General features: G+C 62.8%; 54 protein-coding genes and 2 pseudogenes (1 of these 56 only partly in view). 33 read left to right on the top strand and 23 right to left on the bottom strand.

The genetic code is table 11. The annotated features are described in order from the left end of the window. Positions 1-292 precede the first annotated feature (292 nt). Together AWB77_RS09060 and AWB77_RS09065 are read left to right on the top strand one after the other, a co-directional pair. Positions 293-1,183, top strand: coding sequence for a LysR family transcriptional regulator (locus tag AWB77_RS09060; protein WP_061134108.1), 891 nt, complete (start codon positions 293-295; stop codon positions 1,181-1,183). A 115-nt stretch (positions 1,184-1,298) separates the two neighbouring features. After that, positions 1,299-2,048 (top strand): carbonic anhydrase family protein, encoded by a 750-nt coding sequence (locus AWB77_RS09065; protein WP_061134109.1) that lies wholly within the window; start codon positions 1,299-1,301, stop codon positions 2,046-2,048. On the opposite strand, the gene AWB77_RS09070 is transcribed toward AWB77_RS09065, so the two are convergent. Then, the gene (locus AWB77_RS09070; RefSeq protein ID WP_061134426.1) at positions 2,045-3,628 is read right to left on the bottom strand and encodes an alanine/glycine:cation symporter family protein; all 1,584 of its coding nucleotides are present in this window, start codon (positions 3,626-3,628) and stop codon (positions 2,045-2,047) included. The two genes, AWB77_RS09065 and AWB77_RS09070, sit on opposite strands and share 4 nt — an antisense overlap. Before the next feature lie 248 nt (positions 3,629-3,876). Here AWB77_RS09070 and AWB77_RS09075 point away from each other — a divergent pair, with 248 nt between their 5' ends. Beyond that, a complete protein-coding gene (locus tag AWB77_RS09075; protein WP_061134110.1) occupies positions 3,877-4,380 on the top strand; it encodes a DUF2165 family protein in 504 nt (167 codons plus the stop codon). 7 nt (positions 4,381-4,387) lie between these two features. Here AWB77_RS09075 and AWB77_RS09080 read toward each other — a convergent pair whose 3' ends face one another. From AWB77_RS09080 to AWB77_RS09100, 5 genes are all read right to left on the bottom strand, one after another. Beyond that, positions 4,388-5,335, bottom strand: coding sequence for a TauD/TfdA dioxygenase family protein (locus AWB77_RS09080; RefSeq protein WP_061134111.1), 948 nt, complete (start codon positions 5,333-5,335; stop codon positions 4,388-4,390). A 38-nt stretch (positions 5,336-5,373) separates the two neighbouring features. Beyond that, on the bottom strand, positions 5,374-6,390 hold the full coding sequence (locus tag AWB77_RS09085; protein ID WP_061134112.1) for an ABC transporter substrate-binding protein: 1,017 nt from the start codon (positions 6,388-6,390) through the stop codon (positions 5,374-5,376). Between the two features lie 173 nt (positions 6,391-6,563). Beyond that, a complete protein-coding gene (locus AWB77_RS09090; RefSeq protein WP_061134113.1) occupies positions 6,564-8,780 on the bottom strand; it encodes a TonB-dependent siderophore receptor in 2,217 nt (738 codons plus the stop codon). Between the two features lie 222 nt (positions 8,781-9,002). Next, on the bottom strand, positions 9,003-9,386 hold the full coding sequence (locus tag AWB77_RS09095) for a DUF1801 domain-containing protein (protein WP_061134427.1): 384 nt from the start codon (positions 9,384-9,386) through the stop codon (positions 9,003-9,005). A gap of 25 nt (positions 9,387-9,411) precedes the next feature. Then, on the bottom strand, positions 9,412-9,948 hold the full coding sequence (locus tag AWB77_RS09100; protein ID WP_061134114.1) for a DUF4142 domain-containing protein: 537 nt from the start codon (positions 9,946-9,948) through the stop codon (positions 9,412-9,414). A gap of 156 nt (positions 9,949-10,104) precedes the next feature. Between AWB77_RS09100 and AWB77_RS09105 the strand changes: the two genes are divergently transcribed. Beyond that, positions 10,105-11,820 carry an ATP-binding protein gene (locus AWB77_RS09105; RefSeq protein ID WP_061134115.1) on the top strand — a complete coding sequence of 572 codons (1,716 nt, stop codon included), beginning with the start codon at positions 10,105-10,107 and terminating at the stop codon, positions 11,818-11,820. Between the two features lie 3 nt (positions 11,821-11,823). Here the strand turns inward: AWB77_RS09105 and AWB77_RS37420 are convergent. Continuing rightward, a pseudogene (locus AWB77_RS37420) lies at positions 11,824-11,925 on the bottom strand (LysR family transcriptional regulator); the annotation flags it as partial. A gap of 2 nt (positions 11,926-11,927) precedes the next feature. Between AWB77_RS37420 and AWB77_RS34300 the strand changes: the two are divergent. Beyond that, a pseudogene (locus AWB77_RS34300) lies at positions 11,928-12,068 on the top strand (hypothetical protein); the annotation flags it as partial. A 7-nt stretch (positions 12,069-12,075) separates the two neighbouring features. On the opposite strand, the gene AWB77_RS09110 reads toward AWB77_RS34300, so the two are convergent. After that, positions 12,076-13,194 (bottom strand): GGDEF domain-containing protein, encoded by a 1,119-nt coding sequence (locus tag AWB77_RS09110; protein WP_063936499.1) that lies wholly within the window; start codon positions 13,192-13,194, stop codon positions 12,076-12,078. Positions 13,195-13,366: 172 nt separating this feature from the next. Between AWB77_RS09110 and AWB77_RS09115 the strand changes: the two genes are divergently transcribed. Together AWB77_RS09115 and AWB77_RS09120 are read left to right on the top strand one after the other, a co-directional pair. Continuing rightward, positions 13,367-13,951 (top strand): glutathione binding-like protein, encoded by a 585-nt coding sequence (locus tag AWB77_RS09115; protein ID WP_061134117.1) that lies wholly within the window; start codon positions 13,367-13,369, stop codon positions 13,949-13,951. 456 nt (positions 13,952-14,407) lie between these two features. Continuing rightward, entirely contained in the window at positions 14,408-14,743 is a 336-nt protein-coding gene (locus AWB77_RS09120) for a hypothetical protein (protein ID WP_157694785.1), read from the top strand. Positions 14,744-14,747: 4 nt separating this feature from the next. Here AWB77_RS09120 and AWB77_RS09125 read toward each other — a convergent pair whose 3' ends face one another. Next, positions 14,748-15,125, bottom strand: coding sequence for a DUF3022 domain-containing protein (locus tag AWB77_RS09125; protein WP_063936501.1), 378 nt, complete (start codon positions 15,123-15,125; stop codon positions 14,748-14,750). Between the two features lie 140 nt (positions 15,126-15,265). On the opposite strand from AWB77_RS09125, the gene AWB77_RS09130 reads away from it, so the two are divergent. After that, positions 15,266-15,472 (top strand): hypothetical protein, encoded by a 207-nt coding sequence (locus AWB77_RS09130; RefSeq protein WP_061134120.1) that lies wholly within the window; start codon positions 15,266-15,268, stop codon positions 15,470-15,472. A 38-nt stretch (positions 15,473-15,510) separates the two neighbouring features. After that, positions 15,511-15,720 (top strand): hypothetical protein, encoded by a 210-nt coding sequence (locus AWB77_RS09135; protein WP_061134121.1) that lies wholly within the window; start codon positions 15,511-15,513, stop codon positions 15,718-15,720. Between the two features lie 19 nt (positions 15,721-15,739). On the opposite strand, the gene AWB77_RS09140 is transcribed toward AWB77_RS09135, so the two are convergent. After that, positions 15,740-17,020 (bottom strand): MFS transporter, encoded by a 1,281-nt coding sequence (locus tag AWB77_RS09140; protein ID WP_167354135.1) that lies wholly within the window; start codon positions 17,018-17,020, stop codon positions 15,740-15,742. 9 nt (positions 17,021-17,029) lie between these two features. Continuing rightward, positions 17,030-18,985, bottom strand: coding sequence for a potassium transporter Kup (locus tag AWB77_RS09145; protein ID WP_061134122.1), 1,956 nt, complete (start codon positions 18,983-18,985; stop codon positions 17,030-17,032). Positions 18,986-19,732: 747 nt separating this feature from the next. Between AWB77_RS09145 and AWB77_RS09150 the strand changes: the two genes are divergently transcribed. After that, positions 19,733-21,529: a thiamine pyrophosphate-requiring protein gene (locus AWB77_RS09150; protein WP_061134123.1), complete on the top strand. Its 1,797-nt coding sequence runs from the start codon at positions 19,733-19,735 to the stop codon at positions 21,527-21,529. Between the two features lie 359 nt (positions 21,530-21,888). Here AWB77_RS09150 and AWB77_RS09155 read toward each other — a convergent pair whose 3' ends face one another. Then, complete coding sequence (locus AWB77_RS09155; RefSeq protein ID WP_061134124.1) at positions 21,889-23,097, bottom strand: zinc-dependent alcohol dehydrogenase; 1,209 nt, start codon at positions 23,095-23,097, stop codon at positions 21,889-21,891. A gap of 129 nt (positions 23,098-23,226) precedes the next feature. Between AWB77_RS09155 and AWB77_RS09160 the strand changes: the two genes are divergently transcribed. Next, entirely contained in the window at positions 23,227-23,823 is a 597-nt protein-coding gene (locus tag AWB77_RS09160) for a ParB-like protein (protein ID WP_061134125.1), read from the top strand. Here AWB77_RS09160 and AWB77_RS09165 read toward each other — a convergent pair. Beyond that, positions 23,801-24,973 (bottom strand): glycoside hydrolase family protein, encoded by a 1,173-nt coding sequence (locus AWB77_RS09165; RefSeq protein WP_082852624.1) that lies wholly within the window; start codon positions 24,971-24,973, stop codon positions 23,801-23,803. The genes AWB77_RS09160 and AWB77_RS09165 overlap by 23 nt on opposite strands. A gap of 517 nt (positions 24,974-25,490) precedes the next feature. Here AWB77_RS09165 and coxB point away from each other — a divergent pair. The 7 genes from coxB (at position 25,491) to AWB77_RS09200 (ending at position 32,275) form a co-directional block, all read left to right on the top strand. Beyond that, entirely contained in the window at positions 25,491-26,564 is a 1,074-nt protein-coding gene (gene coxB, locus AWB77_RS09170) for a cytochrome c oxidase subunit II (protein WP_061134128.1), read from the top strand. After that, complete coding sequence (ctaD, locus tag AWB77_RS09175; protein ID WP_061134129.1) at positions 26,561-28,546, top strand: cytochrome c oxidase subunit I; 1,986 nt, start codon at positions 26,561-26,563, stop codon at positions 28,544-28,546. The genes coxB and ctaD overlap by 4 nt, the downstream gene beginning before the upstream one ends. Continuing rightward, positions 28,543-29,157 carry a cytochrome c oxidase subunit 3 gene (locus AWB77_RS09180; RefSeq protein WP_061134130.1) on the top strand — a complete coding sequence of 205 codons (615 nt, stop codon included), beginning with the start codon at positions 28,543-28,545 and terminating at the stop codon, positions 29,155-29,157. Before ctaD ends, AWB77_RS09180 begins: the two co-directional genes overlap by 4 nt. Position 29,158: 1 nt before the next feature. Next, positions 29,159-29,596, top strand: a complete 438-nt coding sequence (locus AWB77_RS09185) for a hypothetical protein (RefSeq protein ID WP_061134131.1) — start codon at positions 29,159-29,161, stop codon at positions 29,594-29,596. A 5-nt stretch (positions 29,597-29,601) separates the two neighbouring features. Then, positions 29,602-30,903 carry a c-type cytochrome gene (locus tag AWB77_RS09190; RefSeq protein ID WP_374728681.1) on the top strand — a complete coding sequence of 434 codons (1,302 nt, stop codon included), beginning with the start codon at positions 29,602-29,604 and terminating at the stop codon, positions 30,901-30,903. Positions 30,904-30,986: 83 nt separating this feature from the next. After that, positions 30,987-31,853: a glucose 1-dehydrogenase gene (locus tag AWB77_RS09195; protein ID WP_061134429.1), complete on the top strand. Its 867-nt coding sequence runs from the start codon at positions 30,987-30,989 to the stop codon at positions 31,851-31,853. Positions 31,854-31,969: 116 nt separating this feature from the next. Continuing rightward, positions 31,970-32,275: a hypothetical protein gene (locus AWB77_RS09200; protein ID WP_167354133.1), complete on the top strand. Its 306-nt coding sequence runs from the start codon at positions 31,970-31,972 to the stop codon at positions 32,273-32,275. Here the strand turns inward: AWB77_RS09200 and AWB77_RS09205 are convergent. From AWB77_RS09205 to AWB77_RS09240, 8 genes are all read right to left on the bottom strand, one after another. Then, complete coding sequence (locus AWB77_RS09205; RefSeq protein ID WP_061134134.1) at positions 32,235-32,465, bottom strand: hypothetical protein; 231 nt, start codon at positions 32,463-32,465, stop codon at positions 32,235-32,237. The two genes, AWB77_RS09200 and AWB77_RS09205, sit on opposite strands and share 41 nt — an antisense overlap. Positions 32,466-32,483: 18 nt before the next feature. Further along, a complete protein-coding gene (locus AWB77_RS09210) occupies positions 32,484-33,488 on the bottom strand; it encodes a chemotaxis protein CheB (RefSeq protein WP_061134135.1) in 1,005 nt (334 codons plus the stop codon). A gap of 47 nt (positions 33,489-33,535) precedes the next feature. Next, complete coding sequence (locus AWB77_RS09215; protein WP_061134136.1) at positions 33,536-37,699, bottom strand: CheR family methyltransferase; 4,164 nt, start codon at positions 37,697-37,699, stop codon at positions 33,536-33,538. Positions 37,700-38,004: 305 nt separating this feature from the next. Continuing rightward, positions 38,005-38,661 carry a recombinase family protein gene (locus tag AWB77_RS09220; RefSeq protein ID WP_061134137.1) on the bottom strand — a complete coding sequence of 219 codons (657 nt, stop codon included), beginning with the start codon at positions 38,659-38,661 and terminating at the stop codon, positions 38,005-38,007. Between the two features lie 174 nt (positions 38,662-38,835). Next, positions 38,836-39,063: a hypothetical protein gene (locus AWB77_RS09225; RefSeq protein ID WP_061134138.1), complete on the bottom strand. Its 228-nt coding sequence runs from the start codon at positions 39,061-39,063 to the stop codon at positions 38,836-38,838. A gap of 164 nt (positions 39,064-39,227) precedes the next feature. After that, a complete protein-coding gene (locus AWB77_RS09230; protein WP_374728682.1) occupies positions 39,228-39,524 on the bottom strand; it encodes a DUF6723 family protein in 297 nt (98 codons plus the stop codon). Between the two features lie 126 nt (positions 39,525-39,650). Beyond that, a complete protein-coding gene (locus AWB77_RS09235) occupies positions 39,651-40,280 on the bottom strand; it encodes a LysE family translocator (RefSeq protein WP_061134139.1) in 630 nt (209 codons plus the stop codon). 96 nt (positions 40,281-40,376) lie between these two features. Beyond that, positions 40,377-41,123 (bottom strand): glucose 1-dehydrogenase, encoded by a 747-nt coding sequence (locus AWB77_RS09240; RefSeq protein ID WP_061134431.1) that lies wholly within the window; start codon positions 41,121-41,123, stop codon positions 40,377-40,379. Positions 41,124-41,339: 216 nt separating this feature from the next. On the opposite strand from AWB77_RS09240, the gene AWB77_RS09245 reads away from it, so the two are divergent. Further along, positions 41,340-42,086, top strand: coding sequence for a class I SAM-dependent methyltransferase (locus AWB77_RS09245; protein ID WP_244158506.1), 747 nt, complete (start codon positions 41,340-41,342; stop codon positions 42,084-42,086). Here AWB77_RS09245 and AWB77_RS09250 read toward each other — a convergent pair. Continuing rightward, positions 42,077-43,696, bottom strand: a complete 1,620-nt coding sequence (locus AWB77_RS09250) for an FAD-dependent monooxygenase (RefSeq protein ID WP_061134141.1) — start codon at positions 43,694-43,696, stop codon at positions 42,077-42,079. The genes AWB77_RS09245 and AWB77_RS09250 overlap by 10 nt on opposite strands. Before the next feature lie 217 nt (positions 43,697-43,913). Here AWB77_RS09250 and AWB77_RS09255 point away from each other — a divergent pair, with 217 nt between their 5' ends. Continuing rightward, positions 43,914-44,795: an IclR family transcriptional regulator gene (locus AWB77_RS09255; protein ID WP_061134142.1), complete on the top strand. Its 882-nt coding sequence runs from the start codon at positions 43,914-43,916 to the stop codon at positions 44,793-44,795. Between the two features lie 93 nt (positions 44,796-44,888). Here AWB77_RS09255 and AWB77_RS09260 read toward each other — a convergent pair whose 3' ends face one another. Further along, a complete protein-coding gene (locus AWB77_RS09260) occupies positions 44,889-45,962 on the bottom strand; it encodes a porin (RefSeq protein WP_061134143.1) in 1,074 nt (357 codons plus the stop codon). Between the two features lie 426 nt (positions 45,963-46,388). Between AWB77_RS09260 and AWB77_RS09265 the strand changes: the two genes are divergently transcribed. The 13 genes in view from AWB77_RS09265 to AWB77_RS09325 are tightly spaced (at most 30 nt apart) and all read left to right on the top strand, a layout consistent with a single transcriptional unit that may run on beyond the window. Then, entirely contained in the window at positions 46,389-46,706 is a 318-nt protein-coding gene (locus tag AWB77_RS09265) for a non-heme iron oxygenase ferredoxin subunit (protein ID WP_008345991.1), read from the top strand. 1 nt (position 46,707) lies between these two features. Then, the gene (locus AWB77_RS09270; RefSeq protein WP_061134144.1) at positions 46,708-47,016 is read left to right on the top strand and encodes a recombinase-like helix-turn-helix domain-containing protein; all 309 of its coding nucleotides are present in this window, start codon (positions 46,708-46,710) and stop codon (positions 47,014-47,016) included. Between the two features lie 18 nt (positions 47,017-47,034). After that, positions 47,035-48,096, top strand: a complete 1,062-nt coding sequence (locus tag AWB77_RS09275) for a Rieske 2Fe-2S domain-containing protein (RefSeq protein WP_061134145.1) — start codon at positions 47,035-47,037, stop codon at positions 48,094-48,096. Beyond that, entirely contained in the window at positions 48,089-48,841 is a 753-nt protein-coding gene (locus tag AWB77_RS09280; protein ID WP_061134146.1) for an SDR family oxidoreductase, read from the top strand. Before AWB77_RS09275 ends, AWB77_RS09280 begins: the two co-directional genes overlap by 8 nt. A gap of 30 nt (positions 48,842-48,871) precedes the next feature. Further along, on the top strand, positions 48,872-49,399 hold the full coding sequence (locus AWB77_RS09285; protein WP_061134147.1) for a cupin domain-containing protein: 528 nt from the start codon (positions 48,872-48,874) through the stop codon (positions 49,397-49,399). Positions 49,400-49,406: 7 nt separating this feature from the next. After that, positions 49,407-50,267, top strand: a complete 861-nt coding sequence (locus AWB77_RS09290) for an alpha/beta fold hydrolase (protein WP_061134148.1) — start codon at positions 49,407-49,409, stop codon at positions 50,265-50,267. Further along, positions 50,264-51,124 carry an IclR family transcriptional regulator gene (locus AWB77_RS09295; RefSeq protein ID WP_061134149.1) on the top strand — a complete coding sequence of 287 codons (861 nt, stop codon included), beginning with the start codon at positions 50,264-50,266 and terminating at the stop codon, positions 51,122-51,124. The genes AWB77_RS09290 and AWB77_RS09295 overlap by 4 nt, the downstream gene beginning before the upstream one ends. Beyond that, positions 51,121-51,936 carry an SDR family oxidoreductase gene (locus AWB77_RS09300; protein ID WP_061134150.1) on the top strand — a complete coding sequence of 272 codons (816 nt, stop codon included), beginning with the start codon at positions 51,121-51,123 and terminating at the stop codon, positions 51,934-51,936. The genes AWB77_RS09295 and AWB77_RS09300 overlap by 4 nt, the downstream gene beginning before the upstream one ends. Continuing rightward, positions 51,929-53,596 carry a thiamine pyrophosphate-binding protein gene (locus AWB77_RS09305; protein ID WP_061134151.1) on the top strand — a complete coding sequence of 556 codons (1,668 nt, stop codon included), beginning with the start codon at positions 51,929-51,931 and terminating at the stop codon, positions 53,594-53,596. The genes AWB77_RS09300 and AWB77_RS09305 overlap by 8 nt, the downstream gene beginning before the upstream one ends. Beyond that, positions 53,589-54,413: an aspartate dehydrogenase gene (locus AWB77_RS09310; protein ID WP_061134152.1), complete on the top strand. Its 825-nt coding sequence runs from the start codon at positions 53,589-53,591 to the stop codon at positions 54,411-54,413. The genes AWB77_RS09305 and AWB77_RS09310 overlap by 8 nt, the downstream gene beginning before the upstream one ends. A 14-nt stretch (positions 54,414-54,427) precedes the next feature. Beyond that, positions 54,428-55,918, top strand: a complete 1,491-nt coding sequence (locus AWB77_RS09315) for an aldehyde dehydrogenase (protein WP_061134153.1) — start codon at positions 54,428-54,430, stop codon at positions 55,916-55,918. 10 nt (positions 55,919-55,928) lie between these two features. After that, the gene (locus AWB77_RS09320; protein WP_061134154.1) at positions 55,929-56,894 is read left to right on the top strand and encodes a VOC family protein; all 966 of its coding nucleotides are present in this window, start codon (positions 55,929-55,931) and stop codon (positions 56,892-56,894) included. Next, positions 56,887-57,285, top strand: partial view of an NAD(P)/FAD-dependent oxidoreductase gene (locus AWB77_RS09325; RefSeq protein ID WP_061134155.1) — the 5' portion only. Its footprint extends 819 nt past the window's final position; only the first 399 of its 1,218 coding nucleotides appear in the window; its start codon is at positions 56,887-56,889; the stop codon falls past the right edge of the window. Before AWB77_RS09320 ends, AWB77_RS09325 begins: the two co-directional genes overlap by 8 nt.

Genomic DNA, 57,285 nt, shown 5'->3' on the forward strand with positions numbered 1-57,285 from the left:
ACTTCGCGATCTGACCGATCCCGATGTTCCGGTACTCCGGCCTTGGTTTTTTTACGGCTTCAGCCATGCTAGACCCCTTCCAAACTGATTGACGATTCGCGCGCCGCCGATGCACGAGTCCATGCACGGCACGGGCGCGACCCGTCCTGCCAATACGCTTACACGAGCGGCCGGCGATGTATTCGGGGATAGTTCTAGCCCGCGCACTGCGCGATAGCGGTATTTTGTCGCGCGATTGATATACTGTCCAATATCTATCTCGTCTTTCTGAAATATCTTTTACAGATATCGCATGGAACTGCGCCATATCCGCTATTTTCTGGCCGTTGCAGAGGAGCGCAACGTGACGCGCGCGGCTGAGCGGCTCGGCATCGGCCAGCCGCCGCTCAGTCAGCAGATTCACGCGCTCGAAGACGAACTCGGGGTGCGGCTCTTCCGGCGCACGGGGCACGGCGTCGTGCTGACGGAGGCCGGCGAGACTTTCGCCGCCGATGCGAAGCGCCTCATCAACGACGCGCGTCTCGCCATCGAAAAGGCGCAGAGCGCGGGGCGCGGCGAGATCGGGCAGCTCAATATCGGGTTCACGGGATCGGCGGCGTTCAACCCCGTCGTGTCGAAGCTCATTCGTTCGTATCGGCAGGCTTATCCGAACGTCACGCTCACGCTCACCGAAGGCAACACCGCGCAACTGCTCGCGCATCTCGATGCGGGCCGTGTCGATGTCGCGTTCGTTCGTCTGGGCAGCCAGTCGCCCGCTGGCGTGCAGATCAATCACATCGCGATCGAGCCGATGAAAATCGTGCTGCCCGCCACGCACAAGCTCGCGAAGAAGCGCAAGGTGCCGCTCGCGGCACTGTCGGACGATGCGTTCGTGTTGCTGCCGCGCGAAGCGAGTCCGACCTTGCATGACGTCATCATCGGTGCGTGCCGTGAAGCTGGGTTCGAGCCGATCGCCGGACAGCAGGCTCCGCAGCTTTCCTCAGTCGTGAACCTGGTCGCGGCGGAATTCGGCGTATCGCTCGTTCCGGCGTCCGTGTGTCAGATACAGGTCGATGGCGTCGCGTACACCGACGCGCTCGGCAGCGCGATCACGATTCGTCTCGCACTGGCATCGCGCATCGACGCGACCACGGCGAAGACCACGAACTTCCTCGATATCGTGCGGCAGATCGTTACTTCATAGCCCTTACGTTGTCATCAGAACAAGCGCGCATTGCAATCGGCGCGTTTTCGTCCAAACTTCATTTCGCAAGAGCGTCGGGAAGAAGGCCGCATCTCGTTGATCGAGGAGCAAGGTCATGCGCGAAGAATTGAAGCGTCCGCTGCAATGCACACCTGAATGCCGCCGGGGCTTTCTCAAATCGGTTGCATCCGCGACCATCGCGGGAATCGCCGCGCCGCCGCTTTTCATCACGTCCGCTCATGCCGATGCCTTGACGCATGCGCAACGCGACGCCATGTCGCCCGAACAGATTCTCGATGCGATGAAGCGCGGCAACGAGCGCTTTCGCCGAGGCGAACGCAAGGCGCGCAATTACCTTGCGGAACAGAAAGCAAGCGCGAAAGGACAATATCCCGCGGCCGTGCTGCTGAGTTGCATCGACTCGCGCGCGCCCGCGGAAGTCATCATGGATCTGGGCATCGGCGATATCTTCAATTGCCGCGTCGCGGGCAATATCGAGAACGACGATATCCTCGGCAGCATGGAGTTCGCGTGCAAGCTGATGGGCGCAAAGGTCGTGCTCGTGATGGGCCATACGTCGTGCGGCGCGATCAAAGGCGCGATCGCCAATGCCGAGCTCGGTCATCTCACGGCGCTGCTCGCGCGCATCAAACCCGCCGTGGATGCAACGCAATACGATGGCGAGCGCAGCGCCACGAACTACACGTTCGTCGATAAAGTGGCGCGTAAAAATGTAGAACTGACCATCGCGCAGATTCGCCGCGACAGCGCCGTGCTATCCGATATGGAGAATCAGCACGCCATCAAGATTGCCGGCGCGATGTACGACATCAACACGGGCGCGGTGGACTTCCTTACGTCCTAGCTTTCGACACGCTCACGCGTTACATCCTCTTGCCTGCGCACACCGCGCCGCGCCGACCAGTATTGCGTGCCCACGCCGATATCTTCCGACACGAACATCGCGCCGCGCGTCGCACGATAGTTCGCGAGCGCCTTATAGACGAGACGCTGACCGATCAGAAGGATCGGCACGTTGAGCAACACCATCACGATGTTCATCAGATCGGAGAGCGCCCACAGGTTCGGCAACTCGAGCCCGGCGAGCACGGTGAGCGCGCCAAACGGCACGAACACGAGCGAACCGACGACGCGAATGCCGACGATGAAACCTCGACTGCGCGAAATGAAGTTAGCCGAAATTTCGGCGAATGAAATCATGCCGAGCAGCGTGGTGAACGCGAACAGCCCATAACACACGCACATCACGATCTTCACGACGTGCGCAACGGAAACCGGCACGAGCGTTTCGACCGATGCGAGATACACCGTGATCTTCGATGCCCTGACCGATTCCCACGCCTGTCCATCGACGGTGCCGGTCCACACGTGCGCCATCACGACGATGAAGCCGGTCATCGTGCAGATGACCATCGTGTCGAAGAACACGCCGAGACTTTGCACGAAGCCTTGCTCGCAGGGATGATCGTTGTCGGCGATCGCGGCCGCCATCGTGATGGTGCCCTGGCCTGCTTCGTTCGACATCAGCCCGCGCTTCACGCCCTGCGCGAGCGCGGTGCCGATCGCGCCGCCGAAGAGCGCATGCGGCGCGAACGCCCCGACGATCACCTCATGGAAGAAGTATGGAATCAGCGGCAGATTGATGACGATGATGACGAGCGACATCAGGCAGAAGAGCGTTGCCTTGATCGGCACGAGCACGTCGGTATAAGCGGTCACGCGCCGGATGCCGCCCATGATGATGAACGAGCAAGCCGCGACGAGCACGGCCGCGATCGCGTAATAGACCGTCGACTGACGCGCGAGATGCGTGCCTGTCAACGTGTCGGCGATGGTGCCTATCGCGGTGAACACGTTGAACGTCTGCGGCGGCACGTTGAATAGCGCGTAGACGATGAACACGAGCGATAGAAACGTCCCGACGATGCGCCTGTCGCCGAGAATGCGCCGCCCATAGAACGGCAGGCCGCCGACGAACTCGTCGTGCTTTTTTTCCTTGAAGAGCTGCGCGAGCGTCGATTCCATGAACGCGGTCGCCATGCCGAAGAACGCGGCCACCCACATCCAGAACAATGCGCCCGGCCCGCCGACTGAAATGGCGCCCGTGATGCCGACGATATTGCCCGGCCCCGCGCGCATCGCGAGACCGAGCATGAACGATGCAAGCGCGCTCACGCCCGTCTTCGACGATTGTCTGCGCAGCATGATGCGCACGATCTTGCCGACGTTCATCGTCTGGATGAAACGCGTGCGAATCGTGAAATGAATGCCGACGCCGACGAGCAACAGGATCGCGAACGAGAACTGCCCGAGCACGGGAATCCGCGAATAAACGCTGAAATTAGTGGGGAACTCCCACAGAAAATCCGAGACGGGCGCAATGAACGCGAACAATGCATTCACGGATTGGAAGAGACTTTCCACGCTTGGGCGTTCCTTGGTTGCTTCGACCTGACTCAGACAGGCTTGCGGAATGTTGATGAACCGGCGTCGTTCGATGCCGGCGGGGCGTGCCTGGCTGGCACGCAAACGTATGCGAGGCAGCGATTATACGGTCAGGCGTCACGCATTCATCGGATGCGTGAAAATCAGACGGTTAGTTGCGACAAGACATCATGCGCAACTCATTTGTCTCTTGCACAATCTCGTGCACAACGCGTCAGGAGAACGGGATGGCCGAACGACTCGCAAAACTTCTCGCCGTGGCTTCGATGGCTCTGCTCGCCTCGCTCGTCAGCTTCGGCAACCTGACGGACTATGGCAGCAACTTGCAATTCGTCGTGCATGTCTTGCGCATGGACACGACGTTTCCCGGCAATGCCAACATGTATCGCGCGATTACGTCGCCGGTGCTGCAGCGTCTCGGCTATGACGTGATCATTTTTTTCGAAACGGTCACCGCGCTGTTGTGCTGGGCAGGCGTGATCGCGATGGCGCGCGCGCTGCGGCGTGACAACGCGGCGTTCGCGCAAGCCAAACGCTGGGCGATCGCCGGTCTCACGCTCGGTTATCTGACGTGGCAGGTCTGTTTCATGTCGATCGGCGGCGAATGGTTCGCGATGTGGCAATCACAGCAATGGAACGGCACGGAAAGCGCGTTCCGCTTTTTCATCACGTTTCTTGTGATTCTGGTTTTCGTGACGCGTGCCGAACCGCTTCGTCCGTCGATCGAATGAACGTCGATCAATTCAATGCGACCGCCGCCGCCGCGCCCACGGGCGTGCCCTCGATCGCCACCGATCGCTGTCCGTCCGGTCCCACTGGCACATCGCCGACGAGCGTCGTGCGATACAACTGACGATCGAAGTCGAGATCGAAGATGTCGGTGGGCGCGAGATGCGCGGTCGTGCGGTTGTCCCAGAACGCGATGCTGCCCGGCTCCCACTTGAACCGCACCGTGAACTCCGGCCGCGTCACGTGCTCCCACAGCAATTCGAGCAACACCTGACTCTCACGCGGCGCGAGCCCCGCGATGTGCTTCAGGAAACCCGGGCTCACATACAGCGCGCGTTCGCCGGTTTCCGGATGCACGCGCACGAGCGGATGTTCGCTGACGAGCGCGTGTTCGTTCACCGCCTTCTTGAACGCATCGGTGCCGCTCGCGCCTTGCGGCGGCGCGAAACGATGCACGCCGCGCAGGCCATCGACGAAAGCGCGCAGCGGCGCGGATAGCTTCTCGTATGCGATCACGAGATTGGTCCATTGCGTATCGCCGCCATAGGGCGGAATGGTCACGCCGCGCAGAATGGATGCGAACGGCGGATTCACCGCGGCCGTCACGTCCGTATGCCAGCCGGTCCACGGACGCAGCACCGACTGACCGTCGAAGCGCGTGGCCTTGCGGAACTTCGAAATCGAGTAGATCTCCGGATGGCCGTCGACGTGCCCGAACACCGGATGCCCCACCGTCAGCTCGCCGAACTGCGCCGAGAACGCGACATGCTGTCCGTGGGTCAGAAACTGCTCGCGGAAGAAAATCACGCGCCACTTGAGCAACGCGGCGCGGATCGCGTCGACTTGCCGGACGGACAAAGGACGCGTCAGATCGACGCCGCCGATCTGCGCGCCGATATGCGCCGAAAGCGGACTGACGGTCACTTCGGCTTCGTTCTCGATAGCGGCTGCGTTCATTTCGGATTCCTTTTTAAATCGGATAAATAATTACGCGCTCAACTGCCTTGCGCGTTCGCATCGTCGGCGAAGAAGTAATCGCGCCATGACTTCGGCTCGTGACGAATCACGCCAACCTTATGCAGGAACGTGCCCAGTTGCAACGTGTTTTGCGGGGTCGTCACGAAGCTCGTTTCCTTGTCGCTCAAAATGCGTTCGATGAACGCGGGCGAGAGCTTCGAGCCATCCTGGCGAATATAGATGGCCGCCGCTTGTGCCTTGTCCTGCTGAACGAGCTTCGCGGCGTCGTCGAGCGCCGCGCGCACGGCGGCATACGTCTTCGGATTGTCCTTGCGCCATTTCTCCGACGTCACGACGACGCTGCCCGTCGACGGCCCGCCGAGGATATCCGTGGAACTGGTGATCTTGTGGATCTTCGGGTCTTCGAGCTCCTGATACTGATACGGCGCGTTGGAGAAGTGCAGATTGATGACTGAGTTGCCCGACAACATCGCGGTCGTCGCATCGGCGTGCGGCATGTTGACTTCGAAGCGGTCGAGACGCGCGTAATCGGCATCGCCGAACGCTTTCGCCGATGCCATCTGCAAAAGACGCCCTTGCTGCGACACGGCGACGGACACCACCGCGATGCGATCTTTCTCGCCGATGTCCCTGATGCTGCGGATGCGCGGATCGTTCGTCAAGAGATAGACCGGCACCGCGCTTTGCGCCGACATCGCGCGAAAATCCTGATGCCCGCGCGTGCGGTCCCATATCGTCATCAATGGCCCGATGCCGATGGTCGCGATATCCGCCGCGCCCGAAAGCAGCGCTTCGTTCACCGCCGCGCCGCCCGAGAGCGTGTTCCATTGGACGTCGATGGCAAGCCCTGAACGCGCGCCCGCCTTCTCGATCAGCTTCTGATCCTTCGCCACCTTGAGCAACAACGAACCGATGCCGTATTGATCGACGATCTTCACGTTGCCTTCCGCGTGCGCAAAGTGCGGCGATAAGACGAGCGCCGCCATCGACGCAAACGCGGCGAAGAGGCGTTGCAATGAAGATGTCGTCGTCATGCAGGGGGTATCGTGGAAGCGCGGCGAGCAGACAATGTACTCGCCGCTTCCTCACACGCGAACGAAGAAATCCCGATACGGATAGCTTCGTTCGCGATAAGCGCCGGGCGGCGCTCACGACGATGGAACTCGACGCACCACGTCATCGAAAGACGCGGTGCGGTGCAACATGCTTACCAGTGATAGTTCATGCCGGCGAACACTTGGCGTCCGTAGCCGAACGCGCACCAGCTGCCGTAGTAGCACGACGCGACATATTCCTTATTGAAGAGGTTCTGCGCATTCACGTAGAGATCGACGCCCTTGAACTGCGGCATCGCGCGACCGAGATCGTAGTTCAGCGTGGCATCGACGAGGAAGAAGCTCGATACCTTGAAGCTGTTGTCGCTGCTGTACGTCGTGCCCGTGTAACGTCCGCCCGCGCCCATCGACAGACCCGCGAGCGGACCACGATTGACCGTGTAATACGCCCACAACGAAGCCTGATTCTGTGGAATTGCGGGCAGGAACTTGCCTTCGAGACCGCTGTTGTCCTTCGTGTACTTCGTGTTCAGATACGTATAGCTTGCAGTGACGTTCAACGAATCGGTGAGGCTCGCCTTCGCTTCGAGTTCGACGCCGAGCGAGCGCGCTTCGCCGACCGCCGACTGGAAGTTCGGGTTGTCCGCGTTCACGGTCAGAAGATTCTTGCGTGTCAGATCGAACAATGCGGCCGAAAAGAACGCGTTGTAACCCTTCGGCTGGAACTTCACGCCAACTTCATATTGACGTCCTTTCTCGGGCGAGAACTGCTGGCCGTTGATGTCGGTGCCCGCTTGTGGCGTGAACGATTCCGTATAGCTGACGTACGGCGCGATGCCGTTATCGAATACATACGTGAGGCCCGCGCGGCCCGTGAATGCGCGATCGAACTGATGCGATACGACGCCGTACGTCGTGTTGTTCGAATCGCTGCTCGCCCAGTCCTCGCGTCCACCGAGCGTGAGGATCACGTTGCCCCAACGCGCCTGATCCTGGGCATAGACGCCGTATTGCGTACCGCTCAGTACCTGGTGATAACGGTCCGGCGGCGTGATCGCCATGTTGTAGTTCGGCGCGAACATGTCGAGCGATGGCGCCGTGCCGAAGCCCGCGTCGAAGTTGCTCGCGTAATGCTGATAGTCGAAGCCGAACAGCACCGTATGATCGATCGGACCGGTCGAGATGTTGCCTTCGATCTGATTGTCGAACTGGATCGAGTTGAGGTTGTCGCGCGACGCAGCCGTGCCGCGATCCAGCGTGCGCAGGTCGTCTTCGAGCGCGCTTGCATAGACGCTCTTGTAGTCCTGCGCGAGATGCAGCAGACGGGCGTTCGAGCGGAACGTCCACGCGTTGTTGAGCTTGCGATCGAACTTGTAGCCGATCGATTCCTCCACGCGATTGAAGCTCTCGAAGTTGTGATCGCCGTCGTAGAAGTCGCTCGGCAATTTGCCGTTGGGGTTATAGAGCACAGTGCCTTGCGGCGGCACGCTGCCGTACGACGTGCTGCGCGGATCGTGCTGATAAAGCCCGAACAACGTGAGCGACGTCTTGTTGTCCGGACGCCACGTGAACGACGGCGCGATCGCGATGCGCTTGTTGTACGTCGATTGCACCTGTCCGTCTTCCGAACGCGCGATACCGGTGATGCGATACAGATAGCGGTCATCGCCCGCGATCGGCCCGGAGAAGTCGAACTTCGCGGCCTTGTGCGCGTAGTTGCCGAACTCGATGCCCACTTCATGCAGCGGCACGACCGTCGGCATCTTGCTTTCCTGATCGAGCAAACCGCCCGCTGCTGCCTGACCGTAGAGCACCGACACCGGCCCCTTGAGCACTTCGACGCGCTCCATCAAGTACGGATCGATCTGCGGCACGGCGTACCAGCCGTTATCGAGCAGTTTGAGACCGTTCCAGTATTTATCGGCGTCGAAACCGCGCACTTTCAGCATGTCGTAACGCGTTGCGATGCCGCCGCGCGTTTCGGGCGTCACGCCCGACACATAGCGCACCGCCGCGTTCAGCGTCTGCGCGTGCTGCTGATCCATCTGCTCGCGCGTGACAACGGAAACAGACTGCGGCGTCTCCAATAGCGAGGTGCCCGTCTTGAGCGCGGTCGATTCCTTTGCGACGTAGCCTTTCGTCGGACCATAAGGCTCGTCGACGGCTTGCGCGGTGACCTTCACCGCTGGCAGCGTGCTGTCCGCGGGCGCTGTCGACGCGTCAGGCGTGTTCGAGGTCGATGCCGGCGCCGGCGCACTCGACGGCGCATCCGCCGATTGAGCGTAGGCAAGCGGCGCTGCCGCGAATAGCAGCAGCGCCGCTAGATCCAATGGCCGCAGAGCGACCGGGCTCACTATTCTTGATTTCATACTCGTTTTCGTGGACATCGTTGCGTGCGTGAATGCGAATCGTTATTATTTGCGGACGCATTGTGACAAGCTGTTCTGTATTTGTAAAGGACGATTCGAGCGTTTCGGTCCGGAGACGATACTGTTCCGCAAAAAAGTGGAACGTCAGACAAAAAAAATGCGGAACGAAAAATGGCTGCTTTATGGCGCGGCCGAGCAGAGACATGGAAGACCGCTAGAGACTCAGCCAGCCGTTTTCTTCTTCGATTTCGCCTGATTGATCGCAATCGCCGCGCGCACGAGGTCCTGGAGCGCTTGCGCATCGATCGTGTCGCCTTCGAAGAAATCGATCGCGCGCCGCGCATTGCCTTCCAGGCTTGCGTTGAATAGCTTGCCGGGATCGGGCAGGCTCGCGCCGTTGGCAAACGTGAGCTTGACCTTGCCCTTGTGCGCGTTGGCTACTGCGATCATGCCGTCGCGATACCACACCGGGCTGCCCATGTACTTCCATTCCTCGACGATCTCGCCGTCCGCAGCGAGGATGATCTTGCGCATCTCGGCGAACGTTTCGCCGCGCCAATCGGTGATGCTCGCGATCAACGCGTCGATTCGTTCGGATGCGTTCATGCGTTTCTCCATGCCGTGTTCCCTGTCAACGGATGAGGCCCGGGCTGCCGATCGTGATCTGCAGTCGCTGCGCCTGATCGAGATGAAAGATGAATGACGGACGCGAGCGGATCAGAAGCGTGCGCGCCTGCGCGCTGCGCGTCGTGCTTATGTAGTCGTCGACGGTATGCACGAGCTTCTGCAAGAAGGCGATCTCGTGTTCGAGATACGCCTCGTCGAAATCGTAGGTGCTGGTCTGATCGAGCTCGGCGATATCGTCGTTGCTTTGTTGCGTCAGGGCGTCGCTCGTCGGGCTGCGTTGCGGCTGCGTGCCGAAGCGCTGCGTCAGCGTGACGATCTCCTGATTCACCTGCGCATGCTCCGACACGATCCGCTTCGCGAAGACCTGCAGACTGCTGGAGCGCGTCTTGCGCAGGGCGACATTTGCCGCGGCGATTTGCGCCTGATCGGCAACGAAGACGACGCCCAGCATTTGTTCGTCCGATAGCGGCTCCCCTGCGTGCGCGCGCATCGTGACCGCCAGCAGCAGCATGAACGCTGCCGCGATGCCCTTGCCCGTCATTCGCGTCTCCCTTCTCATGGACGCGAAGACTTTACCGCGAAAGCGCCCGAATGCGTCCGAAAGCCTCGCCTTATTGGAATTCATCGTCATGCTTGAACTAAGATATCACCTTCGCTTCAAAAGAACAGCGGCATCTTCAATCGTGCTTTCATCGCTATGAAACTGGAATCGGTTTGGCCGGAGCAATCCTTCGACTGCGAAGGCTGGCGCGGCGAGATGGCCTCGCGCATCGCCGCCTTCGACTGGTCCGATACGGCAATGGGCCCGATCGATCGATGGTCGAAGAGTCTGCGCGCGACCGTGCAGCTTCTGCTCGCGTCGCCGGTGCCGCTCGTCATGCTGTGGGGCCGGGCCGGCACGATGATCTACAACGACGCCTACGCCGGCTTCGCCGGAGGGCGTCATCCGTTTCTGCTCGGCAAACCTGTCGAAGAAGGATGGCCGGAAATCGCCGCTTTCAATCGCAATGTCGTCGATACCTGCCTCTCTGGCGCGACGCTCTCTTATGCCGACAAGCGCCTCACGCTGCACCGCAACGGTCAGCCCGAAGACGTGTGGATGGACCTGCACTACAGCCCCGTCGCCGAGGATGACGGGCATCCGGCGGGCGTGATCGCCGTCGTCGTCGAAACGACCCGAAAAGTGCTCGCTGAAGACAAGCTGCTCAAGCTCACGCAGACGCTGGAGCGGCGCGTCGCGGAAGCGGTCGCGGCGCGCGTCGAGGCCGAAGAGCGCTTTCGCCAGGTGCAGAAGCTCGAAGCCATCGGCAACCTCACTGGCGGCGTCGCGCACGATTTCAATAACGTCTTGCAGATCATCTCGGCGAATCTGCAACTCATCGAACTTGCCACGCGCGACAAACCCGAACTCACGCGCAGGCTGCACGTGATGAGCGAAGCCGTCGCGCGCGGCGGCAAGCTCGCGGCGCAAATGCTCGCGTTCGCGCGGCGTCAGCCGCTCAATCCGGCCGTCGTCAATCCGGCGAAGCTCGTCGCGGACATGTGCGAGTTTCTGCAACGCGCGCTGCCCGAATCGATCAAGCTGAAGACATCCGTATCGTACGATGCGTGGAACCTGTTCGTCGATCGCCATCAGCTCGAAAACGCGCTGCTCAATCTCGTCATCAATTCGCGCGACGCCATCGCGCAGGGCGGCAACATCCTGCTCGAAGTGGAGAACGCGACCCTCGGCGATGCGAACACGGCCGGCCTCGCACTGCCGGCGGGCGACTACGTGAGGCTCGCCGTCACCGACGACGGCGCAGGCATGCCCGACAGCGTAAAGGCACGCATGTTCGAACCGTTCTATTCGACCAAGGCCGAAGGCCAGGGCACGGGACTGGGCCTGAGCATGGTGTTCGGCTTCGTGTCGCAAAGCGCGGGCTGCGTGGACGTCAAGACGAAGGTGGGCGAAGGCACGACCGTCGCGCTGTACTTTCCGCGCTGCACGCAGTCCGAATCGCAGGACCTGGACGGCGCGCGGCCGGGCGCATCGAGAGGCGGCGAAACCGTGCTCGTCGTCGAGGACGATGCCGACGTGCGTCTATCCACCATCGACATGCTCGCGCAGCTCGGCTACAAGGTGCTATCGGCGGAAGATGCGGACGCGGCGCTTGCAGTGCTGCGCAAGAACCCGAAGGTCGACCTCCTCTTCAGCGATGTCGTGATGCCCGGCACCATCCGCGCCGATGCGCTCGCGAAGATCGCGAGCGCGCCGCCGTATAACGCGGCCGTGGTGTTCGCGTCCGGCTATACGCGCGACATCATCTTCCATGAAGGGCGGCTCGATGAAGGGGTCGTGCTGCTGAAGAAACCCTTCACCTTCGATGACCTCGCCCGCACCGTGCGCAACGCGCTCGATACGCGGCACTGAAGGTCAACGCGTCACGCGCGACTTCACCCAGTCCGCCTTCTTCGCAAGCGCGATGAACGCCGCGAGATAGTCGATGCCGGCATCGGCTTCGCGCGTGCCGAGAAAAGAAGAAGGCGGCCGAGCGCATTCCGGCCGAACGTCTGTGGGTGAATCCCGACTGTGGGCTCAAGACGCGTCAGTGGGATGAAGTGATTCCCGCGCTGCGTAACATGGTCGCGGCTGCGCACACGTTGCGCGCATCGACGTGAACGTGCTTCAGACGGTCAGCGTGTTGCGGCCGGCGAGCTTCGCGCGATACAGCGCGACATCCGCGCGTTGCAATGCATCGTGATAGCTCGCATCGGGTGCCCCGATCTGCGATACGCCTATGCTCGTCGTCCAATCGGGCATGCCTTCGGTGTATCGGCGGCACGCGTCGTGAATCTGATTGGCGCGAGCCTGCGGATTCGCTGCGTGCGATGCGGGCACGATCGCGATGAACTCGTCGCCGCCGAGCCGTCCGAACTCGCCGCCCAGCGCTTCGACTTCCGCACCCGCGAGCCGCGCAAGTTCGATCAGCACGTTGTCGCCCGCGAGATGACCGTGCCGGTCGTTGATCTCCTTGAAATGATCGAGGTCGATGGCGAGCACGGCCGCACCCGGCGTCGCGAGACGACGCGCGCAAACATCGAATCCCGCGCGGTTCCAGACGCCCGTGAGCGGATCGCGCAGCGCGGCATCGCGCAGACGCCGCTGTGCGCGCTCGGCGGGAATCGCGAGCAGGCCGAGGTTGAGCACGCCGAGCAGCAATTGATCGGAAAGCATCGGAATCAGCGCGAGATAGTTGATGCGCGGCGCCGTCGACAGATAAGCCGCGAGCGTCACCGCGTAGCCGGGCAGATAGCCGAACATCGCGAGACCCGCGATGCTTCGTGCGCGGCTGTGCTCGCGCCGCCCGCTCGACCAGAGCGCCGCACCGGTGATCGCCGCCGAGATCGCGATGGTGATGGTATCGCCGGCGTTGGTGAGCATCGACATCGACGGAATGCGCCCGCCGATCCATCCCGGCAAGATATGCACGCCGATACAACCGAGCACCGGCGCAAGCATCCACCATCGAAAAGGCGGCTTGCCGTCGAACGCGCGCAAACCTGAGACGATCAGCATGTTGGTCGCCGCGAGCGCGCCGAGCAGCAGCGCGATCATGAGCGTATTGCCGCGCGCGAATTCGAAATCGGTCAGCACCGCCGCGTAGAGAAACGCGCTCGCGGACCAGTGCACGAACTGCGGTTCGATACGCCGACCGAAGCGCACCAGCGCGAAGACGAGCCCGAACGCCGTGCTCGCGAGCACGCTGCAAAGCCTGAGTGTGTCTGTGTCGGGTGTGTGGAACATGAGTTAGGCCACCACGTAACATGGCAGACCCTGTCTTACCTTTTGTCTTCGGGCGCGGCTGAAGCAGCGCATACCGGTTATCGGCACATGCGCGACAAAGCTTTAGTCGCGCGGCATACGACTTGCTCGCACGATGGTTTCCCGTACAGCCATCACCAAGGAGACGCGCAGCATGAAGCTCTATTACGCGCCCGGCGCATGCAGTCTAGCCGATCACATTGCGATGCACGAAGCAGGCCTGGACTTCGATCGCGTGAAGGTCGATCTGAAGACGAAGGTCACCGAAGACGGCAAGCCGTTCGGCGATATCAACCCGAAGGGATATGTGCCGGTCATCGAGTTCGACGACGGCAGGCGCCTCACCGAGAACATCGCGATCCTGTCGTGGGTCGCGCAGAAAGCGCCATCACTTGCGCCTTCCGGCGACGATGGCAGCATGCGCCTGCTCGAAATGCTCGCGTTCATTTCGACCGAAATCCACAAGCAGTTCGGGCGCGTTTTCCGGCCGACATCGGATGACGAAGCGAAGGCCGCGCGCGAGAAAATCGGCCAGCGTTTCGCGCTCCTCGCGAAGACGATGCGCGGCGATTACCTGTTCGGCGATCAAGCGAGCGTCGCGGATGCGTATCTTTTCACGATGCTGACGTGGGCGCGGAAGATGAACGTCGACGTGCCCGCCGAGCTGCAATCGTTTTACACGCGTATGCGCGAGCGTCCCGCCGTGAAGCTCGCGTTCGAACACGAAGGGCTGGAATAAGCCGCGTTCGTCGGTGCTGTTGTTGGCCGGATCCCGGTTTCTTAGTGGTCTATTAGTACTGCCCCTGTGCGGGGCGGCAGTCACTTTCTTTGCTGCTGCAAAGAAAGTAACCAAAGAAAGCAGCTTTTCTAGGCCCGCGGTCATACGCACGTTGGGTAGTCCTCTCGTCGGAAGTGGCACTCGCCTAAGCGTCGCTCTCATAGGACCAACCGGACTTGGATCGCGCACGGTCTGACTAGCCGTAACGCGACGGGCGCTGGTTCAGCACGAAAGAGCATCGGCACAGCGCTACGCGCTGCCGTCGGGTATGCGAGGGAAACCGGCGGAGCGCCCGCGCTCGCGCACCCGATTGATCCATCGGCCGCGAAGCAAGTCAGAGCTATGTGGTCCCCGGACACAAGCCGGAACGCGCCTTGCGCCATGCATGACACGCACATCGATCATCGGAGGCATGTCATGCAGGCAAATCGCACAATCGCTTTCTCTGCTTTACTGATGGCGCTCTCGGGCGGCGCATTCGCCGCGGCCGATCAGACGCAGCCCGGCGCGAGCCACGGCCCATCGAGCGCGCAGAACGCGCAGGATGCAGCGGGCATCACGCCGAATTCCAGCAAGAGCATCGGCCCGTCGACGGGACCGTCCGGCGTCGGCGGATCGACCAACGGCATGAGCGGCGCAGGCGCAGGAACGCGTCAAGGCTCGGGCGGCATGCAGCCGCGTTTGAACGGCAACGGCGGCACGAACGGCGGAACAAGCCCTTCGACAACCAATGGCGGCGCGCAGGGCCTGTAACGCGTCATAGCGTCTCGGGCACGTCGAACCAAATATCAGCAGCGCGGATATCGAGCGAGCAGGCGTCCGGGTCCAGTTGACCCAAACGCGAGCGCGTAAAGGCTTCCTGCACGGCTGCGGTGAAGCGGTCCTGCACGATCAGACGTTGCGCCGTGTCCATCGCGCCGTATCGTTCGAACTGAAGGGCCGCAAGCCGCACCGTTGCGCTGCAACGTGAATCGAGTGTCGTGTCGCGGCCCGTCTCGACGACCCATGAAACGTTGAACACGACGTCGTCGCCTTCGTCGACCACGCCCATCGTCGGCGTCTTGGGCGCAACGAATGCGCGCGACAACGCCTGCTGCAATTCGTCCACTCGCTGATCCTGATCGGTCACTTTCATCGCATTCTCCTGAAGGCTTTCCGATACACGCGTAAGCAAGCCGCGAACCTGTCGATACGACGCGTACGGGACCAGCACTTGCTCACTCCGCGATGCGAGGCGTGCAATCGCACGCCGCGTCACGATTTCCGGAGGTCACCATGCAGACCGACAAGCCTGTGCCGCACGCCACCGCCGACGACATGGACGAACCGACAGGCCGCGACGAATCCGCGTCGGCGGACGACCACGACACGAAGCAGGACGCGCTCGATCAACGCAACAAGCGCACACACGAAGCGTCGGAGAACGCATTGCCATCGACGCAGGAAAAAAATCCTGTACCGCCCGGCTCGAACGAGCCTTGATCGATAGCCACGCCTGCCATTCAACGAGGAAGCACATCATGTCCACCGAGACTTACGTTCGCAACGGGCATCACGTCGAAATCACCATCGATCACGATCCAACCGGGCAATGCACGTGGTCGTACACGATCGACGCGGACGGCTTCACCGAAATGCGCGATCGCCCACTGGAGAGCGCCGAAGCGGCGATGGAGGCAGCGAAGAATCACGCGAACGCAAAGGCCGATATGCTGCCCGCGCAGGAGTGAAACGAGCGCGCAATAACGGTCAGCGGAACAGCGTCGACGAATCAACATCGGCGAGCTTGCCGAGTTCGTCGCGTCGCGTATCGAACGAGCCGCGCACGCGCTGACCGTAGCCGATCCAGATGGCGAGCGATACGACCGACAAGCTGCCGAGCGCAAGAAACGCCGCCGGATAGCCATAGTGATGCGCGATCCAGCCGCCGAGTATCGGGCTCATGCACGCCCCCGCCGCCTCGACGCCCTGCACCGCGCCCTGCCCGAGATTCACGCGTCCGCTTCCGTGCAATAGATGCACGACGAGCGCGGGCACCGCAACACTCTGCAAGCCCGCGCCGACACCGTCCAGCATCTGCACCGGCACGATGCCCCACGAAGGCGCGATCCACGCGGCGGTCATCGCGCGCAGCGGCAAGGTTGCGAGCGTGACGAGGATGATTCTCCAGAAGCCCCATCGACGGATCGCGCGGCTCGCGCATGCAGCCGCGATCAACATTACGATCTGCGAGATCACGATGTTCGCCGCGGTTACGTGACTGGGATCGGCGGTGTGCGTCGATGCGACCGCGAGACTGTAGAGCGGCAGCATCGCCGAGTTGCCGAGGTTGAACGCGGCAAGCGCCGCCGCGAGCACGAGCAACGAATGATTGCGCAACAGCACGCGCATGGCGTCGGCGCGGACGTCGTTCGAATCGTCGGTATCGTCGCTGTCTTCCTTGGCGATGCCGCGCGCAAAGTGACGATGCACGGATCGCGGCGGAATCCACAGCGCCGCGAGTATGCAGCCCGCGCCGAACGCCGCGCTCAACGCGAAGATATACGGCATGCCGAGCCATGCGCCGAGCCAGCCCGACAGCATCGCCGCCGCAATATTGCCCGCGTGATTCGCGACCTGATTGCGCCCGAACTGCCGGTCGAAGTTCTCCCGTCCGACGATGCCGAGCGTGAGCCCGGCGAGCGCAGGGCCCATCGTTGCACCGGCGACAGCGGTCGCAATCTGCGAAAGCGTCACGGGCCAGAAGCCTTGCCACGTCCAGATGATGATGGCCGCGACGATGGATAGCGCGCTCGCGACCGCCACGACCGCGCGCCGCCGCGACGTTGCATCGACGAGCGCGCCCGCCGGCGTCGTGACGAGCATGCCGATGATTCCGCCGATGGTGAGGACCGTGCCGATGCGGTCCGGCGTCCAGCCGTGCGCCTGAAGATAGATGCCGAGAAACGGGCCGACGCCTGCCTGCACGTCCGCTGCGAAGAAGCTCACGACGAAGAGCGGGTACGTCGGCTTGATAGTGTGTTTTGTCATAGTTATGAGTCAGAGCACGACTTGAACGCCCAGTTCGACGACATCCTCGCTTCGAAGTCCGAAATATTCCGCGCTCGATGCCGAATGAAACGACATCTCCCCAAAAAGCCGCTCGCGCCAGCGCGGCATCTGTCCGTGCGAGCAGCCGGGCATCGCTTCGTCGCGCGGCAAGAAGAAGGTCGTGTGCTTCGGATCGAAGCGCCAGTCACCGAGCTGTCCGTCGAGCGACGCGAGCAGGCGCGGCAGATTCGGCCGCTCGACGAAGCCATGACGCGAGATCACCTCGAAGCAGCCCGCGCCGAGATCGCGCACTTCAATGCGCGTGTGCTCGTCGACGCGCGGCGCCGATTCGGAGCGATTCGCGAAAACGATCGTCGTTGCATGCAGCACGCGATTGTGGCGTACGTTGCTCGTGAGCGCAGAAGGCGTCGTGCCCGGCGTGCTGCCAGGATAGACGGCTGTGCCCGGCACGCGCGCAGGCGGCTCGACGCTGTCGCACACGTCGCGCAGAAAATCGGACAGCGGCTGCGCGCGCGCTGCATGCGCCTGCGCGAGTTCGAGCCCGCGATGCCACGTCGCCATCGATATGAAAAGCAGCACGCCTATTGCGACGGGAAACCAGCCGCCTTGCGGAATCTTGTGAACGTTCGCGGCGACGAGCAGCGCATCGATGCCGATGAGCGGCACGCTGAGCGCGGCGACGGCGGCCCACGGCCACCGCCATATGTTGCGCGTCACGCTGACCATCTGCACGGTGGTGATGAGCATCGTGAGACCGACGGCGATGCCATACGCGGACGTCAGCCGGTCCGAACTGCGAAACGTGAGCACGAGAAACATCACCGCGATGAACAGGACGGCGTTCACGGCAGGCACATACACTTGCCCGCGCTGTGACTTCGACGTTTCGATCACACGCAGGCGCGGCAGAAAGCCGAGCTCGATCGCCTGGCTCGTCATCGAGAAAGCGCCTGAAATCACGGCCTGCGATGCGATCACGGTCGCGAGCAGCGCAATCAGCACGGTCGGGATCAGCGCCCACGAAGGCGCCGCGAAGAAGAAAGGCTGCTTTGCCGCGCCGGGTTGATGCAGTATCGTCGCGGCCTGACCGAAGTAGCCGATGATGATCGCCGGAAACACGACGATGAGCCACGCGAGCCGGATCGCGCGCCGCCCGAAGTGGCCGATGTCGGCATAGAGCGCTTCGGCGCCCGTCAACGCGAGGATCACCGCGCCGAGAATGGTGAACGCGAGCGCCGGATGCGCGATGACGAGCGAGCACGCATACATCGGCGAAAGCGCGTGCAACACATCCGGATGCTCAACGATCCGATAGATGCCGACCGCCGCGAGATAGACGAACCACACCAGCATCACCGGCCCGAACGACTTGCCGACGACCGCCGTCCCGCGCGACTGAAACAGAAAGAGCGCGATGAGGATGACGGCCGCGATGGGCACGATGAACGGCTCGAACTTCGCGCTCACCTGGCTCAAGCCTTCGACCGCTGAAAGCACGGACACGGCGGGCGTGATCATCGAATCGCCGTAGAACATCGCCGCGCCGAAGAGTCCTGCCATGAGAAGCAGATGCGGCACACGACGCCCTTGCTGTTCGTAGCCGGAACGCGCGAGCGCCGTCAACGCGACGATGCCGCCTTCGCCCTCGTTGTCCGCGCGCATCACATAGCAGACGTACTTGCCCATCACGACGATGACGACGGCCCATACGATCATCGAGAGCATGCCCATCACGATGGATACGTCGACGTTGCCCGCTTCGCTCACGCCTTGCCGCAACGCATAAATCGGGCTCGTGCCGATGTCGCCGAACACGACGCCTAACGCGCCCAGCATGAGTCCCGTCAGCGCTTTCTTCGGCGCCGCCGACGATCGCTGTGGTCCGCCATCGCGCGTGGGGTGCGGTGAGTTATGCGTGCGGGCATCGTTCGAAGTCGATGTCATTCGACGTTTGCGTCTCCGGTGTTTTGTGCCGAACGCCCAAGCAAAACGCATTCCGCAACCGTGACGCGGATGTGCTTCGATACATTTAGTCAAGTGTTGCTTACACGGGCCCGCGTAGATTTTTTTTCTGTGTCCGATGCATAAAGCCGCTTGCCGAAATAGTGACGGAATTGCTTCGCTCTTTCCTACGATCGCCAAAAAGAAAAGCCCGCCTCGAAAGGCGGGCAAGATGCGCTTAACGAGAGGGGGTCGAAGCGCACGGTTAGCGATATAAGTTGCTGCCTGAAATCGTCAAGCCTTTCTCCGGGCGGCTTCGGGCGGGTTGCTCCGTTCCATCGCCCTGCCCGGCTGATCCGTTGCGGTAACGTTCTGATCGAAGATGAAGCCCATCGCGATGTGCTCGGTGTTCGAGGAACCACACGCAGGACATGTATCGTCTTCGAGAGCGTCATCCGAATAGATGAGCTTGTTGCATGCTGCACAGCGTATAAGCATTTGCACTCCCGACACTCAAGGTGACACTGTCATCAGATTTATACGTTATATGTCGCGGCAATCCAATGGTTCTTAAAGCTTGCCTTATGTTTAACGCGTACGCGCCGCCCTGTCGGGCTCCTTGAGTTAGCAATCCTCGGTCCAGAGCGCGGTATGCGCCTTGCGCACGACATCCGCAAGCGAAGCCGTCTCACTCGTCCTCGGGCGCGACTGGCTTTAATCTTCGAGTCCGCGTTCCTGGAGACTTTGCAAATGGCTATCACCGTCGGCGATTTTCTGGTCGACCGTCTGCATGCATGGGGCGTGCGCCGCATCTATGGTTATCCCGGCGACGGCATCAACGGCGTCTTTGGCGCATTGAGCCGCGCCAAAGGCAAAATCGAATTCATTCAGGCGCGCCATGAAGAAATGGCCGCTTTCATGGCCTCCGCGCATGCCAAGTTCACGGGCGAGCTCGGCGTGTGCATCGCAACATCGGGACCGGGCGCGGCGCATCTCGTCACCGGCCTTTATGACGCGCGCCTCGATCACATGCCCGTGCTCGCGATTGCGGGCCAGCAAGCGCGTGCCGCGTTGGGCGGTCACTATCAGCAGGAAGTCGATCTCACCGCGATGTTCAAGGACGTCGCGGGCGCTTTCGTACAGCAGGCGAGCGTGCCCGAGCAGATACGTCATCTCGTCGATCGCGCGGTGCGTATCGCGCTATCGGAACGCAAGGTCACGGCGCTCGTTCTGCCCAACGATCTGCAAGATCTCGATTACGAGCCGCCCGGCCGCAAGCACGGCACGCTGCATTCGGGCGTCGGCTATCGCGCGCCGAAGACCGTGCCGCAGGACGACGACCTGCAACGCGCCGCCGACGTGCTCAACGACGGCAAGAAGGTCGCGATACTCGTCGGCGCGGGCGCGTTGCACGCAACGGATGAAGTCATCGCGATTGCGGAAAAGCTGGGCGCGGGCGTTGCGAAGGCGCTGCTCGGCAAGGCCGCATTGCCCGACGACCTGCCCTTCGTCACCGGTTCGATCGGTCTGCTCGGCACCGAGCCGAGCTACAAGATGATGACCGAATGCGACACGCTGCTCATGATCGGCTCGGGCTTTCCCTATTCCGAATTCCTGCCGAAGGAAGGCGCGGCGCGCGGCGTGCAGATCGACATCAAGGCGGACATGCTGTCGATCCGCTATCCGATGGAAGTGAATCTCGTCGGCGACAGCGCCGAGACCTTGCGCGCCCTCCTGCCGCTCCTGCAACAGAAGACGGATCACGCGTGGCGCAAGGACATCGAAGGCTGGATAGGCGACTGGTGGAAGAAGCTGGAAAAGCGCGCGATAGAGCCCGCGAAAGGCGGCGTGAATCCGCAGCGCACGGTGTGGGAACTGTCGCCGCGCGTGCCCGCGAACGCGATTGTCACGAGCGATTCCGGATCGGTCGCGAACTGGTACGCGCGCGATCTCAGGGTGAAGCGCGGCATGATGTGCTCGCTCTCCGGCGGACTCGCATCGATGGGTGCGGCCGTGCCTTACGCGATCGCGGCGAAGTTCGCTTATCCCGAGCGGCCCGTGATCGCGCTCGTCGGCGATGGCGCCATGCAGATGAACAACATGGCCGAGCTCATCACGGTCGCGAAGTACTGGAAACAATGGTCCGATCCCCGCTGGATCTGCATGGTGCTCAACAACGAAGACCTGAATCAGGTCACGTGGGAACAGCGTGTGATGGAAGGCGATCCGAAGTTCGAGGCATCGCAGGACATTCCGTCGGTGCCGTATCACAAGTTCGCGGAACTCATCGGACTGAAGGGCTTTTATGTCGACGATGACGAACGCATGGCCGCCGTCTGGGATGAAGCGCTCGCATCGGATCGTCCTGTCGTGATCGAGGTGAAGGCCGATCCGAACGTGCCGCCGCTGCCGCCGCATATCACGATCGCGCAGGCAAAGGCGTTCGCGATTACGTTGATGAAGGGCGATCCGAGCCAGAGCCATGTGATTGTCGATACGGCGAAGCAGGTGCTTGGCGCAGTGTTGCCGGGCCACAAGGACAAGTGACCGCGCCTTCGACGACGCCGCGCACTCGCTTCACGCGTCGTGATCGTGCGCGGTGATGCGGTAGCGCGCAACGCGAGCGCGAGCGGCTCCATAGCGGCTCGAATCGCGAGCCCATGCACGAGCACCACGGGCAGACGTTTCGCATGACCGCCGTCGCGCGCGGCATGACGCGAGAACATGCGATACGGCCGCGCCTGCGTTTAACGCGCCGTGATGCCCGCGCGCGCTTTCGTCGCTCGATGCAGGCGTGAGTTACAGCCGAATCCATTCAACCGCGACCCACGCGGCGAACGCGCGCGCACCCACGCCCGCGACGACTCGCCACGAGAGCGATGCATGCAGCGAGCGCCGCGCACGCCTCACGCGGCGGGATTCAGCGCGACCTTGATCCATCCCGGCTGTCTCCGATCGAATGCCTTGTAAGCGTCGATGACGTGCATCATCGGCTCGCGCGTCGACAGCACGCGAAGCGGGTCGAACGATCCGTTGCGCACGCGTTCGACGAGTTGCGGCGTCACCGCGCGATGATTGCAGTTGCCCATTCTGATCGTGAGGTTCTTGTTCATCGCCACGCCGAGCGGAAAGAAGCGATCGTTCGGCGGATAAACGCCGATCACGCCGAGCGTGCCCGCCTTCGCCAACGCTGCCACGCCCCAGTCGAGCGCCTGTGTCGGGGCATCGCCGGGAATCCAGTTGCCGTTCTGCTCGTTGCGCTGCGCCGTCACCGTGCGGCTTTCCTGCTCCCCTTGCTGCACGTTTTCCTGCGATGCCGCCGGTCCTTTTTGCGCGTGCACGGCATCGACGCCCACGGCATCGATCACGCGGTCGACGCCGATGCCGCCCGTCAGCGCCAGAATTGCCGCCACGGGATCTTCCTCGTCGAAGTTCACCGCTTCCGCGCCCTGCTCGCTTGCCATGCCGAGTCTATCCGCAAGCCGATCGACGACGATCACGCGCCCCGCGCCCAGCATGAACGCGCTCGCCGCCGCGAACTGACCGACCGGCCCTGCGCCGAAGACAGCCACCGTATCGCCTTCGTGCACTTCGGCGAGTTGCGCGCCGAAGAAGCCTGTCGGGAAAATGTCGGACATGAGGATGGCGCGTTCGTCGTCGATATTCTCGGGCAATTTAATGAGGCTCGCATTGGCGAGCGGCGTGCGCGCGTATTCAGCCTGCAGTCCGTCGATCGGCCCCGTCGACTTCGGTCCGCCGAAGAAGGCCGTGCCCGCCGCCGCGCCGTTCGGATTCGCGGAATCGCATTGCGCCGTGTAGCCCTGCCGGCAATACGAGCAGCAGCCGCAGGAAATCGTCGATGGAATCAGCACGCGATCGCCCGGCTTCAGATTGCGCACGCCGCGCCCGACCTGTTCGATCACGCCAACGCCTTCGTGGCCCAGAATCGTGCCCGGCACCATGCCGGGCAGCGTGCCGCGCACCATATGCAGATCGGTGCCGCAGATGGCGCTCGCCGTGAGCCGCACGATCGCATCCTGATCGTGTCGAATGGAAGGATCGGGCACGTTATCGAGCGAAATGTCGCCTATTCCATGGAATACCACTGCTTTCATCGCACGCTCCTCGCAAGGTCGGGTCATGTGCGTTTTCAGCAATGGGTGCGCCCGCTGCAACGCGGCGCGCCGGGAACGACGCTTGCCTGAATGTTCGATACATCGCCCAGGAAAACGAGGAGATGCGTGATGAACACGCTGCGCATCGACGATCTACATCCGACGCAAGTCACGCATGGAGAGCGTCAGATCAGGCAGAAAGCAGCCAGCTATCGCGCATTGAGCGCGCATGATCTCGAGATGGCGATTGCGGAAAAGCCGATCGCCATCGTGCTCGGGCCGCACGGCGAACCGTATGTGATCGATCATCATCATGTGGTTTGCGCGCTGTCGCGCATCGGTGTGAAGGACGTGCCGTTCGTGCTCGTGCGCGACTTGTCCTCGCTATCGCGCGCAGCGTTCTGGCTGACGCTGGAAAATCACGCGTGGGTTTTTCCGTACGACGCGAACGGCCGTCGCCTTGCATTCAAGGACATGCCCGTGCGCATGTGGGATGCCGTCGATGACGCGTTTCGCAGTCTGGCGGCCTTCGTGCGCAATGCGGGCGGCTACGAAAAGACCGATGTGCCGCTGGCCGATTTTCGCTGGGCCGATTTCTTTCGCGCGCAATGCCCGCGACCGGACGACGATGCGCAATTCGATGCGCTGCTCCCACGCGCGATCGAACTCGCTCGCAGCGATGCGGCCGAGGGCCTTCCTGGCTTCATCGGGGATTCGTCGCGATGAAGTTCCTGACCGCCGTAAAGACCGGCTTTTTCGTGACGCCGTCGTTGAGCATGATGCCGTACGGGCCTTGTCCGGTCGGCGGATCGTCATACAACTCGTAGACCTGCAGCGACTGGATGTTGTACTGCGGCGCGATCGCGAGCAGCGCGCCCATCATGTTGTTCGCCATGAAGGTCGCGGCTTCGTCGGGCGTGCCGGGAAAGCTCGGGCGCATCCCCACTTCGTTGATCCATATCGGCTTGCCGAACGATTGCAGCGTGCCGATCACGTCATAGCATAATGTGCCGCATGCGTGACGGATATCGCCTTGCTCCGAGTACCAGTGCCATGCGGTGATGTCCCACGTGACAACCGGATGACCGATCGTGCCATCGGGCTGCGTGCCGTTCGCGAGCATCGTGTCGAGGCCGAGATGCATCCACGTATTGCCGCCGATGATGATCTTGCCGGCCGGATCGACCGCCTTGATGCCCGCGATCAAGCCGCGTATGACGCCGCGCGCGAGCTGATAGCAATGATTGTCGTAGTCGGTGCTGTTCACGCCGTCGACCCAGCCCACGAGACACGTCGGCGCCAGTTCGTTCGTCACTTCGTAGTAGGCATATTTCTGCACGGTGACGATCTGCTGCGCGAGCGTATAGCTCGCTTGATATGCCGAGTTTTCATCGGGGAAATTGAGGTTCTGCAACAGCACCGGATACACGGTCACGCCCGACTTGGCCATCAGTTGCGCGACGGTCGCGAGCGTTTGTGCGCCCGCCACGTTCGATACGTCGTTCCGATACAGCGTGACGTTGAGGTCCTTCAGTTGCGCGAGTTGCTGCTGCATGGTCGATGTCCAGTACGGACCGGGCCACGTGACATGACCGTTCATGCCGTAGAAGATGCTGCCGGCGGGCGCGATATCCGGCTTCGCGGTGCCGCCCGCATCGCTTGCGGGAGCCGCGCTCGATGCCGCCGACGGACCGGACGCACCCGAAGGCGTCGATTGCGAACCGCCGGTCGTGGTTGCGCCGCCATTGCCCTCGCCGCCGCCACATGCAGCCAATATCGTCATCACCACGCAACTCGACACCATCGACGATCGTGCCCACGAAGCGACGCGAAAAAGCATGCAGGCGATGGATGAAATAGCGGTTTTCATCGTCATGACTGGCTCGGAATAATGGAAACGATGTCGACGGCCCGGTTCATTGCCGGGATTGAAATACCGTTTTGTCTATCGACACGTTCATATCGGCAAGAGCGGGCGCGACGCATTGAAGGTCGCCATCTCGCTGCGATAAACGCAAGTACGGAGCACCCGATGGCCGATGCGCGCACAACGCGATGGCTCAGGCACGGCGCTCATCGGACGCCAAAAGAATGCCCCGCGCGCATTCGTTCGAAAGCGCGCAAAGGGAAGGATCGGAAATGCCCTGCGGGACGACACGCAATCGATGACGCGTGTCTTGAATACGTTAGCACATCATAACGATCGCGCCGGCATATTCAAGCACGCGCGCTGTATTTACCGAAGCGAATATCGATTCAATGCGCATTGATTCGACTGATAAATGCGCCATGAAAATGAGGCGCGCAACGTCATGCACCGTAAGGCGATCGTTGGGATCGTGGATTGCTCACGGCTTATCCGCCATCAATGAAGCCACCAAGTACGGAGACGCATGCGGACGCACAGGGCGATCGATCGTGCCAGGCGAAACACGCGCGCCGCTATCACCGCGATTGGCGCCATCATCACGGGCTTCGCGCTCGGCTGTCACGCGAACGCACGTGCCGATGCGCCGCTGAACTATTTCCTACACGCCGACGGCCCCGCCGCCGCGCCGACGATGCGCCTCGGCTGGGCGCTCGCCGCACTGGTTATCGTCGTGGCGCTGATAGTGAGCGTGTTGCTCGTCGGGGCCATCGTGCGCAGGCGTCCACCGCCGACTGAGCGCGATGCATCGCACGTGCAGGGCGAAGGCGGCGGACTGCATTGGGTGTGGATCGGCACCGGCGTTTCATCGGTCGCGCTGTTCGCGACGCTCGCGTATGTGCTCGTCACGCTCGAATCGGTCGCATCGCCGCGCACCGCGCCGGGTCTCACCATCGCGGTCACCGCGTATGACTGGTGGTGGAAGGTCGACTATCGACGCGCCTGGCAAAACGATGCAGGCGTCACGACGGCGAACGAGATACACATACCCGTGGGCGAGCCGGTGAAGATCGAATTGCGCAGCGCCGACGTCATCCACGCATTCTGGGTGCCGCGTCTCGCGGGCAAGACGCAGACCATACCGGGCGTCGTCAACGAGCAATGGATCGAAGCGGATCACGCAGGGGTGTATCGCGGACAGTGCTCGCAATTCTGCGGCGCGCAGCACGCGCATATGGCCTTCGAAGTGATCGCCGAGCCGCGCGCGCAATTCGATGCGTGGTACGCCGCCCAAGCAAAGCCCCATTCCACCGATGCCGCCGATGCCACGGCGACCGCCGGACAGCGCCTGTTCCTCGACCGATGCGCAGGCTGTCACACCGTGCGCGGCAGCGAAGCCAGCGGCGCGCAGGCACCCGATCTCACGCATCTGAATTCGCGCAGACTCATCGCGGCGGGCACGCTGCCGAACACCGCATCGAATCAACTCGACTGGATACAGCACGCGCAACGCATCAAACCCGACTCGCTGATGCCGTCGATCGCGCTTTCCGCATCGGATGCCGCCGCGCTCTCCGACTACCTTCGGACACTGCAATGACCGAACACGCCACATCGCCGCCGCCGCTGCAACGCACGCTCAACGTTGGCCGTATCGAACCGGGCAGCGTCGAAGAGCGCAAGCTGCGCGCGCTATGGGAAGCGCCGCCTGGATGGCGCGGCTGGCTCTCGACCGTCGATCACAAGAGCATCGGCTTGCGCTATCTCGTCACCGCGTTCGCGTTTCTGATCGCGGGCGGCGTCGAGGCGCTCATCATGCGCGTGCAGCTCGCGCGCCCGAACGCGACGCTGCTCACGCCCGAGCAATACAACCAGCTCTTCACGATGCACGGCGTGACGATGATCTTCCTCTACGCGCTGCCCGTGCTGTCCGGATTCTCGAACTATCTGTGGCCGCTGATACTCGGCGCGCGCGACATGGCGTTTCCGCGCCTGAACGCGCTGTCGTACTGGATCTTTCTCTTCGCGGGACTCTTTCTCTATGCGAGCTTTCCGTTCGGCGAAGCGCCCAACGCGGGCTGGTTCAACTATGCGCCGCTCGCCGGGCTGACGTACAACACCGGCCCCAACATCGATGTCTACGCGCTCGGCATGGTGCTGCTCGGCATCTCGACAACGGTCGGGTCGATGAACTTCGTCGTCACGTTCCTGCGGATGCGCGCGCCGGGCATGTCGCTCGATCGCGTGCCGGTGCTCGTGTGGGGCACGCTCACCGCGTCGGGCGGCAACCTGCTCGCGGTGCCGTCGGTGAGTCTCGCGTTCTTTCTGTTATGGCTCGACAGACGCATCGGCACGCATTTCTTCGATGTCGTCAACGGCGGCCGCGCGCTGCTCTGGCAGCATCTGTTCTGGATCTTCGCGCATCCGTGGGTGTATGCGGTCGTGCTGCCCGCGATGGGCATCGTCTCCGATGCGCTGCCGGTTTTCTGCCGCAGGCCGCTCGTCGGTTACCTGCCGGTCGCCTTGTCGACGGTGGCGACGATGGTCGTCGGCTTCGTCGTGTGGATCCACCACATGTTCGCGACGGGCATTCCGGCGCTCGCGCTCTCGTTCTTCGGCGCGGCGAGCATGGTGATCGCGATACCGAGCGCGGTCGCGACCTTCGCATGGATCGCGACGATCTGGACCGGCAGGCCCGTGTTTCGCGTGCCTTTTCTCTACTTCGCGGGCTTCGTGTTCCTCTTCGTGATCGGCGGATTGTCGGGCGTGCTCACCGCCGCCGTGCCGTTCGACTGGCAACTCACGGACACCTACTTCGTCGTCGCGCATCTGCATTACGTGCTGCTCGGCATCAACGTGTTTCCGGTCATCGGCGGGCTCTACTTCTGGTTTCCGAAATTCACGGGACGCATGATGAGCGAGCGCATCGGGCGCATCGGGTTCTGGATCCTCTTCGCGGGCTTCAACATCGCCTTCTTTCCGATGCATATCGCAGGCTTGCTCGGCATGCCGCGACGCATCTACACGTATGCGCCCGACATGGGTTGGAACACCGTGAACATGATTACGTCGATCGGTGCGTTCCTGTTCGCGTTCGGCGTGCTCGTGTTCATGTGGGACTTCGTGTACAGCCTGAAGCGCGGTCCCGTCGCGGGCAATAACCCCTGGGACGCGCCGACGCTCGAATGGTCGACAGCCTCGCCGCCGCCGCCCTATAACTTCGCGGTCGCGCCGCGCATCGCGAGCCGTCATCCGTTATGGGAAGAACGCATATCGGGCACGATGCGCTCGCGTCTTCACGAGGGCTATATCCTCGACAAAGGCCGCGAAGCGCTCGGCACCACCGCGCTCGACGGCGATCCCGACGTGATCCTCAAGATGCCCGACGATTCATATGCGCCCTTCTGGCTGGGCGTCGCATCGCTCGTGTTCTTCAGCGGGCTCGCGTTGACCGCATGGTGGCTCGCGGCGCTCGGGCTGATCGGATGCGGCGCGGCCATCGTCGTGTGGCTATGGCCGCGCCGCGAACTCGGCCAGCGCGACGATAGCGCGCAGCCGCACGAATCGGGAGCGCACTCATGAGCGATCTCGCGGAAACGTTGCCCGAGCGCGCGCGCCTGCCCATCGGCAGCCCGGGCGAGCGTTCGGGCGGCTGGTGGGGATGCCTCACGCTCGTCGCTACCGAAGCCGCGCTCTTCGGCTATCTGATCTTTTCGTATTTGTATCTCGCGTCGCAGACCACGCAACGCTGGCCGCCCGAAGGCATGCCGAAGCTCGGCCTCGGCATCGCGAATACGTGCATTCTTCTGTCGAGCAGCGTGTTCGTGTGGGCGAGCGAGCGCTTCGTGCGGCGCGGCAGGCGCGGCATGGGCGTGCTCATGCTTGCGATAGCGATTGCACTCGGCGCGATCTTCGTCGGCATACAAACGATGGAATGGGCCGATCATCCCTATGGCCTCACGACGCATCTCTACGGCTCGCTCTACTTCACGATCACCGGGTTTCACATGATGCACGTGCTCGTCGGTCTCGTCGTGCTCGCGTTCCTGCTGCTGTGGACCGCGCTTGGCTACTTCGACCGCGCGCGTTCGGCGGCGCTGACCATCGGCGGTCTTTACTGGCATTTCGTCGATGTCGTGTGGCTCTTCATCTTCGCGACGCTGTATCTGTCGCCTTACGTGCTGGCGCGATGAGATGAACGACGCATCGCGCATCGACGGCAGACAACATCCCGCGCGCCCCGGCGGCATGGCGCTCGTCGCCGGTCTGCTGCTCGCGCCCCTTGCATGGATGATGCAGACGACCTTCGCGCAGACCATCGCCGCGTGGGGCTGCTTTCCGCACGAACGTCCGGTGCGCGCGCCGGCGATGCCGTGGCTCGAACAAGGCATCGTGCTGCTCGCGATCGCCGCGTTGCTGCTCGGTGTCGCAGGCGGCGTCATCGCGTGGCGCAACTGGAAGCGAACCGGCCAGCTTGCATCGATGTTGAAGGAGCACGGATCGATCGACAGACACGCGGCCCGCGATGCGTTCATCGCGCGCGCGGGTGCGTTGTCGAGCGGGCTCTTCGTCTTCGCGCTGGTCGCCACGGATCTCGCGTGGCTGCTCGTCGCGCCATGCGGAGGACGGTGATCGTCATGGACATCCGACGCCGCGCGTTGCTGTGCGCTTTCACGCTGATCGCATCGATGCAGGCCGTTTTCGGACAGACGCCCGATCTCGTCGCGCGCGGTGCTTATCTCGCGAAGGCGGGCGATTGCGCCGGCTGCCACACGGCCGCGCCCGTGCCCGGCAAGCCGCAGCCGCATCCGTTCGCGGGCGGCCTGCCGATGGGCTCGCCCTTCGGCACGATCTGGTCGAGCAACATCACGCCGGACGCGGAGCACGGCATCGGCCATTACACGTACGAGGACTTCGCGCGCGCGTTGCGTGAAGGCGTCGCGCCGGGCGGCAAGCATCTTTATCCGGCGATGCCGTATCCATCGTTCGCGAAGATCGACGACGCCGACATGCGCGCGCTCTATGCGTACTTCATGCACGGCGTCGAACCCGTCGCGCAGTCCGCACCCGAAACGCATCTGCCGTTTCCGTTCAATCAGCGCTGGGCGCTCGTGTTCTGGAACTTCGCATTCGCGCCCAACGAACGCTTCACGGGCGATCCGAAACGCGAAGCGCAATGGAATCGCGGCGCGTATCTCGTGCAATCGCTCGGGCATTGCGGCGCGTGCCATACGCCGCGCGGTCCCGCTTATAACGAACGCGGCTACAGCGAATCGTCGCGCACGTATCTCACGGGCGGCACCAACGATCACTGGTACGCGCCGGACCTGACGGGTCTGCCGGGCGCGGGTCTCGGCCGCATCTCCGCCGACGACATCGCCGCGTTCCTCAAGACCGGCCACGGCGCGGGTCTCGCCACGTTCGGCAGCATGGTGCAGGTGGTCGAGGACAGCACGCAATATCTCGACGACGACGATCTGCACGCGATCGCGTCCTATCTCAAGAGCCTGCCCGCGAACGGCGACGGCGGCACCTTCGATGCGCGCTCGCGGTCGGCGCGGCAAAGCATCGCCGCGTTGCGCACCGGCGACGACGAACGCCCCGGCGCGGGTCTCTATCAAAGCGCATGCGCGCGCTGCCACAAGAGCGACGGCGCGGGCGAACCGTTCAAGTATCCGCGGCTCGCGGGCAATCCGGCCGTGCTCTCCGCGCAGACCGATTCGCTCGTGCGGCTGGTGCTGCAAGGCGGGCAGGCGCCTTCGACGGAACATGGCCTGGAACCGAAGAAAATGCCCGCGTTCTCCGACAAGCTCACCGATACCGAAATTGCGCGCGTGCTGACGTTCGTCCGCTCGGCGTGGGGCAACCAGGCATCGCCCGTCACGACACGCGATGTGCGGCGCATGCGCGACGCGGTCGGCCCCGGCGCGCGACAGTGACGCGCTTATGCTGGAACGCCCCATGCTGATTCGATCGCATGGCCGCGCATGCGGTCGTCTTTTTGAACGCACTGGAGCACGACATGAGCGACAACGCATACCCACGCCCGCCTTTGCCGGCACAACAGCAAGACAGCCGCCCCGGACTCACCGCTCCCATGGACCCCGCGCCCGATCACGGCGAATCGAGCTACAAGGGCAGCAACAGGCTCGCGGGCAAGGTCGCGCTCATCACGGGCGGCGATAGCGGCATCGGCCGCGCGGTGGCGATCGCCTATGCGCGCGAAGGCGCGGACGTCGCCATCTCGTATCTCAATGAACAGGGCGACGCCGAGGAAACCGCGCGCTGGGTCGAGAAAGCGGGACAGCGCGCGCTGCTCCTGCCAGGCGATATCACCGATCGCGAGCATTGCAAGGAGATCGTCGCGAAGACGGCGGAAGCGTTCGGCCGTATCGACGTGCTGGTGAACAACGCCGCGTATCAGGCGACCTACGACAAGCTCGAAGACATCAGCGACGACGAATGGGACAAGACCTATTCGACGAATATCGGCGCGATGTTCCGCATCACGAAGGCCGCGCTCGCGCACATGAAGGAAGGCAGCGCGATCGTCAACACGACGTCCGTCAACGCCGATGCGCCGAATCCCGGGCTGATCGCTTATGCGAGCACCAAGGGCGCGATCCAGAACTTCACGGGCGGGCTCGCGCAACTGCTGGCCGATCGCGGCATACGCGCGAATTGCGTCGCGCCGGGGCCAATCTGGACGCCGCTGATTCCATCGACGATGCCGCCATCGAGCGTCGAAAAATTCGGCACGCAGACGCCGATGAAGCGCCCCGGCCAGCCCGCCGAACTCGCCGCCGCCTATGTGATGCTGGCCTCGGATGAAGCGAGCTACATCTCCGGTGCGACCGTCGCAGTGACGGGCGGCAAGCCGATCATCTAAGCACCGCCGATGGCATAGCGAATGCTCTCGACAAGGTATGTAGTGCTCCGCGCGAACCCGCCTGGAGCCGGCGACGAGAGCGGGCGCAACGCGCCCGGACGATCATGCAATCAGACATGCTGAGAATGGCCCGCAAGTCCGGAATGACGATTCTGCTCGACGGCAGGATCGGCAAGGAAGCGTATATGAGCGTGAGCGGTTCGACGGACGCGTTGCAGCGATTCGCGCACGACGTGCGCGTCTCGTTGCTCAAGCGGCCGAAGCGCACCGCGCGCGCGGCGCGTTCGCGCAACGTGAATCCGCTTGTCACGGCGCGCATGCGCGAGCGCATCGCGGCTGGCGCGCATCGCTGGCGCACGCCTCACGCGCCGCGTCTCACGCTCAGAGGTCGTTCCTCATCTGCTCGATGCGAGCGACGATGAGCAAGCGATGATCGTTCATCGCCGTCAGCGTGTCTTCGAGCGTGCCGAGCAGCCTGACGGCGGACGTCGTGTCATGGCCGGATGAACTCAGCTCGCGGATGATTTCCTGTTGACGCCGGATGCGTGCCTTGCCGTCTTCGATATCGCGGTCGGCGCGGACCAACGCGTCGCGCTCGTCTTCGAGATCCATGTGAACCTCCGTCTGCACTCATTCCTCGGCGGGCGAGCTCGTCTGCACCGCGTCGCGCAACAGTTCGACGAGCCGTTCCGCTTCATCGATACGCGCCTGTTCGATCTCGATCTGATCGTGATTGCCCGCGCGCTCGGCCCAGCGTTGCCGCTCTTTGGCGAAGATCACGCGCTCGTGCACCGCGCGTATCGCGGACCAGATCGCCGCTTCGGAATTCGATTCGATACCTTCTTCGAGTGACAATCCGGTGAACGCGTGGCCCGTATGACATCGATAACGCATCGGGCGATCGTCCTTGATGCGCCAGAGCGCGCCGCCGCAATCGGGGCACGTCAGCGCCGAACGCTCGCCGACTTCGTCGAGTTCTTCCGGATCGGACAATCCGTTCGCGGCGATGCGCGCCTCTTTCTCGAACACTCGATTGTTCATCTGCGCCACCTCGGACACTCGTTCGGACGACGCGCCCCGCACGGCGGCCTGAATGCATTTGGAGAGTTCGTCTTCCATGCAAAGCAGATCGGTGCCGCACGATTCGAGCGCGGCGCGCGGCATGCTCGGCGCTTCGCAATCGTCCGGATTCTGCACGATGGCGAAGCCTTGTTGCGCGCGGATATTGGCGAGGCCCGCGGCGCCATCGTCGAGATCGCCGCTCATCACGACGCCGACGACGCGCGACCCGTATTCCATCGCCGCGCTGCGAAAAAGCGGATCGGCGGCGGGGCGCGCGAAATTCTCCTTCGCGCCCTCGTTGAGCCACATGCGCCCTCTCGACATCACGAGATGCCGGTCCGGCGGCGCGACGCGAATCACGCCGCGCTCGACCTCTTCGCCGTTCGTTGCATAACGCGCGGCGAGCGGTCCCCAACCGGTGAGCAGATCCGGCAGCACGCTCGCGTGACGGCCGATATGCAGCACGATGAAGATCGACGCCTGCAGATCGGCGGGAAGCTGGCTCACGAGCACCTTCAGACCCTGAAAACCGCCTCTCGATGCTCCGATCACCACGATGTCCCGTTCGAGCATAGTGCCTCCCATCCTTAGAGGGAAGCAATCACCGGACCGGCTATTGCTCAGGCGTCGCGTCTTTTCGCGCGGACGGGTTCGAGCAGTACGTCCAGCATATGAAGCAGTTCCGGGAAATCGACCGGTTTGGTGAGATGCGCGTCGAAACCCGCGCGGCGCGCGGCACGTTTGTCCTCGTCACGCCCGAACGCCGTCAGTGCGATCGCCTTGAGACCGGCGAGCGAAGAATCGGCGCGCACGCGTCTGACGAGTTCGTATCCGTCGATGCCGGGCAACTGGATGTCCGAGATCAACACGTCGATCGCGTCCTTTGCGAGCAGTTCGAGCGCCTGCTCCGCGCTCGTCGCGACCTGCACCGTCGCCTGTTCGAGCTCGAGCAGCGCGGCAAACGACGCGGTCGCTTCGATGTCGTTGTCGACGACGAGCACGCGCGCACCCGCGACGGGCCGCGCGCTGTCCTCGCCATGCGACGGAGCCGCCGCCTGCATCGCGGCCGCCGGCAGCCAGACCGACAGCGTCGTGCCGCGGCCGAGGCCGTCGGAGCGTGCCTCGATGCGCCCGCCATGCATCTCCACGAGTTGCTTCGCGAGCGCGAGCCCGATGCCGAGTCCGCCCGACGCAGGATTGCGTTTGCCCTGGCGGTACATGTCGAAGATATGCGGCAGCGCGGACTTTTCGATGCCCTGCCCCGTGTCCACGACATCGAGACGCACCATGCCGCCGTCGCGCGCGATATCGAGCTGGACGGAGCCGCCGCGATCCGTGAACTTGAGCGCGTTCGACACCACGTTCCAGAAAATCTGCTCGCAGCGCACCGCATCGGCGAATGCGTAGAAGCTCTGCGCGCGGTTGCTCATGCGCAACTCGATCCCGCGTTGCGCGGCTTCGCTTTCGCCGACATCGGCAATGCGCGCGAGCACGGCCGCGACATCCACAGGAGCCATGCTGAGCGCGAGCTTGCCGGTGCGCACGCGCGACAGATCCAGCAGATCGTCGATGATCTGCGCCTGGCCGCGCACCGCGCGCCGGATCGAATCCGCGGTTTCCTTCACCACTTCGATGCCGCGCGTTTCCGGCAGGCGCGGCAGCATTTCCGCCTTCATGCCGATGAGATTCAGCGGATGCTTCAGTTCGTGCGACAGCATCGCGATGAAATCGTCCTTCAACTGATTCGACAGCGACGCCTTCTCGCGTTCCGCATGTTCGTGCGCGAGCGCATCGCGGTTCTCGTCCTCGCGCATCTTGCGCTCGGTCAGATCGCGCGCGATCTTCGCGAAGCCCGTGAACGACGGATCGGAGATCGGCGTCACCACGCCGCTGCAATACACGCGGCGTTCGTCGCGCGTCACGTGCCAGCGTTCGTCGTCGGCGCGTCCTTCGCGCGCGGCGATGTCGCGCTCGCTCGCGGGCACCCGTGCCTCGCGATCTTCCGCGCTGTAGATGAGCGCGATGTTCTTGCCGACGACTTCCTTCTCCGCGAAGCCGAAGATGCGTTCCGCGCCCGCGTTCCACGTGACGATCGTGCCGTTCGGGTCCTGCACGATGATCGCGTAGTCGTTGGTGGACTGCGCGACGAGCCGCAGACGTTCTTCGCCGATGCGCGCCGATTCCTCGGCCTGATGCCGCGCCGTGATGTCGATGAGCGTGAGCACCGCGCCGTCGATGCGGTCATCGGCCGTGCGATACGGCAGAAGGCGCATCAGATACCACTTGCCGTCCGAGCTCTCGACTTCGCGCTCGATCAGCTTGAGCGTTTCGAACGCCTGTTTCACGTCGTCCGCGAGCGAGGAATAGCGCAGCGAATGCGTGATGTCGAAGAGCGAGCGGCCGATGTCGACATCGATCAGCTTGAACACGCGCGTCGCGCTCGTCGTGAAGCGCTTGACGCGAATCTGCTTGTCGACGAACACGGTGGCGATCTCCGTCGCCGCGATGATGTTCTGCAGGTCGTCGTTCGCCTTAGCAGTGTCCTCGACGCGCGCCTGCAACTCGGCGTTGACCGTGGTCAATTCTTCGTTCACCGACTGAAGTTCTTCCTTGCTGCTTTCGAGTTCTTCGGTCGCGGAGCGCAGTTCTTCGTTGATCGCCTGCAATTCCTCGTTGGACGCCTTCAATTCCTCGACGGTCGTCTCGTGCTGCTCGATGGTCGTCGCAAGCTGCTCGCGCGTGTGCTGCAATTCGCGTTCGAGCTGCACGAGCAGCGGGTCCTGGCCGCGTTCCTCCGGCAGACCTTCATCGGCCATGTGTTCCTGAACTTCGTCGAACAGCACGAGGAAGAAGTCGGCGTTGACGCCGGTGTCGTGGAACGGGCGCACCGTCATGTTGACCCACACCGCGCGGCCGTCCTGGTTGAGCTTGACGCGGCGCGCTTCGACGCTGCCGCCCGTCTGATGCGCGCGAAAGAGCGTCGTGCGCAGATCGAGCCTCAGTTCGGGCAGCACGAGCGCCATGATGTTCGACGACAGCTCGCCGCCGCCGTGACGCAGGAAGCGCCCGGCTGTCGTCGACAGATGCACGATGTTCGAATCGCGATCGACGACCACGCTCGGCGGCGCGTATTCCTCCAGCACGCGCTGATGCAGCGCCGCGAAAGAGAAGCTGCGGCGCTCGGGCGCTTCGGGGCCAGAAGTCATGTTGGCGGGCACGGTGGTGGTGATCAATTCCTCGCGCGGCGCGATGTTGGCAGGTCCGAGCGACGGAAACGAAACCGGCGGCTTCACGCGGTTCAATACCGTGCGCGCGCGATAGATGCGGCTTTTCTTGTCGACGATGGTGAAAAGGTCGTCGGCGGTATCGGCGGATTCGGCGGTGCCGAGAAAGAGATAGCCTCCCGCGCGCAACGCGAAGTGAAAGAGTTCGAGCACTTGACGCTGCACCGCGCGATCGAGATAGATCAGCACGTTGCGGCAGGAAATCAGATCGAGATGCGAAAACGGCGGATCGCGCAGCAGGCTATGCGCGGCAAACAGAATGCGCTCGCGCACCGATTTCACGATCTGATAACGCCCGCCCTCCTGCTTGAAATAGCGGCGCAGCAGCTCGGCGGGCACATCGCTCGAAATGGAGCTTACGTAAGAACCGGCGCGCGCCTGCGCGATGGCGGGCTCGTCGATATCGGTGGCAAACACCTGATAGGTCGTCTCGAAACCGGCGGCCTCGCGCGCCTGCGCAAGCATGATCGACAGCGAATACGCTTCCTCGCCGGTCGAGCAGCCGGGCACCCACACGCGGATCTGCGATTCGCCCTTCGTGCCGTCGAGCAATTGCGGCACGACATCGCGGCGCAGCGCGTCGAAGGCGTCGCGGTCGCGGAAAAACTGCGTCACGCCGATCAGCATGTCGGCGAGCAGCGCGGTGGTTTCGTCCGGATTCGCGCGCAGATAGTCGCGATAAGCTCCGATGTCGCGCAGGCCGTTCACCTGCATGCGCCGCTCGATGCGACGCAGAATGGTCGCGCGCTTGTAGTGCCGGAAATCGTGGCCGGTGCGCACGCGCAACTGCATGAGAATGTCGCCGAGCGCGCGCTCCGCGCCGCCTGCCGTAGGCGTGCTTTCCTTTTCAGCCGCATCTGCGCCTTCCGTGATCGGGAGATGGATGCGCTTCGCGTTGTTCCAGAGGTCGAGCAGTTTCTCGGGCATGTCCGCCGCGGGCAGGATGAAGTCGACCTGGCGCGTGGTAATGGCGTGCTGCGGCATTTCGGCGAAATGCGCGTCTTCCGGCTTCTGCGCGACGGTGATGCCGCCCATCTCCTTGATGCGCGAGAGGCCCGCCGCGCCATCGGAGCCCGAGCCCGACATCACGATGCCGATCGAGCGCGAGCCGTGCGCCGTCGCGAGTGTCGCGAAGAAGTGATCGATGGTCGTGGGCGAGCCGCGGCCTGCGCGGTCGAACGCCTGCAAATATCCTTCGGACATCTCCAGATGCTTGCCCGGCGCGTTGATGTAAATATGATTCTTTTCGATGGCCGTGGTCGTGGACACCTGCATGACGGGCATGTCCGTCACGCGCTGCAAGACTTCATCCGCGCGACTCAGATGGTCCGACGCCAGATGCACGATCACGACGAACGCCATGTCCATTTCGGCCGGCGCGTTGTCGAAGAAATTGAGCAGCGCCTCGATGCCGCCCGCCGACGCGCCCATGCCGACGACCGCAAACGGCAAAGGTTCGAAGCGCTCCGACGTCTCCGCCTTCGATCGACCGTTTGTCATGTCCGGGATTCCTCCGAGTCCATCCTTTCTATCCGATCACCTTGCATTTTTTTCTTCGAGTTCACTAGTGAGCCCTCACACCGGCGCACCGGCGTGAACTTGTAATGGAGTTGTCGCACCTGAGCGGGCCGCATATGTTAGCGGCGACCATTGTAGTGTATGCAAATGGACGATCCGGTTGACGTATATTGCGCGAAGCCTTTCGCGCATGACGCAAGCGCAGAAGAACAGGACGAGAACCACGGCGCAAGGGCGCAGGGAAAGATGCCGTAAGGATGGAACGCGGATGGCCCGCGCGATTCGCGTTATTTCGAATCGTTGGCGGCACGCTGCGCCGGTTCTTCCGGCTGCATGACTGCCCGCACCGGACCTTTGCGCGGTTGCATGGCGTTGGCATTGCGCAGACGCATGATGGTCTGCCGCGACGTGTTGAGCGAGCGCGCGATCTCGGTCACGGTCGCGCCTGTATCGAGCGCGAGTATGGCCTGACGCTGCTGGGCATCGGTCAGCGAACTCGGACGGCCTTGGGCGACGCCGCGTTCCTTCGCGGCATTCGCCGCCTCGCGGGCGCGGCTGCGGCGCGTGATGTGCTCGAGTTCTTCGGCAAGACGCAGCGTCTGGATGAACGCGCGGCCTTCTTCCGAGCGCAAGTCGCTCTTGCCGTAGGCGAGACACACGGTCGCGATGTCGCGCCGGTCGAGCAGTTCCAGCGTCGCGATGACGTCCTGAACGCTGCAGCCGAGACACCAGAGTTTCGTCGTGATGAGCGTGTCGCCCGCCTGCAGCCGCCGCAGCACGCGCTGAAAAGCGGGGCGCGAAGGCGCGGAGATCGTGCAACTGCTGCGCTCGACGAAGACTGCGCTCATATCGACGAAATAGCCGGCCGCGTCGATCTCGAGCAAGTCGCGCTCATGAGTCGGAATACCTCTGCTTTCCTCGAAGACATACACGACGATTGCCATCGTTCTGACCTTTTTCAGTTCACGAAGCGCGCGCTCGGAAGACGCCGCGAGACGCGCGCATAAAGGCAGTATGACAGCCAAAAAGCACCGTTCAACGTACGGAATCCATGCAATCTGCACGCAAGGGCGGCGTATTCGGACACAACACCGAGGACGGTCGAGGGCGAATTGGGATCAGGCTGCGGCGGCCGAACGGGCGACGCGCCGGTCCACTTCGTCCTTGCCGGCCGAGAGTGCAAAGTTGCGCGCCTCGTCGGCGGACGGGAAATGGCCGAGCACGCCTGTTGCGCGTTGCAGTCCGTCGCCGTCGCAAATGATGGTCATTGCCGCGTACAGACCGCCGTCGAATGCGGCCATCGGCGTAATGACGAAACCGCGATAGATGATTCGAGGCTGATTCATGGCGCCCTCTCTCTTATCTGATGACTGTCTTTCGCTCTTTTCGGGCGTTGTCCGCCCGGAGACTGTGCGCAAATTGTCCATCAGAAATATGTGCTGAGGATTGGGGAAAACCAGAAACCCGTTACGTCCAGAAAGCATCCTTCAATGCGGCGGCATCGTGCGTGTCATAGCTCGGGCTGCGCGATATCCGCCTTTACGACCTGTTCGCCACGTTCGAGCGCGGCGGCAACCGCATCGGCTTTGGATGCGAACGGCCCGATGTCGCCTACGCCATCGAACGGAAACAACAGCTTTCCGTCGGTTTTGCGCACGACCTTCAACGTGCCGAAGAAGCCGCTGCCGCTGCTGCCGCGATACGACGCGTAGATCTGGAAGTCGTCATCGCTGACGCCCGGCGTGGGGGTCATCGTGCGCGTAGGAAAGAGTACGAGCTTGGGGCGCTTGCCAACCGATTGAGTCACGGATACTCCGGGCGTCGACTGATGCTTCATTCTGGAACAGCCGCGAGGCGTTCTCCACGTACGGAAACGGCGCCTTAATGCAAGGTTCATCGGCTTGACGCAGATGCAAACGCTCGCACGACGTCTTCAACGGCGCGCCTCCGTCGCCATTCTCACTGCAAGTCCGGCGAGCACCGTGCCCATCAACCAGCGTTGAATCAGCAGCCACGCGGGGCGGCGTGCGAGGAAAAGCGCAATCGATCCGGCTGTCATCGCGACCATCGAATTGACGGTGATGCTGAGCACGATCTGCACGACGCCGAGCACGAGCGATTGCCCGAGTACGCCATGTGACGGATCGATGAACTGCGGCAGCAGCGACAGATACAGCACCGCGATCTTCGGATTGAGCAGGTTTGTGACGAAGCCCATCGTGAATAGCTTGCGCGGGCTGTCCACGGGGAGTTCGCGCACCTGAAATGGCGAACGTCCGCCCGGCTTCACCGCTTGCCACGCGAGAAAGAGCAGATAGAGCGCGCCGCCGAAGCGCAACGCGTCGTAAGCGAATGGAACCGCGATCAGCAGCGCGGTGATGCCGAACGCCGCGCACAGCATGTAGAAGACAAACCCGAGCGCGACGCCGCCGAGCGAAATCAATCCCGCCGTGCGGCCCTGGCAGATGGAGCGCGAAATCAGATACACCATGTTCGGCCCTGGCGTGAGCGCCATGCCGAGTGCGACGAGTGCGAATGCGAGCAGTTGAGGCGTGTGAGGCATGAGACGGGCTCCGGCGAGAGAAAGGTCGATGCATTCTCACGCGCGCAACCCGGCGGCGCCAGATACAGAACCGGCGCCGCCCGTCGATACACCTGCTTAGCGCATGCCGCCGCTGGCGATGAGGCTTTCGCCGGTCATCCAGCGCGCATCGTCCGATGCGAGGAACACGGCGATCGATGCGATATCGTCCGGCTGGCCGAGACGTCCGAGCGGCGTTTGCGTGAGCGCGGCCTTGTCGAAATCGGAATCGATGATGCCCGCGGTATGCGTGCCTTCGGTCACCACAACGCCCGGATTGATCGAATTGACACGGATCTTTCTCGCGCCGAGTTCGCGCGCGAGCACGCCGGTGATCGCATCGACGGCGCCCTTGGTGCCGCTGTAGACCGCGCTCGTCGGCGGCGTGATGCGCGTTACGACCGAGCTCACGTTGATGATGCTCGCGCCTTCGCCGAGATGCTTCGAGGCGGCTTGCGTCGTGAGCAGCGTACCGAGCACGTTGATGTTGAACTGGCGGTGGAAGTGTTCTTCGGTGATGTCTTCGAGCGCGGCGAATTCGTAGACGCCCGAGTTGTTGACGAGGACGTCGAGCCGCCCGTAAGTTTCGATAGCGGCATTCACGATGCCTTGCGCATCGGCCGCTTTCGAAACGTCGCCGCCGACGGCGATCGCCTTGCCGTTCGCCGCGATTATTTCCGCGACGACCGCATCCGCGCCTGCCTTGCTGCTTGCATAGTTGACGACCACCGATGCGCCTTCGGCCGCGAGCGCCTTCGCGATGCCCGCGCCGATGCCTTTCGATGCGCCCGTGACGACCGCGACCTTGCCTGCGAGTTTGCTCATGATGAATTCCTTGAAGAGATTATTTAATGCCCGGATGCGCCGTCGCGTGTTCCTCGATCGGCGCGACATGTTGAAATTTAGACATCTCTTCGAACGCGATAAAGCAGCGTAGAGTGAAAAGACTTGAAGCCTCACGCGAATAATCGGCAAAGCGCACATATGGACGCGAATTTCACCGGACGCATCCCCGAACTTTACGATCGGCTTTTAGTACCGATGCTCTTCGCTCCCTACGCCGAGGACATCGCGCAGCGCGTGGCGGCGCGCGATCCGTCGCGCGTACTGGAGACGGCGGCGGGCACCGGCGCGCTCACGCGCGCAATGGCGCATGCATTGCACGCGCATGTCGAGATCGTCGCGACGGACCTCAATCAGGCGATGCTCGATCGCGCCGCGATGACGCCCGTCGAAGGAAACGTGACGTGGCGGCAAGCGAACGCGCTCGCCTTGCCGTTCGACGATGCGAGCTTCGATATCGTCGTTTGCCAGTTCGGCGCGATGTTCTTTCCCGACAAGCCGGCCGCGTTCGCGCAAGCGCGGCGCGTGTTGCGGCCCGGCGGCGCGCTGCTGTTCGACGTGTGGGACCGCATCGAGGAAAACGACTTCGCCGACACGGTCACCGCGACCCTTGCCCGCGTTTTTCCCGACGATCCGCCGCTTTTCATGCAACGCACGCCGCACGGTTATTTCGACAAGGAAGCGATTACACGCGATCTCGCCGCGGCGGGCTTCGATGACGCGCCGCTTTTCGACACCATCACGCGAACGAGCCGCGCGTCGTCGGCGCGCGATGCGGCCATCGCGTATTGCCAGGGCACGCCGTTGCGCAACGAGATCGAAGCGCGCACGGGCGCGAGCCTCGAGGATGCGACATCGATATGCGCCGATGCCATCGCGGCGCGCTTCGGCTCGAGCGCGATCGATGGGAAGACTCAGGCCCACGTCATCGCGATTCAACGCTGACCGAGCACGCGTTCGAGCCACGCAAGCAGCGTCTGCGAAGCACATGCCGCGCTTCTGAAGCCGATGTGTCCATCGGGCCGCACGGCCCACGCCATGCCGTTCCTCGCGCCGTACGCGCTGGCGAACGCGCCTGCTTCGTCGCTCAGGCACCGATACGCTTCGGGCGCGGCTTCGAACGACGCCGCGCTCGCGTAGTGCGCCGACACGATCAGCACCGCGCTCGCCGCCGTGCCGAGCGCGTCGCGCCATGCATCGACAGCGGAGGCGAATGCGGCGAGCCGTGCGCCGTCGGCATCGCCATCGATATACGCGACGAGCGTGTGACGGCCGCGCCCGAGATGATCGTGCAAGCGTTGCGCATGACCGATGAACGCTTCGACAAGACCGCCCGCTTGCGGCGCGCGATCGCCGGGCGCGGGCCATTCGGCGGCCATGTCGATGCATTCGTCCGCGACGATCGGACTGCTGCCGCGATAGCCGACGAGCAATTGCGTCTCGCGCATCGCGGGCTTGATCTCGCCGTGCGCGAGAACGGTGTTCAACGCGCGGCTCGTCGATTCGACGACATCCAGTCCCACGGGCCGACGCTCCGATTCGTAACTGTCGAGCAGCGTTTCGCGCGCAAGTCCGCGTGACGCGAGCGTGAGCTTCCACGCGAGATTGTGTGCGTCCTGCAGGCCGGTGTTCATGCCCTGCCCGCCGACGGGTGGATGAATGTGCGCGGCATCGCCCGCGAGAAAGACGCGCGCGCGCGAATAATGTTGCGCGATCCGATGACTCACGCGATACACCGACGACCAGCGCATCGACGAAAGCCGCGTGCCTTTCGGCAGGATCGGCAGCATGATGCGGCTGATTTCATCGAAATCGGGCGTGGAGTTCAGCGTGTGGCGCGTGGCATCGTCGGGTAGAAGGACCATCGAGAGACGATAGCGGCGCGCCGAACCGCGCACCGGGAGTGCTGCGAGCGTGGTCGGTCCCGAACCGCCTTCGCCCGACACGTTGAAGCGGTACATGCGTCCGCGCGGCAGATTCCATTCGACATCGACATCGGCGAGCATGAAGGTTTGCGGGTACTGATCGCCTTCGAAGGCGATGTTCAGATGACGCCGCACCGTGCTGCGCGCGCCGTCGCAGCCGACGAGCCAGCGGCATCGAATGGTGCGGTCCTTGCCGCATGCGTCCTGTATGCGTGCGTCGATGTAATCGCCCGATTCGATGAAATCGGCGAGCGTCGCGCCATATTCGACGTGCCCGCCGTTGCGCGCGAGCGCGGCTTCGAGAATGCGCTCCGTCTCGAACTGCGCGAGCGACAGCGCGCCGTACGGCAGACCTCGACGCGCAATCTCGGCGCTGAACGCGGGCGCGCCGTCCTGGAAGGTATCGGCACCGGTGAGCCATACGCCCGCATCGATCGCCTCGCGCGCGATGCCGAGATCAACGAACAATTCGAGCGTTCGTGCCGTGACGCCCAGCGCCTTGACGAAGAAAACGCGCTCGTCGTGTGCGTCGATGACGCGCACGTTCACGCCATCGCGACGCAACTCGGCGGCAAGCATCAGACCGACGGGGCCCGCGCCGGCGATCAGCACATCGGTCGTAGCGAACATGATGCGTTTTCTCCTGATGAAACCGGCGAATTTGTAGAGAGTCGTCAGGGAGGATAACCGCTGTATGCGTGCCTGTTGCGATGGAATTTGCACGTTGAGCACCGTCGCGGACACGAGCCGCGCAGCGAATATGACATGTCATGGCGAGTGAACAAAGCGGCGGCTGAACGCTCTCGCGCTATGATTGACCATCGCACGATGACAACGACAGCCGAATATGGCCCGACGAAGCAAACAGGAAGACACTCAGGCGGAGACCCTCGACAACGCGGACGAAGACGCATCGTCCGGCGGCGGTTCCAGCTATCTCGTGCCGGGCCTCGAACGCGGCTTGCGCATCCTCGCCGAATTCTCGGCGCGCGAGCCGGTGCTGGGGGCGCCGGAGTTGTCGCGGCGTATCGGCATTCCGCGCACGACGACGTTTCGTCTGCTGCAGACGCTCGAAGCGCTCGGCTTTCTCGAACGCGTGAACGGCGACCGAAATTTCAGACTTGGCGTCGCGGTGTTGCGGCTTGGCTTCGAGTATGTGAACTCGCTGGAGCTAACCGATTTCGGCACGCCGATTCTCGAACGTCTGCGCGATGCGACCGGCCTTTCCACGCATCTGCTGATCCGCGATCAGCGCGATGTCGTGTTCGTCGCAAAGGCGCAGAGTCACGAGCCGCTATTCAGTTCGGTGAAGGTGCATGTCGGCACGCGCCTGCCTGCTCATGCAACGGTGCATGGTCATGTGCTGATGGGCGATCTGTCTATGGCTGCGCTCAAGGCGCTTTATCCTGAGGCGCAACTGGAGAAGTACACGGAGCGCACGCCGGGGACTGTCGAAGAGTTATACGAGCGTGTGCGGGAATGCGCGGCGCTCGGTTACGGGGTGAGCGAAGCATCGTTCGAGCGGGGGATTTCGGTGGTGACCGCGCCTGTGCGGGATCATTCGGGCGCGATCGTGGCGGCGGTGGCGGCGACCGTGCCGCGGTCGGATATTGGCGTCGACGATGAGAAAGCGCGTCTCGTCGCGGAGATCTGTGGGGCCGCGGGTGAGCTTTCCATGCGGTTGAATTATCGGCCTTTAGCGGGGAGATCTGGTGCTGCTGTTGTTTGATCTTTTTTCGCCGGATCCCAATTGTTTTGTGGTCTATTAGCACTGCCCCTGTGCTAATAAGCCGATGACGAAACGGGATCCAGCGACAAAAAATCAGAACGAATGATGCACCCCCGCCAACACGATGACCTGATTCGCCGTACTCGAAACCCCCGCCGTAAAGAACGCAGCCTTCACTCCCCCAGTAGCATGCTCATAAAGCGCATTGACGTAAAGCTGCGTCGACTTCGACAACATATAGATATCGCCGATTTCAAACTGCGTCCAGCGCCCGCCCGCGAACGTCGTCGTCGCCGCGCCGCCCGCGATCCAGTTCCACGCGACCGGCTTGAACGTCACGCCGGCATCGTATGACTGAAACGTGTCCGAGCGTCCGTTCGACTGCAGCTTCACGCGCGTATAGAGTCCGTGCACCACGAACTTGCCGATCTCATAAGACGCGCCCGCGCCCATCTCTTCCTGCTTGTCCGCCATGTAAGTCGTAGCCGGCTGGCCCTGGAACGTCGTGAGTCCGGTCGTCGCGATCGCGGGCGTGCGATTGTGCTCGTTCGAATATGTAGCCGCCGCCTTGAACGGACCATTCGCATACGTGATGCCGAAGCCGTAGTTGCGTCCCGTCGAGAAGTTCGTCGTGTTGCCGAGGCCCATCATCGCGCCGGCAGAAAAGCCGTAAAAGTTCGCCGAGCGGAATTTCACCGAGTTGTCGTAAGGCACGACGCCCGTATCGGCAAGTTGATCGATATTGCCCGGATGGAACGCATACCAGCTCGCCGCAAGATACGCGGTCGAGAGCGGCCCGAGCATGTCGAAGCTGAATGGCGTCTGATGCCCGAGCGTCAGCGTGCCGACGTTCTCCTGCTCAAGCCCGAGATACGCCTGCCGATTCCACAGCGTGCCGGCCTTCGCGAAGTTGCCCGTGTTCGTATAGAACCCGTTCTCGAGTTGCGCGACGGTCTTCAAGCCGCCGCCCAGATCTTCGACGATGCGAAAGCCCCATCGATCCGGCTGCATGTTGCCCTGCTCCTCCATCCACTTCGGATGGCCGCCGACATTGTTGATGTACGCGATGCCGGCATCGAGGCTGCCGTATAGCGTAACGCTGCTTTGCGCCGATGCGCCGGTCGCCACCCCGGCTCCGATGAGCCCCGCTGCGATGATGTGCTTCACCCTTCGTTCTCCTGACCGTATGGTTCGAACGCGGACCTCGCCCGCTTTCCTGTTCCGGGTTGCGTCAGTTATTGCGCTTCCCCGGATGACATTTCTGTTGAATCGCTTTACGTTCCATCTATGGATCAACGTACTGCCTATGGAAAGTATAGTGAGCTTTACGCGTCAAAAAAATAAATTTAAGACGCGCTCGGGTAGACCCTGAGTCACGCCTTCGACGGCAGCGGCGCTGCGGAAAAAGCCTACAAATCAATGACAAGCGGGTGTTCTTACCGTCAACGTCAATTCTCGAACGCTTGGACTTCAGTGTTTTCACCTAGAGATTCATGTTTTTATTTTTTCTCGCTCGGACGACTCCTATAATCACCATACACGAACTGTTGTTCCTTTAGTGGAACACATCCGAACTAGAGAACAGGGTGAGAGATGTCTGAACAATGGCGCTGCGCCGGACATGCCGGCGATCTGTCGGAAGACGCACCGATCGAATTCAAGCTCGATGACGGCGCGGAGATCGGTATTTACAAGGTGGGCGACGCGCTGTACGCGCTGGAGAACGTCTGCCCGCACGCATATGCGCTGCTGACGCAAGGCTTCGTCGATGGCGACACCGTCGAATGCCCGCTGCACGAAGCGGTGTTTCACATTCCCACGGGCAAATGCCTGAAAGAGCCCGGCGGCCGCGACCTGAAGACGTATTCGGTCCGCCTCGCCGGCGAGGAAATCCAGATCAAGGTGGCGTGACATGGAAAAAGTCGTGAACTTCAATCCGCATCTCAAGCCGTGGCTCGCGCCGCAGCCGAACAACGTCGCCGGTAAAGGCGTGATCGAGAAGCCGGGCGAAACGGAAAACTTCATCTGGCAGACGCGTAAGGCCGAGCCGACGCAATACGAAAACGACTTCGGCGATGCGCTCGAACGCGTCTTCGAAGCAGGGGCGCTGGAGCTGGATCAAGTCGTCGCGGGCCTGAACAAGGACGGCTTCCGCACGCCCGAAGGCGCCGCATGGACCGCCGATCGCCTCGCCGCCGAACTGCGCACGCTCGCCGAATAAAGAAGGAGCACTTTCCCCATGACGTCCCCTCAGCAATCCACCCTCGCCGCCGATCCCGTTCAGGCTTATCTCGATCGCGGCTTGCGCAACTACTGGTATCCCGTCGCGCCTAGCTGGCAAGTGGCGAATGCGCCCATCGGCCTGACGCGTCTCGGCGATCAGATCGTGCTCTGGCGCGATAACGAAGGCAAAGTGCATGCACTCGAAGATCGCTGCCCGCATCGCGGCGCGCGCTTGTCGCTCGGATGGAATCTCGGCGGCAGCGTCGCGTGCTGGTATCACGGCATCGAAGTCGATGGCAGCGGCACCGTGCAGAAAGTGCCCGCCGTGTCCGCCTGTCCGCTCGAAGGCCAGAAGTGCGTGAAGTCGTACCCCGTCGAAGAACACGCGGGCGCGATCTTCCTCTGGTTCGGCGACGACGCCAACAAGGCACCCGCGCCGCTCGTGCTGCCGGAAGAACTCGTCGGCGATGAATACGCGAGCTTCCTGTGCATGTCCCACTGGAAGTGCAATTACCAGTACGCGATCGATAACGTGATGGACCCGATGCACGGCGCGTATCTCCACGCCACATCGCACTCGATGGCCGAAGGCGACAAACAGGCCGACATGCGCGTGCGCAAGACTGAAACCGGCCTCATGTTCGAGAAGGTCGGCCAGCGCGACGTGAACTTCGACTGGGTCGAGCTTGGCGAAACCGGCTGCCTGTGGATGCGTCTGGCGATTCCCTACAAGAAGAAGTTCGGCCCGGGCGGCAACTTCGGGATCATCGGCTTTGCCACGCCGGTGGATAACGACAACTGCCAGGTCTATTTCTGGCGCACGCGCAAGGTCTCCGGATGGCAGCGCGATGCATGGCGCTTCCTGTATCGCAATCGACTCGAAGGGCTGCATTGGGCCGTGCTCGAACAAGACCGCTACGTGCTTGAAAGCCTCGCGCCCAACGCACGCGATCACGAATTCCTCTATCAGCACGATGTCGGCATGACGCGCGTGCGCCGCATGTTCAAGCAGCGCGCGCAGCAACATCTCGCCGCACTCGAAGCATTGCCGAAGAACACGGAGCACGCTCATGCGTGATGCGTCGAAGACGCTGGAAGGCCGTCGCGTGATCGTGACGGGCGGCGCTCGCGGACTCGGCGCGGCGTTCGTTCGCGCGCTCGTCGATCAAGGCGCGCGTGTGGCGTTCGGCGATGTGCTGCATGACGAAGGCGAGGCGCTTGCGCGCGATCTTCACGATGCGCACTTCTTCGCGCTCGATCTGAACGATCCGCAAAGCATCGACGAATTCGTCGAGCAGAGCGCGCACGCATTGGGCGGTATCGACGCGCTCATCAACAACGCCGCGATCACCCATTCGGGCGGCAAGTCCGCCGATGAACTCACGCCGCAAACATGGGATGCGGTGATGAACGTCAACGTGCGCGGCACGTGGCTGATGAGCGTCGCGTGCCTGCCGCACCTGAAGGCTTCGGGGCGCGGCGCCATCGTGAACATCGCATCGGACACGGCTTTGTGGGGCGCGCCGAAGTTGCTTGCCTATGTAGCGAGCAAGGGCGCCGTGATTGCGATGACGCGTTCGCTTGCCCGCGAGTTCGGCGCAGGCAACGTGACCGTGAACGCGATCGCGCCCGGTCTCACGGAAGTGGAAGCCACTGCCTATGTGCCCCCCGAGCGCCACGAGTACTACCTCAAAGGCCGCGCTCTGACACGCGCGCAGGTTCCCGACGACGTGAACGGCCCCGTGCTGTTCCTGCTCTCGGATGCGGCGCGCTTCGTGACGGGCCAGTTGCTGCCGGTGAACGGCGGCTTCGTGATGAATTGATTCGCTTACCTGATCATATTGGAGAAAGCAATGGCCGATGCAGACATCGAACGTAAATCGTGGGAACAGCCCGCCGACGCGAGCTTCGATCAATGGATGGACTCGCGCGTCGCACGCCTCGACACGCGCCGCTACGACTGGGACGCGCTCAAGTTTCAGGCCGACTTCGACCCGAAGTATCGCCGCGCGCAAATGCGCTATGTCGGAACGGGCGGCACGGGTGTATCGAAGGACATGAACACGATTCCCGCAGGCAGCTTCACTTTCTCGACGATGGTGATCCCCGCCGGCAACATCGGGCCGAGCCATATTCATGTCGACGTCGAAGAGATTTTCTTCGTGCTGCGCGGCAAGATGAAAGTCGTCTGCGAGAAGGACGGCAAGACGTGGGAAGCCGTGCTGGGCGAGCGTGATCTCATTTCGGTGCCGCCGGGCGTGTATCGCACGGAGATCAACATCGGCGAGGAAGATGCGCTGATGTGCGTGATGCTCGGCGCGTCGAAGCCCATCACGCCGACGTATCCGCCGGACTCGCCGCTCGCGAAGCTCAAGCGTTGAGGCCCGCATGAACATTCACACGCTCGCGCGCTTTCCGGAAACGCGTATCGATACCGCGCTCGGCATCACGGCGTATCGCGGGGCCGGTGCGATGCATCGGCGCACGCTGCCCGTCGTGCTGCTGCATGGAATCGGGTCGGGCGCGGCGTCGTGGGTGCATCAGCTCGACGCGCTCGGTGCGACGCGGCGCGTGCTTGCATGGGATGCGCCGGGTTACGGCGATTCCACATGCGTCGTTAGTGATTCGCCGATCGCGCTCGATTATGCAAAAGCGTTGCGCGCATGGCTCGATGCGCTCGATATCGATCGATGCGTGATCGCCGGACATTCGCTCGGCGCGATCATCGCGGGATCGTTTGCCGCGCATGCGCCGGAGCGCGTCGCGGGCGTGTTGCTGATATCGCCCGCTGCGGGTTACGGCGCTGCATCGAAGGAAGTGCGCGAATCGAAACGCGATGCACGTCTGAAGATGCTGAACGATCTCGGCCCCGAAGGACTTGCACGCGAGCGCAGCGCCAACATGCTGTCGCAATACGCCGATGACGAAGCGCGCGAATGGGTTCGATGGAACATGGCCCGCGTGATGCCCACGGGTTATGCGCAAGCGACGCATCTTCTCGCGAATGCCGATCTCGCAGCGGATATCGCGCGCTTTCACGGACGCATCGCGGTTGCAGTCGGTGCGGAAGACACGATCACGCCGCCCCACGCATGCGAGCGCATTGCGCAGGCGGCGCGCGTAAGTCTGCAAGTGATGCCGCGCGCGGGTCACGCGGGCTATGTCGAATCGGCCGCTGCCTATACCGCGTTGATCGATACGTTTTGCCAAGGCATCGAATGTCACATGAAAGACGGAGTACCGCAATGACATCCCTCGCCACAGAAGAAGCCGACAAGGGCGAACCGACTTACATCGTGCCGGGACTCGAGCGCGGATTGAAGATCCTCACCGAATTCTCGCCGCGCGAACCCGTGCTTGGCGCGCCCGAATTGTCGCGACGTCTCGGCATTCCACGCACGACCGTCTTCCGTCTGTTGCAGACGCTCGAATCGCTCGGCTTTCTCGAGCGCGCGGACAAGGACCGCAACTATCGCCTGGGCGTCGCCGTGCTGCGTCTCGGCTTCGAATATCTGAGCTCGCTCGAACTGACCGATCTCGGGCTGCCGATCATCGAAGCATTGCGCGATGCGACCGGCCTCACGAGCCACATCCTCATTCGCGATGGCCGCGATGTCGTGTTCGTCGCGAAAGCGCAGAGCCATGCGCCAATCTTCAGCTCGGTGAAGGTGAACGTCGGCACGCGTCTGCCAGCACACGCAACGACGCACGGTCACGTCTTGATGGGCGATCTTTCGCTCGATGAACTGCGCGCGCTCTATCCGGAAACGCATCTCGAACGCTTCACGAAGTCCACGCCGGAAAGCGTCGAAGAACTCTACGAGCGCGTGAAAGAAGACGCCGAACGCGGCTACGCGACGAGCCAGTCGTCGTTCGAGCGCGGGATATCGGTCGTCACTGCGCCGGTTCGCAACGACACGGGACGCATCGTCGCCGTCATCACGACGACGATCCCGCGTCCGGAAATCGACGCGGCATTGCTCGACAGCGGCCTCATCGACAAGGTGCGCGAAGCCGCCGATGCGCTCTCGATGCGTCTCAACTATCGTCCGGCCGCGCGTTCCGCAACGCCGACCCGTTACATGAAGTCCTTGGGGTTGCAATGATTCAGATCGATCTCTCCGGGCAAGTCGCGGTCGTCACGGGCGGCTCCTCGGGCATCGGCTTCGCGACGGCGCGATTGTTCCTGCAAGCGGGCGCCTCGGTCGCCATTTGCGGACGCGATGGCGAACGTCTTCGAAGCGCGCAAGCCTCGCTCGCCGATGAGTACCCGCACGCGCAGTTGCTCGCTGTCCGTTGCGACGTGCTCGATGCGGAGCAAACGAACGCATTCGCATCGCAAGTGATGCAACGCTTCTGCCGCGTCGACATGCTCGTGAACAACGCGGGTCAAGGCCGCGTCTCCACTTTCGCCGATACGACAGACGACGCCTGGCGCGACGAACTGGAACTGAAGTACTTCAGCATCATCCGTCCGACGCGCGCCTTCCTGCCGATGCTGAACGACGCGCCCTCGCCCGCGATCGTCTGCGTGAACTCGCTGCTCGCGCTGCAACCCGAGCCGCATATGGTCGCGACATCGTCGGCGAGAGCGGGCGTGTTGAGCCTCGTCAAATCGCTCGCGACGGAACTCGCGCCGCAACGCATCCGCGTGAATTCGATTCTGATCGGCATCGTCGAATCGGGGCAATGGAAGCGCCGCTATCAAAACTACCTGAACGAGAACGCCGATAACCCCGCGCCTCAAAGCTGGGCGCAATGGACCGGCGAGATCGCGCGCAAGAAAAACATTCCGCTCGGCCGCTTCGGCTTGCCCGAAGAAGCGGCGCAGGCACTCTTCTATCTCGCAACACCGCTGTCGTCGTACACGACCGGCAGCCATATCGATGTTTCCGGAGGCTTTGCTCGTCATGTCTGAAAAAACCACGGTCGGCGAACTGATCGCCGCGTTCCTCGAACAATGCGGCGTGCGCACGGCGTTCGGCGTCATCTCGATCCACAACATGCCGATCCTCGATGCGATCGGGCGTCGCGGCAACATCCGTTATGTCGGCGCACGCGGCGAAGCAGGCGCGCTGAACATGGCCGATGGTCTCGCGCGCGTCTCCGGCGAACTCGGCGTCGCGTTCACATCGACGGGAACGGCGGCCGGCAATGCAGCGGGCGCGATGGTCGAAGCGTTGACCGCGGGCACCGCGTTGCTGCACATCACCGGGCAGATCGAAACCGAATATCTCGATCAGGATCTCGCATACATTCACGAAGCGCCCGATCAACTATCAATGCTGCAATCGATCTCGAAGGCGGCGTTTCGCGTGCGCACCGTCGACACCGCATTGCCGACGATCCGCGAAGCCGTGCGCGTCGCGCTGACCGCGCCCGCGGGTCCGGTAAGCGTCGAGATTCCCATCGACATTCAAGCGGCCGAAATCGAATGGCCCGCCGATCTCGCCGCGCCGCACGTGAACACGCTGACGCACGACAGCCTGCGCGTGAAGCAGCTCGCCGATGCGCTCACGCGCGCGAAGCGTCCGTTGCTGTGGCTCGGCGGCGGCACACGTCATGCGCGCGGCGCGGTCGAGCGTCTCGTGAAGCTCGGCTTCGGCGTCGTGACAAGCGTGCAAGGCCGCGGCGTGCTGCCCGAAGACCATCCGGCGACGCTCGGCGCGTTCAACGTGCATCCATCCGTCGAAGCGTTCTACAAGACGTGCGATGCGCTCGTCGTCGTAGGCTCCCGTCTGCGCGGCAACGAAACGCTGAAGTACAAGCTCGCGCTGCCGCAACCGCTCTATCGCATCGACGCCGATGCCCTCGCCGATAACCGCGGCTATCGCAACGATCTCTTCGTGCATGGCGATGCTTCGCGCGTACTCGACGAACTCGCGACGCTGCTCGAAGGACGCATCCGTGTCGATGCATCTTTTGCGGGCGATCTCGCCGCCGCGCGCGAAACGGCCGTCGCGGAAGTATCGAAGGGTCTCGGGCCGTACAAGCGTCTCGTCGATTCGTTGCAGCGCGCCGTGGGCCGGGACTACAACTGGGTCCGCGACGTCACGATCTCGAACAGCACGTGGGGCAATCGTCTTCTGAAGATCTTCAATCCGCGCGCCGGCGTGCATGCGCTCGGCGGCGGCATCGGGCAAGGCATGCAGATGGCGATCGGCGCGGCGTTGTCGGGCGCGGCGAAGAAGACCGTCGCGCTCGTCGGCGATGGCGGCTTGATGGTCAATGTCGGCGAACTCGCGACCGCCGTGCAGGAGAAAGCCAACGTGATGATCGTGCTGATGAACGATCAATGCTATGGCGTGATCCGCAACATTCAGGACGCGAATTACGGCGGACGGCGCATGTTCGTCGACTTGCATCAGCCGGATTTCGCGCAGTTCTGTGCGAGCCTCGGTCTCGCGCATCGCCGCATTACGTCGCTCGATCAGACCGATGACATCGTGCGCGAAGGACTCGCGATCGATGGCCCCGTGCTCGTCGAAGTGGACATGCTGTCGGTCGGCTCGTTCGCTACTGCGTTCGCAGGGCCGCCCGTGAAGAAGGAAGAGCCGAAGGAGCCGGAATATGCGTGATCCCCGTCATGCACAGCATGCGATCGACATCGCGATGATCGGCTTCGGCGCGATCGGCTCCGCGGTGTTTCGCGCGCTCGACCACGATCCGCTCGTACGCATCTCGCATGTGATCGTGCCGGAACGCGATTGCGATCACGTGCGTTCGGTGCTCGGCGATCACGTCGATGTCGTTTCGCGCGTCGATGCGCTTGCGAGTCATCCCGAGTTCGCGCTCGAATGTGCGGGACATGCCGCGCTCGTCGATCACGTCGTGCCGCTCTTGAAGTCGGGCACGGATTGCGCGGTCGCATCGATCGGTGCGCTATCGGAAGCCGGTCTGCTCGACGCGCTTTCCGATGCAGCCGACGAAGGCGCGGCCACGGTCACGCTGTTGTCGGGTGCGATCGGCGGCGTCGATGCACTTGCCGCAGCCAAAGAAGGCGGCCTCGACGACGTGCAGTACACCGGCCGCAAGCCGCCGCTCGGCTGGCTCGGCACGCCTGCCGAAGCGCTGTGCGATCTGCAGTCGCTGACCGAAGAGAAGATCATCTTCGAAGGCAGCGCACGCGATGCAGCGCGGCTCTATCCGAAGAACGCGAATGTCGCGGCGACCATTGCGCTCGCCGGACTCGGACTCGACGGCACGCGCGTTCGTCTCATCGCCGATCCGGCTGTCGAACGCAACGTGCATCGGATCGTTGCCCGCGGCGCATTCGGTGAAATGTCGCTGGAAATGTGCGGCAAGCCGTTGCCGTCGAATCCCAAGACATCGGCGCTGACCGCATTCAGCGCGATCCGTGCGTTGCGCAATCGCGCGGCGCGCTGCGTCATCTAAGGAGCTTTTGGACGATGAATCATCCCGACACTTCGCTCGTGACATCCGGCGATATCTTGATCGGCGGCGAGTGGCGCAAAGGGCGCGGCAATCAGTACACGAGCATCTATCCCGCCGATCAGTCCGTCAACGCGGAGATCAGCACCGCCAATGCCGACGACGCGCGCGAAGCCGTCGAGATCGCGGATCGTGCCTATAGAAAGGCCGACTGGGCCGGACTGAAGCCGCATCAGCGCGCCGCCATTTTGCATCGCATCGCAAATCTGATCGAAGCGCGCCATGAAGCGCTCGCGCAATTGCAGCGCCGCGACAATGGCAAGCCGATCAGCGAAACGCGCGCGTTGGTGACGAGCGCGGCCAGCACGTTCCGCTACTTCGCAGCGTGCCTCGAAACGCTCGAAGAAGAACTCACGCCTTCGCGCGGCGACTATCTGACGATGAGCGTGCATGAACCGCTCGGCGTCATCGCCGCAATCACGCCGTGGAATTCGCCGATCGCATCCGACGCGCAAAAGCTCGCGCCCGCGCTTGCAGCAGGCAACGCGGTCGTGCTGAAGCCCGCGGAAGTGACGCCGCTCGCATCGCTCGCACTCGCGCGCATCTGCGAGGAAGCGGGCGTGCCCAAAGGCGTCGTCAGCGTGTTGCCCGGCAAAGGCTCGGTGATCGGCGATGCGCTCGTACGTCATCCGCTCGTGAAGAAGGTCGCGTTCACGGGCGGCACCGAAGTGGGCCGCGGCATCGCGCGGCTCGCGGCGGAAAAGCTGATGCCGGTATCTCTGGAACTCGGCGGCAAATCGCCGACCATCGTCTATGCGGATGCCGATCTCGATCATGCGGTGAACGGCGTGCTGTACGGCATCTTCAGTTCATCGGGCGAATCGTGCATCGCGGGGTCGCGACTTTTCGTCGAACGCAAGGTGTATGGCGAATTCATGGCGCGTCTCGTCGATGGCGCGCGCAAGCTGCGCGTCGGCGATCCCACGCGCGAGAACACGCAGATGGGTCCGCTGATTACATCGCAGCATCGCGAGAGCATCGAACGCTATGTCGCGCTCGGTCTCGAAGAAGGCGGCACGTTATTGTGCGGTGGCGAACGGCCGACAGGCGATGGCCGCGAGAAAGGCTTCTTCTATCTGCCGACGATCATCGAAGGTCTCACGAACGACGCGCGCATGTGCCAGGAAGAAATCTTCGGACCTGTGCTCGCCGCCCTGCCCTTCGACGACGAAGCCGCGTTGCTTAGCCAGGCAAACGACAGCGTGTTTGGCCTCGCCGCAGGCATCTGGACGCGCGATTACAAGCGCGCATGGAACGTCGCGCGCGCGCTGAACACGGGCACGGTATGGATCAACACGTACAAGCAGTTTTCGATTTCGACGCCGTTCGGCGGCTGGAAGGACAGCGGCATGGGACGCGAGAAAGGACGCCTCGGCCTGCGCGAATACATGCAGCAAAAGAGCCTTTACTGGGGCTTGAACGATGCCCCGCTGCCGTGGGCGAACTGAAGGAGTTGCCATGACGATTCTCGGCATTGAACGCATCACATATGGCGTAACCGATCTCGACACCTGCCGGCGCTTCTTCGCCGACTGGGGTTTGAAGGAAGTCGCGCACGATGAAACGCGCGCGCGTTTCGAGACGCTCAACGGCTGCGAAGTGCTGCTCGCCCTCGCCGACGATCCCGCACTTCCGCCGGCCTTCGAAGGCGGTCCGACGCTGCGCGAAGTCACGTGGTCCGTCGCGACGCGCGCCGAACTCGACGCATTGCGCGGACGCTTCGCGGGCCAGCCCGGACATATCGAAACCGACGATGCGGTCGGTTGCATCGATCCGAACGGCATGGCGATTCGCGTCGAAGTGACGAAGAAGCGCGACATCGACCTGAAAGGCTCGCCTTCGAACGTGTGGGGCAACGCGCTGCGTATCGATACGCCGAGCCCTGTTTATGAACGCGCGGAGCCGGTCGAAGTGGGACATGTCGTGTTCTTCACGAACTGCGTCGCGGAGCAGGAGAAGTTCTATCACGAGCTGCTCGGCTTCGAGACATCGGATCGCTATCCGGGACGCGGCGCGTTCATGCGTTGCGCGCCGCACGGCGGACATCACGATCTCTTTCTTCTGCAACTGCCCGACGGCAAACGCGGCCTGAATCACGTCGCGTTCACCGTGCGCGATATCCACGAAGTCTTCGGCGGCGGCCTGCATATCAGCCGCTGCGGATGGACGACGCAACTCGGGCCAGGACGTCATCCGGTTTCATCGGCGTACTTCTGGTACTTCAGGAATCCGGCGGGCGGTCTCATCGAGTATTACGCCGATGAGGACGTGCTCACGCCCGAATGGCAGCCGCGCGACTTCGAACCGGGTCCGACCGTATTCGCCGAATGGGCCGTCGATGGCGGTCTCGACGGCAACACGCGCCGCCAGAAGGATGCGAAGGCGCCCGAAGGCAAGTTCATGACGGAGCGTAAAAATGGCTGATCTCCAGACAGTCGTCGTGATCGGCGGCGGGCAGGCGGCGGGATGGATTGTGAAGACCTTGCGCAAGGAAGGCTTCGACGGCCGCCTCGTGATGATCGCCGATGAAATTCATCTGCCTTATGAACGTCCGCCTTTGTCGAAGGCCGTGCTTGCGGGCGAAGCGGATATCGACACGGTGCGTATCGTCGATCACGATGCCTTCGCCGAGCTGAACGTCGAAGCGTGGCAGCCGGAATGCGCAACATCGATCGATCGCGATGCGCGCATCGTGCGAACGGCGAGCGGGCGCGAAGTGCAGTACGACCGGCTCGTCATCGCGACGGGCGGCGCGGCGCGGCGTCTGCCCGACGCGATGGTCAAGACATCGCATCTCGCCTATCTGCGCACGCTC

The sequence above is a fragment of the Caballeronia fortuita genome (assembly GCF_001544835.2).
GTDB lineage: Bacteria > Pseudomonadota > Gammaproteobacteria > Burkholderiales > Burkholderiaceae > Caballeronia > Caballeronia fortuita.

Coding starts and splice junctions, on each gene's coding strand:
- AWB77_RS09060 (WP_061134108.1), top strand. CDS start 293: ATGGAACTGCGCCATATCCGCTATTTTCTGGCCGTTGCAGAGGAGCGC.
- AWB77_RS09065 (WP_061134109.1), top strand. CDS start 1,299: ATGCGCGAAGAATTGAAGCGTCCGCTGCAATGCACACCTGAATGCCGC.
- AWB77_RS09075 (WP_061134110.1), top strand. CDS start 3,877: ATGGCCGAACGACTCGCAAAACTTCTCGCCGTGGCTTCGATGGCTCTG.
- AWB77_RS09080 (WP_061134111.1), bottom strand. CDS start 5,335: ATGAACGCAGCCGCTATCGAGAACGAAGCCGAAGTGACCGTCAGTCCG.
- AWB77_RS09085 (WP_061134112.1), bottom strand. CDS start 6,390: ATGACGACGACATCTTCATTGCAACGCCTCTTCGCCGCGTTTGCGTCG.
- AWB77_RS09090 (WP_061134113.1), bottom strand. CDS start 8,780: ATGAAATCAAGAATAGTGAGCCCGGTCGCTCTGCGGCCATTGGATCTA.
- AWB77_RS09095 (WP_061134427.1), bottom strand. CDS start 9,386: ATGAACGCATCCGAACGAATCGACGCGTTGATCGCGAGCATCACCGAT.
- AWB77_RS09100 (WP_061134114.1), bottom strand. CDS start 9,948: ATGACGGGCAAGGGCATCGCGGCAGCGTTCATGCTGCTGCTGGCGGTC.
- AWB77_RS09105 (WP_061134115.1), top strand. CDS start 10,105: ATGAAACTGGAATCGGTTTGGCCGGAGCAATCCTTCGACTGCGAAGGC.
- AWB77_RS09110 (WP_063936499.1), bottom strand. CDS start 13,194: ATGTTCCACACACCCGACACAGACACACTCAGGCTTTGCAGCGTGCTC.
- AWB77_RS09115 (WP_061134117.1), top strand. CDS start 13,367: ATGAAGCTCTATTACGCGCCCGGCGCATGCAGTCTAGCCGATCACATT.
- AWB77_RS09120 (WP_157694785.1), top strand. CDS start 14,408: ATGCAGGCAAATCGCACAATCGCTTTCTCTGCTTTACTGATGGCGCTC.
- AWB77_RS09125 (WP_063936501.1), bottom strand. CDS start 15,125: ATGAAAGTGACCGATCAGGATCAGCGAGTGGACGAATTGCAGCAGGCG.
- AWB77_RS09130 (WP_061134120.1), top strand. CDS start 15,266: ATGCAGACCGACAAGCCTGTGCCGCACGCCACCGCCGACGACATGGAC.
- AWB77_RS09135 (WP_061134121.1), top strand. CDS start 15,511: ATGTCCACCGAGACTTACGTTCGCAACGGGCATCACGTCGAAATCACC.
- AWB77_RS09140 (WP_167354135.1), bottom strand. CDS start 17,020: ATGACAAAACACACTATCAAGCCGACGTACCCGCTCTTCGTCGTGAGC.
- AWB77_RS09145 (WP_061134122.1), bottom strand. CDS start 18,985: ATGACATCGACTTCGAACGATGCCCGCACGCATAACTCACCGCACCCC.
- AWB77_RS09150 (WP_061134123.1), top strand. CDS start 19,733: ATGGCTATCACCGTCGGCGATTTTCTGGTCGACCGTCTGCATGCATGG.
- AWB77_RS09155 (WP_061134124.1), bottom strand. CDS start 23,097: ATGAAAGCAGTGGTATTCCATGGAATAGGCGACATTTCGCTCGATAAC.
- AWB77_RS09160 (WP_061134125.1), top strand. CDS start 23,227: ATGAACACGCTGCGCATCGACGATCTACATCCGACGCAAGTCACGCAT.
- AWB77_RS09165 (WP_082852624.1), bottom strand. CDS start 24,973: ATGACGATGAAAACCGCTATTTCATCCATCGCCTGCATGCTTTTTCGC.
- coxB (WP_061134128.1), top strand. CDS start 25,491: ATGCGGACGCACAGGGCGATCGATCGTGCCAGGCGAAACACGCGCGCC.
- ctaD (WP_061134129.1), top strand. CDS start 26,561: ATGACCGAACACGCCACATCGCCGCCGCCGCTGCAACGCACGCTCAAC.
- AWB77_RS09180 (WP_061134130.1), top strand. CDS start 28,543: ATGAGCGATCTCGCGGAAACGTTGCCCGAGCGCGCGCGCCTGCCCATC.
- AWB77_RS09185 (WP_061134131.1), top strand. CDS start 29,159: ATGAACGACGCATCGCGCATCGACGGCAGACAACATCCCGCGCGCCCC.
- AWB77_RS09190 (WP_374728681.1), top strand. CDS start 29,602: ATGGACATCCGACGCCGCGCGTTGCTGTGCGCTTTCACGCTGATCGCA.
- AWB77_RS09195 (WP_061134429.1), top strand. CDS start 30,987: ATGAGCGACAACGCATACCCACGCCCGCCTTTGCCGGCACAACAGCAA.
- AWB77_RS09200 (WP_167354133.1), top strand. CDS start 31,970: ATGCTGAGAATGGCCCGCAAGTCCGGAATGACGATTCTGCTCGACGGC.
- AWB77_RS09205 (WP_061134134.1), bottom strand. CDS start 32,465: ATGGATCTCGAAGACGAGCGCGACGCGTTGGTCCGCGCCGACCGCGAT.
- AWB77_RS09210 (WP_061134135.1), bottom strand. CDS start 33,488: ATGCTCGAACGGGACATCGTGGTGATCGGAGCATCGAGAGGCGGTTTT.
- AWB77_RS09215 (WP_061134136.1), bottom strand. CDS start 37,699: ATGACAAACGGTCGATCGAAGGCGGAGACGTCGGAGCGCTTCGAACCT.
- AWB77_RS09220 (WP_061134137.1), bottom strand. CDS start 38,661: ATGGCAATCGTCGTGTATGTCTTCGAGGAAAGCAGAGGTATTCCGACT.
- AWB77_RS09225 (WP_061134138.1), bottom strand. CDS start 39,063: ATGAATCAGCCTCGAATCATCTATCGCGGTTTCGTCATTACGCCGATG.
- AWB77_RS09235 (WP_061134139.1), bottom strand. CDS start 40,280: ATGCCTCACACGCCTCAACTGCTCGCATTCGCACTCGTCGCACTCGGC.
- AWB77_RS09240 (WP_061134431.1), bottom strand. CDS start 41,123: ATGAGCAAACTCGCAGGCAAGGTCGCGGTCGTCACGGGCGCATCGAAA.
- AWB77_RS09245 (WP_244158506.1), top strand. CDS start 41,340: ATGCTCTTCGCTCCCTACGCCGAGGACATCGCGCAGCGCGTGGCGGCG.
- AWB77_RS09250 (WP_061134141.1), bottom strand. CDS start 43,696: ATGTTCGCTACGACCGATGTGCTGATCGCCGGCGCGGGCCCCGTCGGT.
- AWB77_RS09255 (WP_061134142.1), top strand. CDS start 43,914: ATGGCCCGACGAAGCAAACAGGAAGACACTCAGGCGGAGACCCTCGAC.
- AWB77_RS09265 (WP_008345991.1), top strand. CDS start 46,389: ATGTCTGAACAATGGCGCTGCGCCGGACATGCCGGCGATCTGTCGGAA.
- AWB77_RS09270 (WP_061134144.1), top strand. CDS start 46,708: ATGGAAAAAGTCGTGAACTTCAATCCGCATCTCAAGCCGTGGCTCGCG.
- AWB77_RS09275 (WP_061134145.1), top strand. CDS start 47,035: ATGACGTCCCCTCAGCAATCCACCCTCGCCGCCGATCCCGTTCAGGCT.
- AWB77_RS09280 (WP_061134146.1), top strand. CDS start 48,089: ATGCGTGATGCGTCGAAGACGCTGGAAGGCCGTCGCGTGATCGTGACG.
- AWB77_RS09285 (WP_061134147.1), top strand. CDS start 48,872: ATGGCCGATGCAGACATCGAACGTAAATCGTGGGAACAGCCCGCCGAC.
- AWB77_RS09290 (WP_061134148.1), top strand. CDS start 49,407: ATGAACATTCACACGCTCGCGCGCTTTCCGGAAACGCGTATCGATACC.
- AWB77_RS09295 (WP_061134149.1), top strand. CDS start 50,264: ATGACATCCCTCGCCACAGAAGAAGCCGACAAGGGCGAACCGACTTAC.
- AWB77_RS09300 (WP_061134150.1), top strand. CDS start 51,121: ATGATTCAGATCGATCTCTCCGGGCAAGTCGCGGTCGTCACGGGCGGC.
- AWB77_RS09305 (WP_061134151.1), top strand. CDS start 51,929: ATGTCTGAAAAAACCACGGTCGGCGAACTGATCGCCGCGTTCCTCGAA.
- AWB77_RS09310 (WP_061134152.1), top strand. CDS start 53,589: ATGCGTGATCCCCGTCATGCACAGCATGCGATCGACATCGCGATGATC.
- AWB77_RS09315 (WP_061134153.1), top strand. CDS start 54,428: ATGAATCATCCCGACACTTCGCTCGTGACATCCGGCGATATCTTGATC.
- AWB77_RS09320 (WP_061134154.1), top strand. CDS start 55,929: ATGACGATTCTCGGCATTGAACGCATCACATATGGCGTAACCGATCTC.